Annotated in this window: 41 protein-coding genes and 2 pseudogenes (1 of these 43 running past the window's edge); 15 read left to right on the plus strand and 28 right to left on the minus strand. The window is 73.2% G+C overall.

Annotated features, from left to right (window positions below; translation table 11 throughout):
* Window positions 1–649, minus strand: the 5' portion of a protein-coding gene (locus H7H31_RS07220) for an ABC-F family ATP-binding cassette domain-containing protein (protein WP_187064389.1). The gene continues 965 nt to the left of window position 1, outside the view; only the first 649 of its 1,614 coding nucleotides appear in the window; the start codon lies at window positions 647–649; its stop codon lies off the left edge, out of view.
* Window positions 650–744: 95 nt separating this feature from the next.
* Between H7H31_RS07220 and H7H31_RS07225 the strand changes: the two are divergent.
* Window positions 745–1,353 (plus strand): annotated as a pseudogene (locus tag H7H31_RS07225) (TetR/AcrR family transcriptional regulator C-terminal ligand-binding domain-containing protein); the annotation flags it as partial.
* A gap of 324 nt (window positions 1,354–1,677) precedes the next feature.
* Here H7H31_RS07225 and H7H31_RS07230 read toward each other — a convergent pair.
* The 5 genes from H7H31_RS07230 to nrdR all read right to left on the minus strand — a co-directional run bounded on the left by H7H31_RS07230 (window position 1,678) and on the right by nrdR (window position 8,239).
* The gene (locus H7H31_RS07230; RefSeq protein WP_187064390.1) at window positions 1,678–2,283 is read right to left on the minus strand and encodes a YdbC family protein; all 606 of its coding nucleotides are present in this window, start codon (window positions 2,281–2,283) and stop codon (window positions 1,678–1,680) included.
* A gap of 33 nt (window positions 2,284–2,316) precedes the next feature.
* Window positions 2,317–3,234, minus strand: coding sequence for an arylamine N-acetyltransferase family protein (locus H7H31_RS07235; protein WP_187064391.1), 918 nt, complete (start codon window positions 3,232–3,234; stop codon window positions 2,317–2,319).
* 227 nt (window positions 3,235–3,461) lie between these two features.
* Window positions 3,462–4,613, minus strand: a complete 1,152-nt coding sequence (locus tag H7H31_RS07240; protein WP_187064392.1) for a hypothetical protein — start codon at window positions 4,611–4,613, stop codon at window positions 3,462–3,464.
* Window positions 4,614–4,808: 195 nt separating this feature from the next.
* Window positions 4,809–7,664 (minus strand): vitamin B12-dependent ribonucleotide reductase, encoded by a 2,856-nt coding sequence (locus H7H31_RS07245; RefSeq protein WP_187064393.1) that lies wholly within the window; start codon window positions 7,662–7,664, stop codon window positions 4,809–4,811.
* A gap of 113 nt (window positions 7,665–7,777) precedes the next feature.
* Entirely contained in the window at window positions 7,778–8,239 is a 462-nt protein-coding gene (nrdR, locus tag H7H31_RS07250; RefSeq protein WP_176166475.1) for a transcriptional regulator NrdR, read from the minus strand.
* A gap of 636 nt (window positions 8,240–8,875) precedes the next feature.
* On the opposite strand from nrdR, the gene lexA reads away from it, so the two are divergent.
* Entirely contained in the window at window positions 8,876–9,664 is a 789-nt protein-coding gene (gene lexA / locus H7H31_RS07255; protein WP_187064394.1) for a transcriptional repressor LexA, read from the plus strand.
* Between the two features lie 302 nt (window positions 9,665–9,966).
* Here the strand turns inward: lexA and H7H31_RS07260 are convergent, their stop codons facing one another.
* The 4 genes from H7H31_RS07260 to H7H31_RS07275 are packed head-to-tail and all read right to left on the minus strand — an operon-like array spanning window position 9,967 to window position 17,288.
* The gene (locus H7H31_RS07260) at window positions 9,967–12,024 is read right to left on the minus strand and encodes an ATP-dependent DNA helicase (RefSeq protein ID WP_187064395.1); all 2,058 of its coding nucleotides are present in this window, start codon (window positions 12,022–12,024) and stop codon (window positions 9,967–9,969) included.
* 38 nt (window positions 12,025–12,062) lie between these two features.
* Window positions 12,063–13,952 (minus strand): IucA/IucC family protein, encoded by a 1,890-nt coding sequence (locus tag H7H31_RS07265; protein ID WP_187064396.1) that lies wholly within the window; start codon window positions 13,950–13,952, stop codon window positions 12,063–12,065.
* A gap of 23 nt (window positions 13,953–13,975) precedes the next feature.
* Window positions 13,976–14,956 carry a GNAT family N-acetyltransferase gene (locus H7H31_RS07270; protein WP_187117842.1) on the minus strand — a complete coding sequence of 327 codons (981 nt, stop codon included), beginning with the start codon at window positions 14,954–14,956 and terminating at the stop codon, window positions 13,976–13,978.
* Between the two features lie 22 nt (window positions 14,957–14,978).
* Window positions 14,979–17,288 carry an IucA/IucC family protein gene (locus H7H31_RS07275; RefSeq protein WP_187060546.1) on the minus strand — a complete coding sequence of 770 codons (2,310 nt, stop codon included), beginning with the start codon at window positions 17,286–17,288 and terminating at the stop codon, window positions 14,979–14,981.
* 481 nt (window positions 17,289–17,769) lie between these two features.
* On the opposite strand from H7H31_RS07275, the gene H7H31_RS07280 reads away from it, so the two are divergent.
* Window positions 17,770–18,981, plus strand: coding sequence for a trypsin-like serine peptidase (locus tag H7H31_RS07280; RefSeq protein WP_187060547.1), 1,212 nt, complete (start codon window positions 17,770–17,772; stop codon window positions 18,979–18,981).
* A gap of 345 nt (window positions 18,982–19,326) precedes the next feature.
* On the opposite strand, the gene hflX is transcribed toward H7H31_RS07280, so the two are convergent.
* The 5 genes from hflX to miaA all read right to left on the minus strand — a co-directional run bounded on the left by hflX (window position 19,327) and on the right by miaA (window position 27,453).
* Window positions 19,327–20,850: a GTPase HflX gene (gene hflX, locus H7H31_RS07285; protein WP_187060548.1), complete on the minus strand. Its 1,524-nt coding sequence runs from the start codon at window positions 20,848–20,850 to the stop codon at window positions 19,327–19,329.
* A 341-nt stretch (window positions 20,851–21,191) separates the two neighbouring features.
* Window positions 21,192–24,380, minus strand: a complete 3,189-nt coding sequence (locus H7H31_RS33760; RefSeq protein WP_232109727.1) for an HD domain-containing protein — start codon at window positions 24,378–24,380, stop codon at window positions 21,192–21,194.
* A 269-nt stretch (window positions 24,381–24,649) separates the two neighbouring features.
* A complete protein-coding gene (gene dapF / locus H7H31_RS07300; RefSeq protein ID WP_187059887.1) occupies window positions 24,650–25,585 on the minus strand; it encodes a diaminopimelate epimerase in 936 nt (311 codons plus the stop codon).
* 338 nt (window positions 25,586–25,923) lie between these two features.
* A complete protein-coding gene (locus H7H31_RS07305; protein WP_176164479.1) occupies window positions 25,924–26,394 on the minus strand; it encodes a hypothetical protein in 471 nt (156 codons plus the stop codon).
* 108 nt (window positions 26,395–26,502) lie between these two features.
* Window positions 26,503–27,453: a tRNA (adenosine(37)-N6)-dimethylallyltransferase MiaA gene (gene miaA, locus H7H31_RS07310; RefSeq protein ID WP_187059784.1), complete on the minus strand. Its 951-nt coding sequence runs from the start codon at window positions 27,451–27,453 to the stop codon at window positions 26,503–26,505.
* Between the two features lie 489 nt (window positions 27,454–27,942).
* Between miaA and H7H31_RS07315 the strand changes: the two genes are divergently transcribed.
* Window positions 27,943–28,182: an antitoxin gene (locus H7H31_RS07315; RefSeq protein WP_187059785.1), complete on the plus strand. Its 240-nt coding sequence runs from the start codon at window positions 27,943–27,945 to the stop codon at window positions 28,180–28,182.
* Window positions 28,183–28,623: 441 nt separating this feature from the next.
* Here the strand turns inward: H7H31_RS07315 and H7H31_RS07320 are convergent, their stop codons facing one another.
* From H7H31_RS07320 to miaB, 3 genes are all read right to left on the minus strand, one after another.
* Window positions 28,624–29,421: a class III extradiol dioxygenase subunit B-like domain-containing protein gene (locus tag H7H31_RS07320; protein WP_187060149.1), complete on the minus strand. Its 798-nt coding sequence runs from the start codon at window positions 29,419–29,421 to the stop codon at window positions 28,624–28,626.
* Between the two features lie 16 nt (window positions 29,422–29,437).
* Window positions 29,438–29,722 carry a hypothetical protein gene (locus H7H31_RS07325; protein ID WP_176164475.1) on the minus strand — a complete coding sequence of 95 codons (285 nt, stop codon included), beginning with the start codon at window positions 29,720–29,722 and terminating at the stop codon, window positions 29,438–29,440.
* 394 nt (window positions 29,723–30,116) lie between these two features.
* On the minus strand, window positions 30,117–31,637 hold the full coding sequence (miaB, locus tag H7H31_RS07330; protein ID WP_187060150.1) for a tRNA (N6-isopentenyl adenosine(37)-C2)-methylthiotransferase MiaB: 1,521 nt from the start codon (window positions 31,635–31,637) through the stop codon (window positions 30,117–30,119).
* 124 nt (window positions 31,638–31,761) lie between these two features.
* Here miaB and H7H31_RS07335 point away from each other — a divergent pair, with 124 nt between their 5' ends.
* The gene (locus tag H7H31_RS07335; RefSeq protein WP_187060151.1) at window positions 31,762–32,817 is read left to right on the plus strand and encodes a TAXI family TRAP transporter solute-binding subunit; all 1,056 of its coding nucleotides are present in this window, start codon (window positions 31,762–31,764) and stop codon (window positions 32,815–32,817) included.
* Window positions 32,818–33,124: 307 nt separating this feature from the next.
* Here H7H31_RS07335 and H7H31_RS07340 read toward each other — a convergent pair.
* Window positions 33,125–34,258 (minus strand): annotated as a pseudogene (locus H7H31_RS07340) (ROK family protein); the annotation flags it as partial.
* Between the two features lie 1,046 nt (window positions 34,259–35,304).
* Between H7H31_RS07340 and H7H31_RS07345 the strand changes: the two are divergent.
* Window positions 35,305–38,340, plus strand: coding sequence for an alpha-mannosidase (locus tag H7H31_RS07345; protein ID WP_187061429.1), 3,036 nt, complete (start codon window positions 35,305–35,307; stop codon window positions 38,338–38,340).
* Between the two features lie 28 nt (window positions 38,341–38,368).
* Here H7H31_RS07345 and H7H31_RS07350 read toward each other — a convergent pair whose 3' ends face one another.
* Window positions 38,369–39,784 carry a sensor histidine kinase gene (locus H7H31_RS07350; RefSeq protein WP_187061430.1) on the minus strand — a complete coding sequence of 472 codons (1,416 nt, stop codon included), beginning with the start codon at window positions 39,782–39,784 and terminating at the stop codon, window positions 38,369–38,371.
* Window positions 39,785–39,810: 26 nt separating this feature from the next.
* The gene (locus H7H31_RS07355) at window positions 39,811–40,515 is read right to left on the minus strand and encodes a response regulator transcription factor (RefSeq protein WP_176164469.1); all 705 of its coding nucleotides are present in this window, start codon (window positions 40,513–40,515) and stop codon (window positions 39,811–39,813) included.
* Between the two features lie 964 nt (window positions 40,516–41,479).
* On the opposite strand from H7H31_RS07355, the gene H7H31_RS07360 reads away from it, so the two are divergent.
* From H7H31_RS07360 to H7H31_RS07390, 8 genes are all read left to right on the plus strand, one after another.
* A complete protein-coding gene (locus H7H31_RS07360; RefSeq protein WP_187061431.1) occupies window positions 41,480–42,256 on the plus strand; it encodes an amino acid ABC transporter ATP-binding protein in 777 nt (258 codons plus the stop codon).
* A 35-nt stretch (window positions 42,257–42,291) separates the two neighbouring features.
* Window positions 42,292–43,194: a glutamate ABC transporter substrate-binding protein gene (locus H7H31_RS07365; RefSeq protein ID WP_187061432.1), complete on the plus strand. Its 903-nt coding sequence runs from the start codon at window positions 42,292–42,294 to the stop codon at window positions 43,192–43,194.
* A 119-nt stretch (window positions 43,195–43,313) separates the two neighbouring features.
* Window positions 43,314–43,964: an amino acid ABC transporter permease gene (locus H7H31_RS07370; RefSeq protein ID WP_187061433.1), complete on the plus strand. Its 651-nt coding sequence runs from the start codon at window positions 43,314–43,316 to the stop codon at window positions 43,962–43,964.
* Window positions 43,961–44,884, plus strand: a complete 924-nt coding sequence (locus H7H31_RS07375; protein ID WP_187061434.1) for an amino acid ABC transporter permease — start codon at window positions 43,961–43,963, stop codon at window positions 44,882–44,884. Before H7H31_RS07370 ends, H7H31_RS07375 begins: the two co-directional genes overlap by 4 nt.
* Window positions 44,885–45,758: 874 nt before the next feature.
* Window positions 45,759–47,549 carry an FAD-dependent monooxygenase gene (locus H7H31_RS07380; protein ID WP_187059853.1) on the plus strand — a complete coding sequence of 597 codons (1,791 nt, stop codon included), beginning with the start codon at window positions 45,759–45,761 and terminating at the stop codon, window positions 47,547–47,549.
* 491 nt (window positions 47,550–48,040) lie between these two features.
* A complete protein-coding gene (locus H7H31_RS34725) occupies window positions 48,041–48,127 on the plus strand; it encodes a putative leader peptide (protein WP_315971046.1) in 87 nt (28 codons plus the stop codon).
* Between the two features lie 225 nt (window positions 48,128–48,352).
* Entirely contained in the window at window positions 48,353–48,925 is a 573-nt protein-coding gene (locus H7H31_RS07385) for a cupin domain-containing protein (RefSeq protein ID WP_187060968.1), read from the plus strand.
* Entirely contained in the window at window positions 48,922–49,353 is a 432-nt protein-coding gene (locus H7H31_RS07390) for a rhodanese-like domain-containing protein (protein WP_187060960.1), read from the plus strand. The genes H7H31_RS07385 and H7H31_RS07390 overlap by 4 nt, the downstream gene beginning before the upstream one ends.
* A gap of 278 nt (window positions 49,354–49,631) precedes the next feature.
* Here H7H31_RS07390 and recX read toward each other — a convergent pair whose 3' ends face one another.
* The 4 genes from recX to H7H31_RS07410 form a co-directional block, all read right to left on the minus strand.
* On the minus strand, window positions 49,632–50,258 hold the full coding sequence (recX, locus tag H7H31_RS07395; protein WP_187060961.1) for a recombination regulator RecX: 627 nt from the start codon (window positions 50,256–50,258) through the stop codon (window positions 49,632–49,634).
* A 3-nt stretch (window positions 50,259–50,261) separates the two neighbouring features.
* Window positions 50,262–51,392 (minus strand): recombinase RecA, encoded by a 1,131-nt coding sequence (recA, locus tag H7H31_RS07400; RefSeq protein WP_187060962.1) that lies wholly within the window; start codon window positions 51,390–51,392, stop codon window positions 50,262–50,264.
* 368 nt (window positions 51,393–51,760) lie between these two features.
* Window positions 51,761–53,194, minus strand: a complete 1,434-nt coding sequence (locus tag H7H31_RS07405) for an AI-2E family transporter (protein WP_187117844.1) — start codon at window positions 53,192–53,194, stop codon at window positions 51,761–51,763.
* A 321-nt stretch (window positions 53,195–53,515) separates the two neighbouring features.
* Entirely contained in the window at window positions 53,516–53,710 is a 195-nt protein-coding gene (locus H7H31_RS07410) for a DUF3046 domain-containing protein (RefSeq protein WP_187060964.1), read from the minus strand.
* A gap of 80 nt (window positions 53,711–53,790) precedes the next feature.
* Here H7H31_RS07410 and H7H31_RS07415 point away from each other — a divergent pair, with 80 nt between their 5' ends.
* Window positions 53,791–54,732, plus strand: coding sequence for a hypothetical protein (locus tag H7H31_RS07415; protein ID WP_187060965.1), 942 nt, complete (start codon window positions 53,791–53,793; stop codon window positions 54,730–54,732).
* A 376-nt stretch (window positions 54,733–55,108) separates the two neighbouring features.
* Here the strand turns inward: H7H31_RS07415 and H7H31_RS07420 are convergent, their stop codons facing one another.
* From H7H31_RS07420 to H7H31_RS07430, 3 genes are all read right to left on the minus strand, one after another.
* Window positions 55,109–55,417, minus strand: a complete 309-nt coding sequence (locus tag H7H31_RS07420) for an AzlD domain-containing protein (protein WP_187060966.1) — start codon at window positions 55,415–55,417, stop codon at window positions 55,109–55,111.
* Window positions 55,414–56,145 (minus strand): AzlC family ABC transporter permease, encoded by a 732-nt coding sequence (locus tag H7H31_RS07425; RefSeq protein WP_187118227.1) that lies wholly within the window; start codon window positions 56,143–56,145, stop codon window positions 55,414–55,416. The genes H7H31_RS07420 and H7H31_RS07425 overlap by 4 nt, the downstream gene beginning before the upstream one ends.
* 560 nt (window positions 56,146–56,705) lie before the next feature.
* Window positions 56,706–57,545, minus strand: coding sequence for an AraC family transcriptional regulator (locus tag H7H31_RS07430; protein WP_187060939.1), 840 nt, complete (start codon window positions 57,543–57,545; stop codon window positions 56,706–56,708).
* Between the last annotated feature and the right edge of the window lie 126 nt (window positions 57,546–57,671).

Raw genomic sequence — 57,671 nt, forward strand, 5'->3', positions numbered from 1 at the left:
CGCGATCGTGCGAGATGGCGAGCACCGTGCCCGGGTGAGCCCGAAGGGCGTCCTCCAGCCAGGTCAGGGCTGGGGCGTCGAGGTGGTTGGTGGGCTCGTCGAGGAGCATCACCTCGGGAGCCGCGGCGATCAGACAAGCGAGGCCGAGGCGGGCCTGCTCCCCACCGGAGAGCTCGCCGAGCTGTCGCTCGCGGCCGACGTGCGCGAGATTCAGGGCTTGCAGGGCCTTGTCGACGCGCACGTCGGCCTCGTACCCACCGCGGGCCTCGAACGCGGTGAGCAACTCTCCGTACTCCTCCAGGACTTCGCTACGGGCATCGCCGAGGGTGGACTCCAGCACGCGGAGCCTGCGCTCCATGCGTCGCAGCCCCTCCAACGCGCGGTCTATGGCGTCTCCGACCGTGTGGTCCTGGGATAGCTGTGGAGCCTGGGCGAGATACCCGATCTCGCCGTCGGCGATGGTGACGACCTCGCCCTCGTCGGGACGGTCCATGCCGGCGATCAGCCGCAGCAGCGTGGACTTGCCCGCACCGTTCTCCCCCACGATGCCGACGCGCTCCCCCGGCCGCGCGGAGAACGACACGTCGTCGAGGAGCAGTCGATCCCCACGAGAGACGGTGACGCCCCGTAGCGAGATTTGTGTAGGCAAGTGACCCCCAGTTCGCAGTCGTACTGCAAATGCACCTTGAGTTGCGTTACGCTCAGAATGACACGCCCGCCCTTCTAACGCAACGGGAGTTGCACATGACTCGTGACGCCGCCGCCGCACCAGGGACGGTGCGCCCCGGTGGGCGGACGGCCCGCACCCGCGCGGCCGTTCGTGATGCCGTCCTCACCGGTCTCGCCGATCACGGGTATCCGGGTCTGACCGTCGAGTACGTCGCGGAACATTCGGGGGTGCACAAGACCACGCTCTACAGACGCTGGGGCGGTGTCGACGGGCTGCTCGTGGACGCGCTCGACCTCGCGGGGGAGGATTCCTGGTCGCCGCCCGACACGGGAACGCTCGAAGGCGACCTGTGCGCGTTGGCCGATGAGGTGGCGGCGACGTTCGGCGACCGCGCGACGGCTGCCGCGCCCACCGCTTTCATCGCGGCGGCGTTCCAGTCGGAGCGCGCCGCGCAGGGGCTGCGCGACTTCTACCGCGAGCGCTTCGCCCGGTGTGGCCCGCTGATCAGCCGCGCCATAGAGCGCGGCGAGGCTCCACCCGGGACGGACGCGGACGCCGTCGCCCGGGCCGTTTCCGCCCCCCTGTACTTCCGGGTCCTCGTGACTCGTGAGCCGATTGACGCCACGCACGCGCGGCAGAGCGCCCTTGCCGTGTTGGCCGCGATCCAGGCCGGGGCGTATACAGGCGACGCCGGCTCAGCCTCGCCAGCCGACGCGGCGGGCGACCGAAAGGCCGCGACCGCGCAGGCGGCCGATCCACGCGGCGCCGATCCGCAGGGAGACGCCTCCACGGCCGTATCGACAGGAGCGGTGCGCGAACCGGCCGCGTCCGCCGCTGTCCGCGACCGAGCCGCAGACGGCCACGGCGGTGCGGGGCGCTCCGATCACTCAGGCCCAACCGCTGACGAGCACGCCAGGCGGCGAGAGTCGTGAGCCGGGGACCTTCGACTCACGCCCCGTATGGAACGAGGGCGCAGACGACGTGTGCCCGGGCGGCGATGCTGCCTGTCACACGGTCCAGGACGGCTCTATGGCGACCACGTCGCCCGCCAGTGCGGCGATGTCCGTGTCCACTTCGGCCCGGGTGCCGAGCCGTCGCACTCGCTCCTCGCGGTACTTGCCGTGCTCTGCCGCCGAGTTCCACATGGACAGTACGAGGAACTCGTGGCCGGGGGCCTGCCCGAATACGCCCCTGAGCATGCCTGGCGAACCGGCCATCGCCGGGTTCCACACCTTCTCCTGCATCAAGGTGAAGTGCTCGACCCGGTCCGCGTGCACCTGGCAGTGCGCGACCCGCACCACGTCGACATCGCCAAAGCTCGGCTCGAAGCCGACCTTGACGTCGAACTGCCGCTCGAAGAGCAGCACTTGCATGTCCGTGTACGTCCCCGTCTGGCCCGCCGCGAGGCGGTCATGTGCTCGTGCCATGAAGGAGTCGTAGAACGCCCTGCTCTCCCAGAAGCCGAAGACGTGCGCCACCTCCGGGCGCTCACGGCTCCATCCACCGCCCTGCCCACGGAAACCCGGCTCGCCGAGCAACCCCGCCCATTTCCGCTGCCCACGCTCGAACCCGGGACGGTCCGTCACGGAGCAGCGAATCCACTTGACCAGCACCGCGCCATCGTACGGCCCACGCGACCACCACCGTCACGAACCGGAGGCATACCCCTGGACAAGCTTTTCCGCATCGGTGTCGTCCAGTTCGACGCCGAACTCGCTGAGCAGCACCTCAATCAGCTCCTGGGGTGCTACCTCGCGCTCTTCAGTCGTGCCGTCGGGGCGTGCGAGGGACAGTCGCGCGCCGACCAAGCGATGCCGCACGCCGGGGTCGGTCCGCTGGACCACCGGCCGGGAGACGAAGGGAGACCGTTCGTGCGTGGAGATGTAGTAGTTACGGACCTCGTAATCGATCGGGTAGCGCTGCTCCGAGGTGAAGGCGTAGAGGTCGAACCAGCCATCGGAGTGCAGCGATCGCAGCGACCAGACCCCATCGGCCTCACTCGCCAGTCCGAAGGTCCAGTCGCCCTGCCGGTGCTGACCACCGGCGACCCACGGCAGCGGCTCCAGGAGTCCCTCGCCGCCGAAGCCCACGTCCGCGATCCAGTCATCGCCGTCGATCGAGACCCGCAGCAGCATGTGCGTCTCGGCGGTCAGCTTGTCGGTCCCCATCCGCACCCGTGCTCCGAGTCCCGTGACCGAGAAGCCCAACCGTTCCAGTGCGGCGGCGAAGAGCAGGTTCTGCTCGTAGCAGTAACCTCCGCGCCGCTGGCGCACCAGTTTGGCCTGGAGCGCCTCGATGTCCAGCAGGATGGGCCGCCCGAGCACGATCTCCAGGTTCTCGAAGGGGATGGCCGCCACGTGCGCCCGGTGCAGCGCACGCAGCGTGCTCACGTCAGCGGCGAGCTTCGCGCCGGCAACCGCGGACTCACGCTGACCCTCGGCCGCGGGGGTCGACGGCGCGGCCCCGTCCGTGCTGCCGCCGTCGCCCGCCGACGCCGCGAGGCCAATGCGTGCCAGGTACGCGTCCAGGTCCAGCCGGTCGCCGCCCCACGTGGATTCGTTCACGAGCCTGCCCTCTCCCCTGACGCGGCCGTCCGACCTGCGCTTGTCCGATGCACGGTACGCATCTTCCCAAACGTAACCGAGCAGCCAGAAGGCGCACTCTCCTCAGGGGCGGCGGTCGAGAAACGGCGTGGCGGGGGCCGACGCACCGCCGACCCCCGCCATCTCAGACGTAGGCAACCTCAGTCTGGGCGCCGATCGGCACCGCGAGCTGTCCGCGCTGTCGCGCGCTACCGGCGGAGATCGTTTACTCCTGGCGTGTGCTGTTCCCCGATATCCGGTTCTCGATCGGGGAACGCACGCAGCCTGAGCCGCGGCGCCCTGTGGTCGGTGAGCCACCGCATCCGGTTGTCATCCGCCGCGAGACCGGCGCGTGCCGTCCGGGTCCACTCCGCTCGGTCGAGTATTTCGAGGTACGTCGCCCGGATCGCTTCCCGCTGGGTCGCAGAGCACCTCGTGGCTTCGGGAGGCTCCGTCGTCAGGTGCTGAGTGAGCAGCGCGATCGTGAAGTAGCGCTCCGTGGTCGGGCTGAGCGAACCCACATGGCGAGCATGAGCTTCCAGGACCGCCTTCGCATGGGGGTAGCGAGCGAGGGTGAGCCCCATGCCGTCACAGTCGCTCATGCAATGGAGTAGCCGACCGGTGTGGTCGACCATCTCGCTGTCGGTTTCGAGGTCCGCGAGCGCCTCATGGAGTCTGGCGACCGTGGCGACCTCGCCGGCGAAGTATCCGTTGAGGAAGTCGCCGTCGCAGGCCCTGCGGAGCAACCACGATCGGGCGGCCGGGTCGTCGAGTCCGCAGAGAGCTTCGACGACATGGACACGGCCCCAGCCGGTGACTCGCTCGGCGAGCCAGAGCAGGGCCTCGGCCCCTTCCGGCTGGCGCTCGAGAGCGCGCGCCGCCAGTGGCCCGAACTGGTAGGAGAGCAGGCCGATCGTTCGGATCAGCGGGATGTCTTCGGCTGACCCCGCAGCGGCGAGCAGGGCCAGTCCCACGGTGACCGGGCACCGGTCGCTGCCGTGTCGGACCAGCCAGCGGCCCGTATGGCGAACGCGTTCTCTGTCCGCTCGCTCGGCCACGGCGGCGATGTGCTCGTTGGGGAGAATCGGAACGTAGACGTCGTGGAAGGCGTCGGCCAATTCAGCGGGAAGGGAGGAAGCCCGCGCGAAATGCCTGTCGAGAATGAGCGCCGCGCCCGTGCCGGCCGAGTGCCGGCCCTCCCGTGCCCGCAGGCCCCTCCGGCGACGGTGCGACCCGTCGTCGGGGTACGGCTCCCCGTCACGATGCAGCGGCTCCTCGGGAGCCAGTTCATGCAGCCGGAGGGCGTGGTCGAACAGTGTTGTCGGTGATCCGGGCAGTCCCGTCCCGGTCGTCCCGCTCATCGGCGGACGGAGGACTCGTTTCTGTTGATCATGGCCGGGAGAATGCCACGACGGCAGCCGCGGCGACAAGCCCTGCATCTGCCGGCACGTGGCGTCAATCGCACCAGCCGGGCGCCGGGATCGCCGAAGGCGGTGGAGCCGCGAGCCGGCTCCACCGCCATGGACAGGCGACCTACGCCTCAGCGAGGCCCAGGGTCAGCTGCAACCGCTCGTCGAGCCGCAGCCCTCGCACAGGTAGCAGCTCCCCGCGCGGCGCATCTTCGTCCCGCAGGAGAAGCACAGCGGGGCGTCCGCGTTGAGCCCGAGCTGCATCTCCACCAGCTCCGTGGAGTTGTGCGCCTGCTTGGGTGCCGGCACCTCCACCTTGCGCTCGGTCTGCTTCGGGGCGGCGAGCTGACGCGGAGCCGACTGCGCCAGTCCTTCCACGTCCACCTCGTCGTCGCTGGCCTCGTACGAGCCCGTGTCCAGGTGGCGCTGGCGCTCCTCGGCGGAGTGGATGCCGAGCGCCGAGCGGGTCTCGAACGGCAGGAAGTCCAGCGCCAGGCGGCGGAAGATGTAGTCAACGATCGACTGCGCCATCCGCACGTCCGGGTCGTCGGTCATGCCGGCGGGCTCGAAACGCATGTTGGTGAACTTGGAGACGTAGGTCTCCAGCGGCACGCCGTACTGCAGGCCGACCGAGACGGCGATGGAGAAGGCGTCCATCATTCCAGCGAGGGTCGAGCCCTGCTTGGACATCTTGAGGAAGACCTCGCCCAGCCCGTCGTCCGGGTAGGAGTTGGCGGTCATGTAGCCCTCGGCGCCGCCGACCGTGAAGGAGGTCGTGATGCCGGGACGCCCCTTGGGAAGGCGGTTGCGCACCGGGCGGTACTCGACGACCTTCTCCGGCTCCGGCTCGGCCTTGGCCTTCTCTTCCTTCTTCTTCGCCGACAGCGGCTGGCCGACCTTGCAGTTGTCGCGGTAGATCGCCAGCGCCTTCAGGCCGAGCTTCCAGCCCTCGAAGTACACCTCCTCGACCTCTTCGACCGTGGCCGACTCGGGCAGGTTCACGGTCTTGGAGATCGCGCCGGACAGGAACGGCTGGGCCGCCGCCATCATCCGGACGTGCCCCATGGCCGAGATGGCCCGCTCGCCCATCGCGCAGTCGAACACCTCGTAGTGCTCGTGGCGCAGCCCCGGGGCGTCGATGACGTTCCCGTGCTCGGCGATGTAGCTCACGATCGCCTCGACCTGCTCCGGCTGGTAGCCGAGCCGCTTCAGCGCCTTGGGGACCGTGTTGTTCACGATCTGCATGGAGCCGCCGCCGACCAGCTTCTTGAACTTGACCAGCGCCAGGTCGGGCTCGACACCGGTGGTGTCGCAGTCCATCATCAGGCCGATGGTGCCGGTCGGGGCGAGCACCGACGCCTGGGCGTTGCGGAAACCGTTCTTGTCGCCGACCCGGAGGACGTCCTGCCACGCCTCCGTCGCCGCGGCCCACACCGGCGTGTCCAGGTCGTCCACGCGCTTGGCGGCGCCGTTGGCGTCGGAGTGCTGCTTCATGACGCGCTTGTGGGCGTCGGCGTTGCGCGCGTACCCCTCGTACGGACCCACGACCGCGGCCAGCTCCGCGGAGCGGCGGTAGGAGGTGCCGGTCATCAGGGAGGTGATGGCGCCGGCCAGGGCGCGACCGCCGTCGCTGTCGTACGCGTGGCCGGTGGCCATGAGGAGCGCGCCGAGGTTGGCGTAGCCGATGCCGAGCTGGCGGAAGGCCCGTGTCGTCTCGCCGATCTTCTGGGTCGGGAAGTCCGCGAAGCAGATGGAGATGTCCATCGCGGTGATGACGAGCTCGACGACCTTCGCGAAGCGCTCGGCGTCGAAGGACTGGTTGCCCTGGTCGTCGTCGCGCAGGAACTTCATGAGGTTGAGCGAGGCGAGGTTGCACGAGGAGTTGTCCAGGTGCATGTACTCGCTGCACGGGTTGGAGGCGGTGATCCGACCCGACTCCGGGGAGGTGTGCCAGTGGTTGATGGTGTCGTCGTACTGGATGCCGGGGTCGGCGCAGGCCCAGGCGGCCTCCGCCATCTTCCGGAACAACCCCTTGGCGTCGACCTCGTCGATGACCTCGCCGGTCATCCGGGCCCGCAGCCCGAACGAGCTGCCCGCCTCGACGGCGCGCATGAACTCGTCGTTGACCCGCACCGAGTTGTTGGCGTTCTGGTACTGGACGGACGTGATGTCGTCGCCGCCCAGGTCCATGTCGAAGCCGGCGTCCCGCAGCGCGCGGACCTTCTCCTCTTCCTTCACCTTGGTCTCGATGAAGGCTTCGACGTCGGGGTGGTCGACGTCGAGGACGACCATCTTGGCCGCGCGCCGGGTGGCGCCGCCCGACTTGATCGTTCCCGCCGAGGCGTCCGCGCCGCGCATGAACGAGACGGGGCCGGACGCGTTGCCGCCCGAGGAGAGCAGTTCCTTGCTGGAGCGGATGCGGCTGAGGTTCAGGCCCGCGCCGGAACCGCCCTTGAAGATCATCCCCTCCTCCTTGTACCAGTCGAGGATCGACTCCATGGAGTCGTCGACGGAGAGGATGAAGCAGGCGCTGACCTGCTGCGGCTGCTTGGTCCCGACGTTGAACCAGACCGGCGAGTTGAACGAGAACACCTGGTGCAGCAGGGCGTACGTCAGCTCGTGGTCGAAGATCTCGGCGTCGGCCGGGGAGGCGAAGTAGCCGTGGTCCTCACCGGCCTTGCGGTACGTGTGGACCACGCGGTCGATGAGCTGCTTCAGGCTCGACTCGCGGCCAGGAGAGCCGACCGCGCCGCGGAAGTACTTGCTGGTGACGATGTTGACCGCGTTCACCGACCAGAAGTCGGGGAACTCGACGCCACGCTGCTCGAAGTTGACCGAGCCGTCGCGCCAGTTGGTCATGACGACGTCTCGGCGCTCCCACACCACCTCGTCGTACGGGTGCGCCCCGGGGACGGTGTGGACGCGCTCGATACGCAGGCCCTTGCTGGCCTTGCTTCCCTTGGAGCGGGAACCTCGTGCCGGACCGCTCGTCGTCTCTGTCATTCCGCCTCCCTGATACGGGCAAAACGCCCTATTACGCCAGTTTGTTCCATGGCGCAATGCCTGTCTGTCACCCGGGCACGCGGAGCGCCCCGGGCAGGTATGTGTGTGGCCGCTCAGTCAGCGGCGCGGGCCGCCCCGTCGCGCAGTTCGGCGACCGCGGCCTCGAAGTCCTCAAGCGACTCGAATGCCTGGTACACGCTGGCGAAGCGCAGATAGGCGACGAGGTCCAGCTCGCGCAGCGGCCCGAGTATGGCCAGCCCGACGTCGTGCGTGGTCAACTCGGCACTGCCGGTGGCGCGAACCGCCTCCTCGACCCGCTGGCCGAGTTGGGCGAGGGCGTCCTCGGTGACGGGCCGCCCCTGGCACGCCTTGCGCACGCCGGAGATGACCTTGTCGCGCCGGAAGGGCTCGGTGACCCCACTGCGCTTGATCACCATGAGTGACGCCGTCTCCACGGTGGTGAACCGACGGGAACAGTCGGGGCACTGCCGGCGCCTACGGATCGAGCAGCCGTCATCGGTGGTGCGACTGTCGACCACGCGACTGTCGGGATGCCTACAGAAGGGGCAGTGCATGACTCCCTCACCCTTCTCGCCCTGAAAACGGCGTACGAATCCCAGTGTCAATGGTCTCGACAGGCCCGCTGGCGGGGCTGTCGACGTGGCCCCCAGCATAGGCGAAGACTTCCGCGGTGATTCACCCGGGACCACAACCTATGGGCAACCGGCACTCATCAAACCACTAGATCTGGTGGCGGACCGTCAACCCTCGGCGCGGCGTGTCACAGCACGGCGGCAGCCATGAGGGTACGGGAAGACGGGCGGGCGCGAGCCACGGGGGCGCGAGTGGCGCATCGGGCCTCGCGCGGGAGCGCGCCGGCGCGCTCGCGCGCGCGAGAGCCCGCGACCCGTCGGGGCTCCGCACCACGCCCGCCACACACGCGCGTGCGGAGTCGACACCGGTGGAGTCGAACGGCGCTCACCGCGATTACCCAGGGTCACACCGACGGCGCGCGGGAAGGCCGCCCCGCCGGGGGGCGGCGCCACGGGGAGCGGTACCGTGATGGCCCGAAATCACTCCCCGTCTCATACACGAAGCTTCGTGATCACGTCAGCTAATCTGCGGATTTTCACTCGAACGTGTGTTTGGCGCAACCTTTCGAAAGCAACTACCGTTGGCTAACTAGGGAGAACATATCGAGAGGGGCCGACGTGACCACCACTGCCGACAGCGCCACCATCACCGCCCAGGACCGCTCCCGGAACCGACTCGAATCGGCACACACGATGAATGACGCCATCACACATCCAGAGGGGCAGCGGCCAGGCCGCTCGCTACCCGGCCGACCTCCCGGTATTCGCGCGGACAGCTCAGGGCTGACCGATCGGCAGCGGCGTGTCATCGAGGTGATTCGCGACTCCGTGCAGCGACGGGGTTACCCGCCGTCCATGCGGGAGATCGGGCAGGCCGTGGGGCTCTCCAGCACCTCGTCCGTCGCCCACCAGCTCATGGCGCTCGAACGCAAGGGGTTTCTGCGCCGAGACCCGCACCGGCCGCGCGCCTACGAGGTCCGCGGCTCCGACCAGCCCAGCGCGACGCCGCCCGCGGACACCGCGGGCAAGCCCGCCGCCTCGTACGTACCGCTCTTGGGGCGCATCGCCGCCGGTGGGCCGATCCTCGCCGAGGAGTCGGTCGAGGATGTCTTCCCGCTCCCCCGGCAACTCGTCGGCGACGGCGAGTTGTTCGTGCTCAAGGTGGTCGGTGACTCCATGGTCGAGGCGGCCATCTGCGACGGGGACTGGGTCACCGTCCGCCGGCAGCCGGTGGCCGAGAACGGGGACATCGTGGCCGCGATGCTGGACGGCGAAGCCACGGTCAAGCGGTTCAAGCGCGAGGACGGTCACGTCTGGTTGCTCCCGCACAACGCCGCGTACCAGCCGATTCCCGGCGACGAGGCCACGATTCTCGGCAAGGTAGTGGCGGTCCTGCGCCGGGTCTGACCGCCTCTCACGACCGGCCCCGGGACCACTGCGCCGGTTCCGGGGCTGCCTCGCCCCGGTTCTCCCGTTGCTGCGCTCGTGCGACGTGACGCGGATCGGCTGTGTGGTGACGGGGACGCCGGCGAGCGCGGCCGAGCCGGGACCGCGTAGCCCGGGCCCTCCGTAGGGCCCCGGTCCCACCGCCTTGGGCATGCCGCCCACGACGAGCCCGGCCTCCGTGACGTACGTACACCGCTCGGGTGGTGGTGGGACTCCGCACCGGGGTCGCACCACCACCCGACTGTGTTGTGTAGGCCGGCGTCCTACTCGCTGGCCTTCGCCGCGGCGTCGATGGCGGCCAGCGAGCGGCGGGCCTGGTTGCGGTCGGTGGTGTACCAGAAGTCCGGCATCGAGGCCCGCAGGAAGCTTCCGTACCTGGCCTTGGCCAGCCGGGGGTCGAGGACCGCCACCACGCCGCGGTCCCCCGAGGCGCGGACCAGGCGGCCGGCCCCCTGCGCCATCAGGAGCGCCGCGTGCGTCGCCGCGACCGCCATGAAGCCGTTGCCGCCGGCCTCCTCGACCGCCTTCTGGCGGGCGCTCATCAGCGGGTCGTCGGGGCGCGGGAAGGGAATCCGGTCCATCACGACCAACTGACAGCTCGGCCCCGGCACGTCGACGCCCTGCCAGAGGGACAGCGTGCCGAACAGACAGGTCTGCGGGTCGGCGGCGAAGGTCCGGATCAGCTCGCCCAGCGTCTCCTCGCCCTGCAGCAGGATCGGCGTGTCCAACCGGCCACGCAGTTCCTCGGCGGCCGTCTGCGCTGCCCGCATGGACGAGAAGAGGCCCAGCGTGCGCCCGCCGGCCGCCTGGACCAGTTCGGTCAGCTCGTCGAGCATGTCGGCCCGCCCGGCCTCCCGCCCCGGCTGGGCGAGGTGCTGGGCCACGTAGAGAATGCCCTGCTTGCGGTAGTCGAACGGCGAGCCGACATCCAGGCCCTTCCAGCGCGGCATGGTCGGGTCGTTCGCGCCGGCCTTCTCCGCCATGCCCTCGGGGGCGAGGCCGAGCGAGGCGCCCACGCCGTTGAAGTCGCCGCCCAGCTTGAGCGTCGCCGACGTGAGCACCACGGAACGCTCGGTGAACAGCTTCTCGCGCAGCAGCCCGGAGACGGACATCGGCGCGACCCGCAGCGACGCGCCGAACCTGTCGTGCCGCTCGTACCACACCACGTCGTACTCGGAGCCCTCCACGATGCGCTCCGCGACCGCGTGCACGTTCTCCACCGAGGCCAGGGCCTGCTTGCGGACCGCGTCCTCGTCCTGCACCGACTTGTCGCGGGTGCTGCCGATGGCCGAGATCACCGTGCGGGACGCGTCACGCAGCGCCATCAGCGCGTAACCGAGGTCCTCGGGGATCTCTTCCAGGCGGCCCGGAAGGGCCAGCTCCATGAGCCGCTCGAAGCTCTCGGCGGCCGTCTGGAGGGCGTCCGCGGCCTTCTCGTTGACGAGCTTCGCGGCCCGCCGGACGGCGCGGTTGACCTGGCCGGGGGTCAGCTCGCCGGTCGCCGCGCCGGTGACCCGCGACACCAGCTCGTGCGCCTCGTCGATGATCAACACCTCGTGCCCGGGCAGCACGGGGGCGCCCTCGATGGCGTCGATGGCCAGCAGCGCGTGGTTGGTGACGATGACGTCGGACAGCTTGGCGCGCTCGCGGGCCGCCTCGGCGAAGCAGTCCGCGCCGTACGTGCACTTCGACGCGCCCAGGCACTCCCGTGAGGAGACGGAGACCTGGCCCCAGGCACGGTCCGATACGCCGGGCGTCATGTCGTCCCGATCGCCGGTCTCCGTCTCGTCCGCCCAGTCGCGCAGCCGCAGCAGGTCCTTGCCCAGCTTGCTGGAGGCCTGGCCGGGGAGGGGCGCGGCGGCCTCGAACGGGTCGAAGAGCCCGTCCTCCTCCTCGTGGGGCACGCCCTCGTGCAGTCGGTGCAGGCACAGGTAGTTGGACCGGCCCTTGAGCATGGCGAACTCGGGGCGGCGGCGGAGCAGCGGGTGCAGCGCGTCGACCGTGCGCGGCAGGTCGCGCTCCACGAGCTGGCGCTGGAGCGCGAGGGTCGCGGTGGCGATCACCACGCGCTCGCCGTGGGCGATGGCGGGCACCAGGTAGCCGAGCGACTTTCCCGTCCCCGTGCCCGCCTGAACGAGCAGGTGCGCGTGCTCGCCCTTCGTCTCACCTCCACCGTCGTCCTGGTCGATGAACCGGGTCGCGCCGATGGCCTCGGCGACGGCTTGGGCCATGCTGACCTGCCCGGGACGCTCCGCGCCGCCGACGGCGGTCACGGCGGCGTGCAGCAGGTCGGTGAGAGACGGTGAAGGCGAAGGAGTCATAGGGAAGCCAGCCTAAGGGGCGCCACTGACAGTGCCGGTCACGAACCGTGCAGCGGGTTGGGCACGAAGCCGTGCACGGCGGCGTGGGGGCGGTGGGGGCTGTCTCGGTAGCCGTCCAGGTGCAGTCGGTTGCGGTTCAGGCACAGCCGCTCGATGGACGGGGTGAGCAGGTCGAACATCCGGTACCGCGCCGCGAGCTCGGGGAAGCGGCGGTGGTGGCGGAGGATCTCGCGCCGCACCAGTGACCAGAACCGCCGCTCGGGGACGCCGAGTTGGTCCGCGCACAGGGGCGCCAGGTAGCGGAAGACGCCCACGAAGAGGCCGGAGTGGATGAACTGGGTGAGGAACCCTGGCGGCTCGCTGAGCAGCACCCGCCGCACGTCAGCCGGCATGGAGGCGAGCTCGGGGAGCGGCTGGGCGCTGACGTTGATGTCGTCGACGAAGTCCTTGATCGCGAGACGGGCCGGTACGTCCCGCTCGTCGAAGACGACGACGGTGTTCTCGCCGTGCGGCGAGAACACCGTTCCGTAGCGGTACAGGAACCGCAGTAACGGCGGCAGCAGGGCGGCGAACAGGCGGCGCAGCCAGGTGCTCGGGGCGAGCCCGGAGCGTGCGACCAGTTCGGCGGTGAAGGCGCGCCCCCGCGCATCGGTGTGCAAGAGCGCGGCCAGGGTGCGTGCGCGCTCCCCCGGGTCGAGCTGGGGCGCCAGCGGCTCGCGCCAGATGCAGCCCAGCAACTCCCGGTACTGGTAGGGCACTCCGGGCAGGCGGTCGTAGAGCGGGTGCTCGACGGTCACGGACGCGGTCTCGCCGAGCAGGATCACCCGGGTCTCGTCGCGCAGAAACGGATCGGCGTCGCGGAGGCCGTGCACCCACGCGGTGACGGCCGGTGCGGCGAGCGTGCGTTCGGTGGGAAGCCCCCGCCAGACCAGGGTGTTGAGGACGGAGAGCGGGAGCTTGACGGTGCGCGCCTCGGGGCGGGTGACGTTGAGGAAGGTCCGGATGGACTGCTGGGGCAGTCGGCGGGCGTTGTCAGTGGGGAGGGGGATGATGCTCCCGTCGGCGATCTGCGGGGCGAAGAGGGGGGCGACCACCTCGTCCCACTGCCAGGGGTGGACGGGGAGCAGGAGGTAGTCGGCCGGGTCCCGGCCGTGTTCGGTGAGGGTGCGACGGAAGGTGGCGCGCGTGGGGGCGTCCAGCTCATCGCGGTAGAGCTGGTCGGGGGTGGCGAGTGCGGGCACCCCTCGGTAGTGGGCCAGGCCGCGCCGGACGGCCAGCCAGGGAAGGAGGTGGGCGTGACGGGCTTCGGGGGCCCAGTGGGCGGCGTCGGCGGCCGAGAACCCCAGGCGGCCCTTGTTGGCCACGAGCCACGGATGGCCGGTCTGGTGGCCTTCGAGGTCGGCGTAGTCGAGGTCGGCCAGGTCGGCGGCGGTCAGGGCGTCCGTGTCGAGCCGTACGTCGGCGGCCAGGGTCGCGGTGAGCTCGCGGAGCAGGTGCCCGGTGGTGTCCCCGCTCAGGCCGAGCAGTTCGTGGTGAGCGCGGGCGAGGAAGCGCAGCGGGTCGGCGCAGGGGGTGACGGAGGCGGGGTCGACGATCCAGTGGCCGTACGCGCCGCGGCGGGCGCGGAAGCGATAGGTCACGCCGTCCACCTCCGGGAGGCGATACGCGACCGGCTCCGCTTCGGCAGGGGGCGCGGCGGGGACCTCGGTGTCGGGCTCGGGGGTCAGCACGCCCTCGTAGGCGAACTCGGCGAGCATCTTGGCCAGCATGCGCCGCCCGGCGCGCTGCCAGGCGTCGGCCTGCGGTGACGCCGCGGGCTGGGCCGGTTCGGGCCGGCCAGGCGGTCCCGAGGCCGGGCGGGGGCGGGGTGGCTGCGCGGACCGCGATGGCGGCTGCGGCTGCGGCTGCGGCTGCGGTGAAGGTCGCATGGTGGGCTCCTTGGTGCCGGAGGTCACAGGAGGTGGCGTAGCGCCCGGTCCCGAACCATCAGGGCCGCGCGTTTGCCGGGGAGGGCCACCTCGGCGCCGAAGCGGAATCCGGCGCCGAGGAAGGCCGCGATGGAGGGGGTGTTACGGAGGTCGGGTTCGGCGACGACGCGACCGCAGTCGGGCCGGTGGTCCAGCACGAGGTCGGCGACCGCGCGGAGCAGAGCCGTGCCGATGCCCCGGCCCCGGTCCGCCACGCCGCCGATCAACAGGTGCAGGCCGGTGTCGTGCGGGCGGGCCGGGTAGTGGCGGGCCAGCGGGTCCAGGTCGGCGCGGTAGAGCTCCCAGTAGCCGACGGGCACGCCGTCGAGCGTGCCGAGGCAGGGCAGGCTGCGCCCGTCCCCGTCGAGTTGGGCCCGCAGGTGGCGCTCGGTGATGTCCTCGGGCCCGGCGAGTTCCCAGAAGGCGGCCACCGACGGATCGTTCATCCAGCGGGTGAGGAGCGGCAGGTCCCGCTGGACGGCCACCGGTACGAGCCGGAAGGCGCCGAAGGGCGTGGTGGCCGGCCCCCAGCGCTCGACGTCGCCGATGAGGCCGGCCGTGGGGGGTGGGAACGGTGCCGTGCGCCGGGCCTGGCCGGGGCGCGCCGCTACCGCGTGGGCGGCTTGCCCCGGGCCGGGTTCGTACGCGGGAGGGGTGGCCGCGGCCCCTCCCGCCCGGAGACCGTCGCCGGGTCGGGGGTGCGGGGCGGGGGGCGCGGCCCCGGCGGGCTGCGGAGTGTCGTGCAGCGCGGACAGCCAGAGGTCGACGGTGTCGTCGCAGGCGTGCTCCGGAGGGGCGTCGCGCCGCGGAAGCGCATCGCGCTGCGGGGCGGGCGGGCCTTCCCCACCGGGGGCTGCGTCGGCTGCGGGACCGGATGCGCAGGAGGCTGGGGCGGGGGTGGTTCCGCGCCCGCCGCCGGGGCCGGTGGTGGCGTCGGGGTCGGGCGCGGGATCGGTGGGGGGCATGGCGGTTCCCGGTTCGCGGGGGTCAGGGGGCGGAGGTGACGACGGGGTTGGCGATGGTGACGTAGACGGACTGCGTGTCCACCGGCCCGACCAGTTCGTCCAGGCCGTGCAGCCGGGTGAGCAGGTTGGCCTTGCAGCGCAGGGTGGGCGCGTCCAGGAGTCGGGCGGGCAAGGAGGAGCGGGAGGCGGCTGGTTCGCGGCTGGCCTCGCGCAGGAAGCGGCGGAAGGCGGCGAGCAGCAGGGGCTCGTCGCCGAGCCGCTGGGCGCCGAACGCGCCGATGAGGCCGAACACGTTGTTGACGCCCAGGTAGTAGGCGAAGCGCTCGTCGGCGACCGCGTCGGAGACGAACGTGTCGCTGGCCGCGCCGATGCCGGGCAGCCGGTGGTCGAGTTGCGTACGCCGGGACTCGCGGTAGTAGTAGCCCTGGTTGTCGCGGTAGCGCCCGCCGACGGGCCAGCCGTCGGCGTCGAGGTGGACGAGGGTGTTCTGCTGGTGGGCTTCGAGCGCGACGCCGGCCGCCCCGTCCAGCCACAGGAGCGGCCGGACGACGGTGTGCAGGTAGCGCAGAAACCACTCCGTCGACACGGCGCCGAGGGAGCGGCCGGTGCGGGCGGCCAGTCGCGTGACGAGGGAGGCCAGCCGCGAGCGCAGCGCCCGCTGGCCCGGCCACGGGCGGGGCGAGACGAGCCCCGCGAGGCACACCACGTCGTCGCCGACGGCGATGGGGTTGTGTCGGATGATGACGTCCACGCCGGCCACCGGCTCACCGTCGAGCCCGTCGACGGCGAGCCAGGCGGGGTCGCGGACGATGTCGAAGCCCGGCTTGCCCGGGCAGGCGGCCCGCCACTCCTTGGCCAGGCCGCTCCGTAGCAACCGGTGCACCTCGACGCCGCGCAGCAGTTCCTTGCGGAGGTTCTCACGGCGGGAGTTGGTGATGCGCAGCCCGAGGGAGAGCTTGAGCATGGCGCGTCCCGCGGGGCGGTAGACGGTGCGCACCGACGACGTGGGGTGCCAGGGGTCGCCGGCCGGGCCGAGGTCGCGTACCAGCCCCGCGTCGGTCAGGGCCCGCACGGCGCTACGGTGCCGGATCTCGTGCGCCTGCCACGGGTGCAGCGGCAGGGGGATCATGCCGTCGGGCAGCGCCGGCACCGCGCCGGCGACCAGGGTGACGAGCCGCTCGGCGGGCACGGTGCGGCCACGCTCGGTCCAGGCCGAGTCGGCGGCGAGCACGGAGGGCCGCACGGCCAACCAGTGCAGCGGGAACGAGCCGCGCAGCTCGGGCGAGTAGGCCCGGGCCTCCGCCTCGGAGAGCCCGTCGCGGCTCTTGGGCGTCGGGTGCAGCGGGTGGCCGAACAGGAGCGACTGCTCGCCGCTGAGGAAGGCACCGTTCGCGACGGGGTCGCCCGGGGCGGCGCGGCGACCGACGAGGAAGGCGGCGGTGCGCCGCACCGAGTCCGCGACCCGGCCCACGAGTTCGGCGCTGCCGGCCGCGCCCTCCGGCGCCCCGTACGCCGCCCCGTCGGCCTCCTCCCCCGCCCCGTACCCCGCTGCGTGCTCGGCGCTGAACGCGTCCGCGAGGGCGGCCGTGGCGTCGGCGACGCCGTCGGTGGCACCGTAGGCGCTGTCCAGCGCGCCGGTCGTGTCGTACGCGCCGGGGGGCGCGCCATCGCCGCCGTACGCGCTGCCCTGCGCGCCCTCGACCGGATAGATCTCCTCCTCCCCCGGGTCCAGTGCGGCGCCCGGTGTCGTCCCGCGGTGGGCACGGTCGGCTTCGCTCGCACCGTCCCCGGAGCGCGCCACCTCCGCCGGGTCCGGCGGGCTCGTGGCCCACGGCGACGGGCCGACCGGGACCGGGCCGGCCTCCGGGCCGAACCGCGGGCCGGTGCCGACGAGCGGCGCGCCGCCACGCGGCGGAGCGGCGCGGCGGGCGGCCCCGTAGGCGGCCTCCCGGCTGAGCAGCGCGGCCAGGGTGGGGGCGTCCACGGCTGGGGCGTCGGTCGGGCCGCCCACCAGGGCGGGGCGGCCGAAGCGGTGCCAGCCGGTCGCCGACCAGTAGGTCACGGGGACGAGGAGGGCGAGGCCGCTGGCCGCGAGCGGAAGCCACAGCACGTCGCCTTCGGGCGCCACCGTGTTCGTCTCGCGCACCCAGCACCGCAGCAGGTTCTCGACGGCCGACACGTCGGCCGCGGTGTGCGGGTCAGCGTCGTCCAGCGGGTCGGAGGAGGGGGAGACGCGCCCGGCGCAAGCGGCCCCCTGGCCGCGGCGGGCCTGTTCGGGGACGAACGGTACGAGGGCGCCCGACAGCGCGTCGGCTCCGGAACCTGGATTCATACGATGTGCGGCGCGTGGTGGGGGCGCTGGGCCCGCGGGATGCGCCTTCCTCCTTCATCGGCTGACCGTGCGGGATGCGCCCAGGGCCTGGGCATCGCGGGTGTGCGGGGGCTTGCTCGGCGCACCGTCGCGCCGTCGGGGTCTGGGCCACGGGCCGCCGGCGCACCGTCGCGGCGACGGCGCGGTGCGGGGGCCGCGGGCGGGGCGGGGCGTTCGAGGTGGCGCCGGTGTCGGGCGATGCCGGCCTTGGACGGTGGGCGGGGCGCGCCGTACGTACCAACGACGCGGGCGGCGCCGAATCACGGTCCGCCGGCAGATCCCTGACGCCGGGGAACCGGGGACCCGCGTTCGGCCGTCGTACGCGGCACCGGCATAGTGGGGGACCGCCCTCCGCCAGGGCGGTACATGACACCTACAGATCGCTTGTAGTCGCTTACCGAGCAGCCCGAACATTTCAGGGGGAGTTCCACCCATGCCATCCATGCGTCCATCCAGCTCTCGCCAGCGCGGCAAGCGGCGGCCATCGCGCGCCCGGAACTCCTCGTCCGCGCTGACCGTGGCGGCGCTGACCGCCGTCATGGCGCTCACCGTCGCCTCCTGTGGCCCCTCGGACGACGAGGGCAGCTCCACCCCGAGCTCGTCCGCCGAGCAGGGGTCGAACGAGTTGGCGCTGCCGACCGATCTGAACGACAAGCTCAAGGACCTCGGCCTCGACCTGGACAAGTGGAAGGACGGGGCCTGGAAGGACTTCGACAAGGAGTGGCTGCGCGAGGCAGGCGACTTCATCAACCCCATCATCGAGGACCTGTGGGACTCGGACCGGATGAAGGACGCCGAGGAGCCCGACCAGCCCGTCGAGGACGACATCGCCGACGACCAGGGTGTGACCGACCCCGAGCCGCAGCCGGTGAACGCGCAGCAGGTGCAGACCCCGTACAGCGCGAACGCGCCGGAGGCGGGGAAGGTCTTCTTCGACGGCCCCGAGGGCTCGATGGTCTGCTCCGCGACCGTGGTGAAGGACCCGGCGAACCCCGGCAAGTCCAACATGGTGTGGACCGCGGGCCACTGTGTGCACGCGGGCAAGGGCGGCGGCTGGTATCGCAACGTCATGTTCGTGCCCTCGTACAACGACAGCGGCCTGTCGGTGGCGGAGTTGGAGAACGCGCCCAAGGAGCAGATAGCGCCGAAGGGCCTGTGGTGGGCCGAGTGGGCGCAGACCTCCGACCAGTGGATCGAGCGGGGCGCCAAGGTGGGTGGCCAGGGCGCGCCGTACGACTTCGCCGTGTTGAAGGTCAAGCCGGAGGACGGCAGCGGCAAGTCGCTTGAGGAGACCGTCGGCGGGGCGCTGCCGGTCGAGTTCAACGCTCCGCCGGTGAAGTCGATCGCGGACATGACGGCCACCGGCTACCCGGCGGCCCCGCCGTTCGACGGCCAGTCCCTGCACCAGTGCACGGACAAGCCGGGCCGGCTCTCGCTGGACACCGCACAGCCGACGATGTACCGCATCGGCTGCCGGATGACCGCCGGTTCGTCCGGTGGTGGCTGGGTCGCCAAGGGCCAGGACGGCCAGCCGGCCCTGGTGTCCAACACCTCGATCGGCCCGGCCAACGCGGCCTGGCTGGCCGGCCCGCACCTGGGTGACGAGGCGAAGGGCGTCTACAACGCGGTGAGCAAGAAGTTCGCCAACCGGTGAGCGTGAGCGCCGGGCGCGCACCCCAGTGGTGAGCGCCCGGCGCGTTCGGCCCGGCGCCTGGACGCACGGCGCCGGGCCGAGCGCGTTCCGAGCCAAGCGCGTTACGGACCGACCGCGTTACGGACCGAGCGCGCGCGGCCGAGCCGCTGAGGGCCGTACGGGGTACGGCAGAGGGCCCGTTCCCTCCCCACGGAAGGGGGAGGAAACGGGCCCTCGACGCGCTTTCGGACTCGCGCGGGCCGCACCGAGTCGGCCGTGACGGTGTCGCGCCGCGACGCTACGACTCAGGGCACCAGCCGGCCGAGGCGGTGACGCGGGTCAGCCGAGGAGACCGGGGCGGGCGGGTCAGGCGGTGATCGCCGGGTTGCCGGCGGAGCCCACGGGCACGTACGGCTGCAGTTCCGCCGCCAGTTCCGCGTGCACCCGGGCCTTGAGCAACGTGCCCTCCGAGGTGTGCTCCTCGGAGATCACCTCGCCCTCGGCGTGCGTGCGCGAGACCAGGCCACCGCGCGTGTACGGCACCAGCACCTCGATCTCGACGCTCGGCCTGGGCAGCTCCGCGTCGATGAGCGCCAGCAACTCCGCGAGGCCCTGTCCGGACCGCGCCGACACGGCGATCGCGTGCGGCTCGATGCGCAGCAGCCGTTGCAGCACCACCGGGTCCGCGGCGTCCGCCTTGTTGACCACCACGATCTCCGGCACGTCGACGGCGCCCACGTCCCGGATCACCTCGCGCACGGCCGCCAACTGCTCTTCCGGCGCCGGGTGCGAACCGTCCACCACGTGCAGGATCAGGTCGGAGTCCGCGACCTCCTCCATCGTGGAGCGGAACGCCTCGACGAGGTGGTGCGGCAGGTGCCGTACGAATCCGACGGTGTCGGCGAGGGTGTAGAGCCGGCCGCTGGGCGTCTCGGCCCGGCGCACCGTCGGGTCCAGGGTGGCGAACAGTGCGTTCTCCACCAGCACGCCGGCGCCGGTGAGGCGGTTGAGCAGCGACGACTTGCCCGCGTTGGTGTAGCCGGCGATCGCGACGGACGGCACCTTGTGGCGCTTGCGCTCCTGCCGCTTGATGTCGCGGCCGGTCTTCATCTCGGCGATCTCCCGGCGCATCTTCGCCATCTTCTCGCGGATGCGACGCCGGTCGGTCTCGATCTTCGTCTCACCGGGACCACGGGTGGCCATACCGCCACCGCCGCCGCCACCCATCTGCCGGGAGAGCGACTGACCCCAGCCGCGCAGCCGCGGCAGCATGTACTGCATCTGCGCGAGCGCGACCTGCGCCTTGCCCTCACGCGACTTGGCGTGCTGGGCGAAGATGTCGAGGATGAGCGCCGTACGGTCGACGACCTTGACCTTCACGACGTCTTCGAGGTGGATGAGCTGACCGGGGCTGAGCTCACCGTCGCAGACGACGGTGTCCGCGCCCGACTCGAGCACGATGTCCCGCAGCTCCTGGGCCTTGCCGGAGCCGATGTAGGTGGCCGGGTCGGGCTTGGGGCGGCGCTGGATGACGCCGTCGAGAACCAACGCGCCCGCCGTCTCGGCGAGTGCCGCGAGCTCCGCGAGGGAGTTCTCGGCGTCCTGCATGGTGCCGGAGGTCCAGACGCCGACCAGCACCACGCGCTCCAGACGGAGCTGCCGGTACTCGACCTCGGTGACGTCTTCCAGCTCGGTGGACAGGCCCGCCACGCGACGCAGAGCGGCCCGCTCGGAGCGGTCGTACTGCTCGCCGTCGCGCTCCTCGTCGATCTCGTAGCTCCAGGCAACGTCCTCTTCCATCAGGGCGTCGGCCCGAAGGTTCTCGGGAAGGCGCTGCCGGTCCGAGGAATCCGCGGCGGGGAACGACTGCTGCTGGGAAGGGGTTGTCATTGGATCCTTACGTCGTGTGAGAACGGTCAGTGTCGATAACGCTCGACCGGCCCGAACGATTCCCGGGCCGCCACCGCGTCGACACATCGATGGTCCCACGCACCGTCGCGAGGGTCACCCGGGTTTTGTCCGCTATCCCGGTACACGGGGCGGGGCCGCACGGCCGCCGGGGCGCACGGGGTGCCGGGGCGGGGCAGCCGGGCCGCACGGGGCGCCGGGACGCACAGGGCGCCGGGGCGGGCCGCGCGGCTGGCCGGTTGACGGGGTCGGCGGCGGCAGCGCCGACGAAACGTTACTGGCGGCTACGGCGCGCGACGCTCCCGCCCGAGCGGGGACGCTCGCTAGAGCCCCGCCGCCGCGAGCTCGTGCCCCGCGCGCACGACGTCGTACACGCTCGGCACCTGGCGCATCGCGCGCATCAGGACCGGCAGCCGGCCGGCATCGGGGAGTTGCAGCGTGTACGTGTGCCGCACCCGCTGCTCGTACGGCGGCTCGACGGCCGCGGAGATGACCTCGGCGCCCTGTGCCGCGATGACCTCAGTGAGGTCGGCGAGCAGGTGGGGTCGGCTGAACGCCTCGGCGCACAGCGTCACGCGGTACCCGACCGGCGCCGCGTCGGCGTCGGTCTGCCAGCGCACGGTGACCGGTTGCCGCCCGGCCTCGGTCATCCGCGCCACGGCCGGGCACGGCACCCGGTGCACGGTCACCGCCCGGCCCCGTACCGCGAACCCCGTGACCTCGTCGGGCGGCACCGGCGTACAACACCCGGCCAACCGCACTGTCGCGCCGGGCTGGTCTACGACCACACCGAGGCTCCGCCGCCTGGCGGGGGTCGTGCCCGGCGGTGCGACCGTGGCGGGCCGCGCGGGCGAGGCGACCGTCCGCACCGTGGCGCCGGCATCCGCGCCCACGTCCGTGTCCGTGTCCGCTGGAGCATCGGCCTCGTCACGGGCGGCGGCATCGGTTGCCGACTCGGCCGCTCCTGCCCCGTGTGGTGCCGTGGCGAACCGTTGCGCCTCGGGCGCGGACCGCGCGTCGGCGGTCTCCCGGTCGCCGCCTCGGTCACGCGGCCCGACGGCGGCGGCCCCGCGCTGCTCGGCCGCTACGGGCGCGTTCGCGGGCGGCGGCTCCGTCTCGTTCAGCGGAGAGCCGCCGATGAGGATCGCGGGCGGGGCAGGCGTGTCGGGGCGAGTGGTTGGGGCGTGGGGGGTGGCGGTGTCGGTCGCCGCGACGGGGCCGCCCGGTGGCCCGTCGGCGCCCGGGACGGAGCGTGAGCCGGCGCCCGGGGCCGTGTCGTCGCCGGCGGCCGAAGCGGCTGGCTGCTCGGCACGCGCGGCGGCCGGCGGCACGAGGTCGGTGCCGGGCGACTGGGGCTCGGAGCCGGCCGGAGTGCCGGGGGTGGCGCCCGGTGCCCCGTCGGTGCCGCCGGTCGGCGCACCGGTGGCCGAGGCGTCGGCCTGCGCGGCGCGGACCGCCGCTGCGCGGCCCCGTGCCCCGTGCCCCGTGTCGTCGTCGGCGCTCCGCGCCCCGTGCGCCGCGCCCGGTGCCCCGTGCCCCGTTGCGGCGCCTTCCGTCGTCCCGCGCTCCGTGGGGGGCTGGATGCCAGGCCGCTGGGCCTCGTCCGTCGCGGGGCCGCCGTCCGGCCCGTAGGCCGCCGTCGCCTGCTCCGTGGTGTCCCGTCGCGCTACGAACGGCTCCCCCACGCCGGGCGCCGTGGTGCCCGGGCGGCGCGCGTCCGCCTGTGTGCTGTCCGCCTGCGTGCCGTCCGCATCCGGCGCGTCGGGGGCGGGGGCGGCTGCACCGTGGGCGGGGTGGGGCTCGGTCGGCGGGGTGGGAGGCGTCGGCCGGTCCGGCGAGGCGGCGTGGGCGGCGAGCCAGTGCGTGATGGCGATGCGTGCGGCGGGCGTACGCGCGTGGGTCAGCCATTCCGGCGAGGGTCCGGACGACGCGGCGTCGCGCCCTGTCGCCATGAGGAACTGCACGCTGTCCCCGTCGCGCAGTCTCGTGCTGAGCGTGACGAGACGGCCGTTGACCCGGGCGCCCACGCAGGAGTGACCGACCGCCCCGTACCGGGCGTACACGGCGTCCACGCAGCTCGCCCCGTCCGGCACGCTGAGGACGGTGCCGTCGGCCCCGAACACGGTGATCTCCCGGTCCTGGGCGAGGTCGTCACGGAGCGAGGACCAGAAGGCGTCCGTGTCCGAGACGGCGCGCTGCCAGTCCAACAGTCGGGACAGCCAGCCCGGCCGCGTCGGGTCCGCCCGCTCTCCGTCCACGCCCTCGCCGAGGCCGCTGGGCGCCCCGCCGTCGCCCGCCCCCCCGTCCGTAGCCTGGGCCGCGCCTGGTTCCGTGACGTCCGCCTCCGCCCCGTCCGCCGCGGCGGCGTACGGGTTGCCGAGTGCCACCACTCCCGCCTCGGCGACCTTGTGCATCTGCTGGGTACGGATGAGCACCTCGATGACCTTGCCGCCCTCGCCCGCGACGGCGGTGTGCAGCGACTGGTAGAGGTTGAACTTCGGTACGGCGATGAAGTCCTTGAACTCCGAGATGACCGGCGTGAAACACGTGTGCAGTTCGCCCAGGACCGCGTAACAGTCGGCGTCCTCACCGACGAGCACCAACAGCCGCCCCAGGTCGGCCCCGGACAGCTCGCCGCGTTTGCGGCGCACCCGGTACACGGAGACGATGTGCCGTGGGCGTACCAGCACCTCGGCCGCGATGCCCGCGTCGTTCAGCACCGCGCGGACGCCGCGTGCGGTCTCGGCCAGCGGGTCGGGGCGGGTGGCGTGCTCGGCGACGAGGTCGCGGGTGCGGGCGTACTCGTCCGGGTGCAGGATCGCGAAGACCAGGTCCTCCAGCTCGGTCTTGAGGGCCTGCACCCCGAGCCGCTCGGCCAGCGGGATCAGCACGTCGCGGGTGACCTTGGCGATGCGGGCCTGCTTCTCCGGGCGCATGACGCCGAGCGTGCGCATGTTGTGCAGCCGGTCGGCGAGCTTGATCGACATGACGCGCACGTCGTTTCCGGTGGCGACGAGCATCTTGCGAAACGTTTCGGGCTCGGCCGCGGCGCCGTAGTCGACCTTCTCCAGCTTCGTGACGCCGTCGACGAGGTAGCGGACCTCCTCGCCGAACTCCTCCCGCACCTGATCGAGCGTCACCTCGGTGTCCTCGACCGTGTCGTGCAGGAGGGAGGCGGTCAAGGTCGTGGTCTCGGCGCCGAGTTCGGCCAGGATGAGGGTCACGGCCAGGGGGTGTGTGATGTACGGCTCGCCGCTCTTGCGCATCTGCCCGCGGTGCGAGGACTCGGCGAGCACGTACGCCCGCCGCAACACGTCCAGATCCGCCCCGGGGTGGTGGGTCCGGTGCACCTTGGCCACGTGCTCGATGGCGTCCGGCACCCGGCCGCGCGGCGCCGGTCCCAACAGGGCCGCGCGGCCGAACCGGCGGAGGTTGCGCAGGTCGATGAGCGGGCGGCCACGCCTCCGGCCGAACGAACCCGGTTCTGCTGGGTTAGTGGCCTCTGCGCTCATGGGCACCTCCGGCGGCGTCGACCGGCGATGGCAGCGCGACTGCCGGGGCGGTCGGCCCCCAGGCCCCGAGTGGGCGCCCGTGCCGGTGCTTGATGCTATCGAGCCCATCACGCGCCATCGAACCGCTCTCGTCGAGCGTGAACCAGATCACCCATTCGAGCGAGCGGAATGAGGCGATGTTTCGCCCATGGGTGGTGACGGGAAGTCTGCGAGGTTGCCCCGGCTACGGGGCGACTCGCCCCGTAGCCCCGCCGCCACCGCCGTGGTGACTACGCGGCGCCGTCCGCAAGGGCGCCCCGCAGCCACCCGGGCTCCAGGGTTCCCTCGCCCACGATCACGGCGGGCCCCGTCATCTCCACGCTGCCATCCGGCAGCTCGGCGATCGTCAGCCGCCCGCCGGGGACGTCCACGGTGTACGTGACGGGGTGGCCGAGCACCGCGGGGTCCAGGCCGTCGCGGCGGGCGGCGGCCACCATGACGGCGCAGGCACCGGTGCCGCAGGACCGGGTCTCCCCCGCGCCCCGTTCGTGCACGCGCATGGCCACGTGGCGCGGGCCGCGCTCCACCACGAACTCGACGTTGACACCGTCCGGGTACACCGAGGCGGGCCGCACGTCCGGCGCGGTGAACAGGTTGCCGGCGTCGGCGAGGTCGCCGACGAACGCGACGGCGTGCGGGTTGCCCATGTTCACGTTGCGCGCCGGCCAACTCAGCCCACCCACCGAGACGGTGACCTCCGCGTCCGGCCCGTCCGGCAGCAGGGCCCGCCCCATCGCCACCGTGATGCCACCCTCGGCACCCTCCTGGCCGCGCGGGTCGGAGGCGGGTGCGGCCTTGGCGATGTGCGCCCGGCGCACGCCCGCGCGGGTGGCGATGGCCAGGTCTCCCGCGTCGACCAGCCCGGCGTGCCGCAGGTAGCGCGCGAAGACCCGCACGCCGTTGCCGCACATCTCGGCGATGCTGCCGTCCCCGTTGCGGTAGTCCATGAACCACTCGGCGTCGGCGGCCATCGACCGCGCCTCGGGGTGCGCGGCCGACCGTACGACGTGCAGCACCCCGTCGCCCCCGATGCCCGCGCGCCGGTCACACAGGCGCGCCACGGCCGCCGCCGACAGCTCCAGCCGGTTGTCCGGATCGGGGACGATCACGAAGTCGTTCTCGGTGCCGTGCCCCTTGAGGAACGGAAGCCGCTCTGCGGTACTCATCCTTCGATCCTACGGCGCCGCCGTCACCGGTGCCGGCGCCGGTGACGGCCCCACGGAGCACGGAGCGTCCACGTCGCCCGAGCGCACGGGGCGGCGCCTCCGTACCCGGGGACGGGGCACGGGGCGCGGGGCGCGGGGCACGGGGCGGTGGTCTCGCGCGCAGGCGCGGGGCACGGGGCAGCGATGCGCGCGGGCACGGGGCAGGGCGCATGGGGCACGGGGCAGCGGCGCCGTCGGCGGCCGCGGCGTATGGGGCACGGGGCGGCCCTCGGACCTCGCGGTCCGTATGGCGTGGGGCGTACGGGGCGGAGCGCGGGAGCGAACCGGTGGAGCGGCGGCTAGCGCAGGCGGGCGACGCGCCAGATGGCCAGCGCGGCGAGGAGGGCGACGATGGCGACGTAGGCGATCACGTAGCGCCAGTCGGCCTTGCGGCCCGAGCCGCGCGGCGGCAGGCCGGGCCAGGTGTAGCCGACGCGGCGGGCGGCCATCAGGCCCCAGCCGGCCGCGCAGCAGCTCAGCAGCAGGCCGAGCATGGAGACCACCGCGCCGCCATCGCCGAACTCGAAGGCAAGTGGGAAGGCGAACATCAGCGAACCGAGGGTGGCGAGCCCGACGATGGGCGCGATCTGCCAGACCCTCAGCCGGCGCGGCGGGCGCAGGTCGCGGAAGGACTCCGGTTCGCCCAGCGGTGCGTCGTCGCCCAGCGCGTCCGGTCCGTCCGGGGTCAGCGCCTCGGACTCCTCCGACGCGAGCGGCTCCGCTTCGTCGCGCGGCGGCGTCTCCGCTGTGTCCCGAGGGCTGGCCTCCATCGCCGTACGCCCTCCCCACATTCGACATCACGGCACGATCGAAGCTCGATGATGGCACGATCGCAGCGGCCTCCAGGACGCACGGAGCGTCCCGATGCCATCACGTGATCAGGCTGTGACCGCTCGTTCGACCAACGTCAGCGCGTGCGCCTGGAGTTCCCCGCTGTGACCGGCGGCGCCGCTGAGCCAGTGAACTCGCGCATCTCGTCGAAACCACGAATCCTGGCGGCGCGCGAAGCGCTTGGTGGCTCGTACGGTCTCGACGCGTGCCTCCGCTTCGTCGCACTCCCCCGCCAGCACAGCGAGCACCTGCTGGTAGCCCAGGGCGCGGGAGGCCGTGCGCCCCTCGCGTAGCCCCGTGCGCTCCAGTCGCTCCACCTCGTCCACCAGGCCGGCCTCCCACATCCGGTCCACCCGGCGGGCGATCCGCTCGTCCAGCTCGGGGCGGGCGACGTCCACGCCGATCTGCACCGTGTCGTAGACGGCGCTGTGGGCCGAGTCCGCTTCGGGCAGGTTGGCGGTGAAGGGGCGGCCGGTGATCTCGATGACTTCGAGTGCCCGGACGATGCGGCGGCCGTTGCTGGGGAGGATGGCCTCGGCGGCGCGAGGGTCGGCCACGGCGAGCCGGGCGTGCAGCGGCCCGCTGCCCCGTTCCAGCAGCTCCGCCTCCAGGCGGGCGCGGACGGCGGGATCGGTGCCCGGGAACTCCAGGGCGTCGATCGCGCCCCGTACGTAGAGCCCGGAGCCCCCGACGAGCACCGGCGTACGCCCCTCGGCGAGCAGGCGGTCGATCTCCGCGCGGGCCAGCCGCTGGTACTCGGCGACGCTGGCCGTCTCGGTGACGTCCCAGACGTCCAGCAGACGGTGCGGCACGCCCTGCCGCTCGGCCACGGGCAGCTTGGCGGTGCCGATGTCCATGCCACGGTAGAGCTGCATGGAGTCGGCGTTGATGACCTCGCCGCCGAGGTGCCGGGCCAGGGCGACCCCGAGATCGGACTTGCCCGCCGCGGTGGGGCCGACGATGGCGATGACCCGCGGAGCGGGGACTGCGCTGTTCACCGGGCCAGTCTCGCAAATCCGCGGGCCGCTCCTCGAACGAGCGACGTGACAGGGGGGCGCGGTGGTCGTTGCCCGTTGCGAGGTTTCGGCACACCGCCGAGCGAGCCAGGTTGCGGCAGTGGCGCCAGAGAACGTCCCGCTCCGTCCAGGCTGCCGCTACGCGGGTTAATCTATGGAGTGATTATGGGCGTTTTTTCAAGGTTTCGCCGTTCGTCGCGTTCGGTTGGCGCACCCCCCGCGGAGGCGGCGCGGAGCGATGAGGGCGGTAGCCTGACCGGGGAATCAGTCGCGGAATCCCCGGCTCCGGAGGAACTCGACGCCCCGCCGGTGGCCTCGTCGGCGGCTGCCTCCACCGTCGATGACGCCGAACAGGACGGCACGGCGGCAGGCGGCGCCACGATTCCCAAGCAACAGTCCGCCGAGCGGGCTGCGGACAGCGAGGCCGGGGAAGACGCCCGACAGTAGTCCTCCGACGAGGGAAGGTGGCCCATGGGCCTGCTGGACAATCTCAAGGCGAAGGCCGGTCAGCTCAAGGGCAAGGCCGGGGACCTCGCGAATCAGCACGGCGACAAGATCGAGCGCGGTCTGGACAAGGCCGCCAAGACGGTCGACGAGAAGACCAAGGGCAAGTACAGCGACAAGATCGACACCGGTACGGGCAAGGCCAAGGGCGCCCTCGACCGCCTCGCGCAGAAGGACGACGAGGGCAAGGGCCCGCAGGGCCGCTGACGCCTGACCGTCCCCCACGGCCGCGGAGCCTCCTGGCTCCGCGGCCGTGGTCGTTGTCGGCGACGGCCGGTACGGTGCGCGCCCCACGCCGGCCCCCGACGCGGCGGCGCCACGTACCCCGCCACTCCGCGTCCGGTGGGGCCCCACGCTGACGAGCCCCACCCGCACCAGCCGCCTCCACGCGGGACCACGGCTCCGCGCCCCCGTACGGACGTCGCCCCGTGCCCCGTGCGGACGGCGCCCCGTGCCCCGTGCCCCGTGCCCCGTGCCCCGTGCCCCGTGCCCCGTGCCCCGTGCCCCGTGCCCCCAGGCAGGATCACCGCTCCGTGCTCCGTGCTCCGTGCTCCGTGCTCCGTGCTCCGTGCTCCGTGCTCCGTGCTCCGTGCTCCGTGCTCCGTGCTCCCGGGCAGGATCGGCGACGCCTCGCGCCCCGTGTGTCCGCTACGACCAGGTGGCGACGAAGTAGCCCACGCCGTACGGCGCCTCGTCGTACAGCAGTGCGCCGCGCAGGCCCGCTCCGTCGCCCGCGCCGGCGAGCACCTGCCAGGAGGCCCGGCCCGACATCAGCAGGTCCTGGGCCAGGTGGGGATCGAGATCCGACAGGGCCGCGGTGTCGGCCGTGCCCAGGGCGCGCGCCACCTCCGCGTCACACGCGGCGGCCCGCTCGTCGAGGTAGCCGGGCGCCTTGAGCGTGCGGCGCGCGCTGCCGTCGCCGGAGATCAGGAGGGCCACCCGGTCGGCAGACCGCGCCAGCTCGCGCCCCAGTGCGGTGCAGCGGTCGACGGCGAGCGTCTCGGCGAGGCCGAAGCCCTCGACGGGCGCCGCGCTCCAGCGGGCGCGCTCCAGCAGCCATGCCGCGACGGCCAGCGAGGACGGCAGTTCGCGCTCCGCCAGCCAGCCCGCCCCGTGCCCCGCGTCCGCCCCGTGCTCCGTGTCGTCCGCCTCGGCGCTCCGTGCCCCGTGCTCCGTAGCGCCGTCCGCTCCCGGTAGCGCGCCGAGCCGTACCGTCATGTCCACGCCGTAGCCGCGGAACGAGCCGGCGCTGCCGCTCGGATAGGTGCCGTCAGCGTCCGGGGCGGCCGGGCCCAGCACGATGAGGCGGTCGGGGCGGGCCGCGGCCAGCACGCTGATCGCGTCCGAGCAGGCGTCCCGCAGCGGCGCCAGTTCGGGTGCGGCTCCAGCGGCGATCTCGGGCACGAGCAGGGGCGGGCACGGGCACACGGCGGCAGCGACAAGCATGATCGGCAGCCTAACGTCAGGCTCCGTCGCCCGAATCCCAGACCAGTTCGCAGACGCGGAAACGGCACGGGTACAGCCTGCTGCTCCAGGAACTCGCGATCACGAGCAGCCATCCGTCGTCGGTGCGGTACAGCCGCCTGCCGCGCGGGCTCCGTGGGTGTCTCGGCTGGTACGTCTCCACCTTCTCGGCCAGCAGCGTGAGCGCTTCCTCGCGCGTGCCGTCAACTTCGGCCAGTACCTCGATCGTGTCGATGTCGTTCTGGCCCATGGGTGGCTCGACGAGCAGTCCCCACCGTGGCATAGCGCTCTCCCCCGCCTCGTCTCACGCCGCGTGCGCGTGCGCCGTCGGGGCCGGTCCGGCCGTCGCGGCCCGCCCCGTTCGCCCGGCACGGCGAGTTCGGTACGGCCCGGTGCGACCCACCGTCGGGGACGCGCGGGTCACGCGCCCCGGCGGCCCCGGCGTACGCACCGTACGGCGCACGACTGCTCACACGTCACGCCGGCCGCGTACGGTTCCGCTCGGGAGCGGCGCGCTGCTCCCCGTCACGTATGGCTGGACGACGGGCCGGCTGGCGACCCCGGCGGCCGAACCGGCCGGCCACCGCGTGGGGCGCGTGTTCGGCGGCGTCGGCGGAGCGGCGGGCCAGGGCATGCGATGGGCCGGCCGTCGTGGGTTGCCGGCCGACGGTGCTCGGTCAGCGGACGGAGCAGCCGCCGGGCTCCGCGGGCAGCGGCGCGGGGGCGCCCACCGTGGGCAGGCCGAGCATGACGCCCGCGGGCTTTGGCTCCGGCGCGGCGTTGCGCTTCTCCCACGCGTCACCCGCCCGCGTGCGCCGTACGCCCCGGGGGGTGCCCTCCGCGAGGAGGTGGTGCGGTGCCGCGTAGGTGATGTCCACCGTGACGACGTCGCCGGGGCGAACCGGCTCGTCGGGGCGGGTGAAGTGCACCAGGCGGTTGTCGGGGGCCCGGCCGGAGAGGCGGCGGGTGGCGTCGTCCTTGCGGCCCTCGCCCTCCGCGACCAGGACCTCCACGGTGCGGCCGACCTGGCGCTTGTTCTCCGCCCAACTGATCTCTTCCTGGACGGCGACCAGGCGCTCGTAGCGGTCCTGGACGACCGCCTTCGGGATCTGGTCGTCCATCTCGGCGGCCGGGGTGCCGGGGCGCTTGGAGTACTGGAAGGTGAACGCCTGGGCGAACCGCGCCTCGCGGACCACGTGCAGCGTCTGCTCGAAGTCGGCCTCGGTCTCGCCGGGGAAGCCGACGATGATGTCGGTGGAGATCGCCGCGTCCGGCATGGCGGCGCGCACCTTCTCGATAATCCCCAGGAAGCGCTCCTGCCGGTACGAGCGACGCATGGCCTTGAGCACCGTGTCGGAGCCGGACTGGAGCGGCATGTGCAGTTGCGGCATAACGTTCGGCGTCTCGGCCATGGCGGCGATCACGTCGTCCGTGAAGTCGCGCGGGTGCGGCGAGGTGAAGCGCACCCGCTCAAGACCCTCGATGGTGCCGCAGGCGCGCAGCAGCTTGCTGAACGCCTCACGGTCGCCGATGTCCGAGCCGTACGCGTTGACGTTCTGGCCGAGCAGCGTGATCTCGGTTACGCCCTCGGCGACCAGCGCCTCGACCTCGGCGAGGATGTCGCCGGGACGGCGGTCCTTCTCCTTGCCGCGCAGGGCGGGCACGATGCAGAAGGTGCAGGTGTTGTTGCAGCCGACCGAGATGGACACCCATGCCGCGTAGGCGGACTCGCGGCGGGTGGGCAGCGTCGAGGGGAACGCCTCCAGCGACTCGGCGATCTCGACCTGCGCCTCTTCCTGGACCCGCGCGCGCTCCAGCAGGACCGGCAGGCTGCCGATGTTGTGCGTGCCGAAGACCACGTCCACCCACGGGGCCTTCTTGACGATCGTGTCGCGGTCCTTCTGGGCCAGGCAGCCGCCGACCGCGATCTGCATGCCAGGCCGCCGCGCCTTCATCGGGGCGAGCCGGCCGAGGTTGCCGTAGAGCCGGTTGTCGGCGTTCTCCCGCACCGCGCAGGTGTTGAAGACGACGATGTCGGCATCGCCCTCAGCGGAGCCCTCGGGCGCGCGCACGTAACCGGCGTCCTCCAGGAGGCCGGACAGCCGCTCGGAGTCGTGGACGTTCATCTGGCACCCGTAGGTGCGCACTTCGTAGCTTCGATTCACGCCCACTGCACTGCTCCGGTCACTGCTGCTCATGACATCAGGGTAGACGGGCGCGCGTCTCGTACGTCCTCGCACTCATCTTGGTTGCCCAGGGTACGTGTTCGACTCCGTTCCCCGCCCCTCCCTTCCGCGCCGCGATGCTGGCAGTATCCGGCCCATGCTCAAGACCCTGACCGAACGGCCGGGAGCGTGGCGCGCGCTCCGTGCCACCGGCATCGCGGGCGGCCCCGGCATCGGGCGGACCCGGCGGCTGTGGCGGCTCGCCGTGACGGCCGTCGTGGTGCTCGGGCTGCTGCTGTGGTGGTTGCTGCCGGTGGGCGACGATGCGTCCCCGAGCGGGAGCGTGACCGTGACGACCGGGGTGCGTACGGGCGTGTACGCGCGGTACGGCGAACTGCTCAAGGATCACCTCGACGAGGACCTGCCGCGGCTACGGGTGAACCTCATGCCGAGCGAGGGATCGGTGCAGAACATCAGGCGGCTCGTCGCCGGCGAGGCGTCCTTCACGATCGCCACCGCCGACGCCGTGGCGACCTACCGCGACGAGGGCGGCGACGGCGCACACCGGCTGCGGGCGTGCGCCCGGTTGTACGACGACTACCTGCAGTTGGTCGTACCCGCCGGTTCGACGGTGCGCCGCGCCGCGGACCTCGCCGGCAAGCGCGTGGCGATCGGACAACCCGGCTCCGGCGTCAGCCTGATCGCGGAGCGGCTCCTGACGGCGGCGGGGCTCGACCCGGAGAAGGACCTGACGCCGGTGCCGGTAGGGATCAGTGAGATGACCACACTGATGCGAAAGGGGAAGATCGACGCCTTCTTCTGGTCCGGTGGCCTGCCGACGGGCGCCGTGCTCGATCTCGCGAAGCGCTATCCGATCCGGCTCGTGCAACTCGGTGACCTGGTGGATCGCGTGCACAAGCTCGGCGGCGCCAAGCACTACTACCGGGCCGCCGTGATGCCCGCCGACGCCTACCCCATGGTGCAACGGGGCCAGGCCATCAAGACCATCGCGGTGGCCAACCTGTTGGTGACGACGGACGGGACGGACCGGACGCTGACGGAGAGCGTCACGCGAACGGTGATCAACAGCCGCGACAAGATCGGCGAGAGCGTGCACGCGGCGCAGCGCGTCGATCTTCGCACGGCCATCTACACCGACCCGCTGACCCTCCACGAGGGCGCCAAGCGCTACTACCGGTCGGTCAAGCCCTGAGGCCCCCGCCCGCCCGCCCGCGAAGGGCCGGCGCCGCCCCCCTCCGGGCACGCCCGCATCAGCCGGCCCACCCCGTCGCCGGCGCGATCCGTCACCGCACCGGCCGTCAACGCGTCGATGCGTTCGTGCGCCGACCGCCTCGGCGCGCTGATCCACCAGCGCATCGGTCCACTGACGCATCGATCCATCGACACGTCGATCCACCGACGCACCGCCGCGTCGCCGCGCGCGCCGGCGGCCGGGTGTGCGCGTACGGGCACGCTCTGCCGGGGCTCAGGCGCGGCGGTGCGTCGGTGGGGGCAAGGTCGGCGGCGTCGAGGGCCGGGTCGGGGAGCAGTTCGAACGCGGCGGCAGCCGCCCCCACGAGCCCCGCGTCGGTGCCCAGCGAGGCCGGCACCGCCTCGATGCCCCGTACGAACGAGAGCGCGGCGTACGTCGCCAGGTGTCGCCGCAGCGGTGCGAACAGCACCTCGCCGGCCGCGGCCACGCCGCCGCCGATCACCGCCGCCTCGACCTCCAGCAGGGTCGCGGTGCCGGCGACCGCCGCGGCCAGGGCCCGCCCGGCCCGGTCGAAGGCGGCCAGGGCCACCGGGTCTCCGTCGCGTGCCGCGGCGGCGACCACCGCCGCCGAGCGGTCGGCCCCGGTCGGCCGCCAGCCCATCGCGGCGGCATGGCGGGCGATGGCCGGGCCCGACGCGAGGGCTTCGACGCATCCTCGGGAGCCGCACGGGCACGGGGGGCCGTCCACCTCCACGCTGATGTGGCCGATGTGTCCCGCGTTACCCGTGGGCCCGGGGCACAGTCGCCCGTCCAGGATCAGGCCGCCGCCGACGCCGGTGGAGACCACCATGCACAGCGCGTTCCGGCGGCCACGGGCCGCTCCCAGCCAGTGTTCGGCGGCGGCCATGGCCACCCCGTCGCCCACGAGCGCGACCGGCACCGGCGCCCCGTGGCACGCGAGGGCGGCCTCGGTGCGGGCGCGGACCGGGAAGTCGCGCCAGGCCGTGATGTTGACCGGGCTGACGGTGCCGCGCGCGGCGTCGACCGGCCCCGCGCTGGCGAGGCCGCACCGGGTGACGCGGGCCCACTCGGGCGAGCGCGCCAGGGTGGTGATGACCTCGGTGACGGCGGCCATGACCGCCTCGGCCGCCGCCCCGGGCGAAGCGCAGGCCGCGCCCACGGCGCCGGCCGGCGCGGCGCCGTGGCCCCGCCCCGTACTGGGCGGCGTGGGCCGCCTGGCCGTGGCGTGCACCGTGCCCCGTCGGTCCACCAACGCACCCGCGATCTTGGTCCCGCCGATGTCGATGGCCACGCTCAGCGCGGCGCTGCCGGCGCCGTGGCCCGACGCTCCCCAGGAGGCGGGCGCGGCCGGCGCGCGCGTAGGGGTGGCCGGGCGGGGCGGGGGCGCGTCGGCTGGCGTCAGTGCGTCGGCTGCGGTCATGGCGGTCTGCCTCTCGGTCGATGCGGCTGTGGCTCTGCTCGGGCCCCGTGGGCGCGCGGCCCACCGCACCGGGGCTCGGCCTCGGTATCGGGCCAAGGGGCCCGGCCAAAGGCTCGCGACGCGCGCGGACCGCTCCCGAACCAGCGGCCCGCGGCGCGCCGTGCCGGCGGCGCGGGCGCCCCGCGCGGAGGGGGACTCCTTACGGAACGGGCCACGCCGCCACGGAGATACGGCGCAGCCGCGGCGACGTCGGTTCCGGCCGTACGGGGGTTCAGGCCGAGGTACCCGGGGGCCGGCCCCCGGGGGGCGCGTGGGCTCGGTCGCCGCACCCGCCGCCAGGCGCCGTACGCCGCGCGCGACACCGACTCCACCCCAGCGCCCGTGTGGCCTCGTGCTCCGTGCCCCCTTGCTCCCTGGTCGCTGCCCCGTGGTCGCCGCTCCGTGCCCCGTGCCCCGCGCTCCGTGCCCCGTGGTCGCCGCTCCGTGCCCCGTGCCCCGCGCTCCGTGCCCCGTGGTCGCCGCTCCGTGCCCCGTGCCCCGCGCTCCGTGCCCCGTGGTCGCCGCTCCGTGCCCCGCGCTCCGTGGTCGCCGCTCCGCGCCCCGTGCCCCGCGCTCCATGCCCCGCGCCCCGTGGTCGGCGCTACGCGCCCCGTGCCCCGTGCGATCGCCGCACCGCGCTCCGTACCTCGTGCCCCGTGGTCGCCGCTCCGCGCCCCGCGCTCCGTGCCCCGCGCTCCGTGGTCGCCGCTCCGCGCCCCATAGCGTCATGCCGGGAGTTCAGCGCCCACGCCCCGCGCTCGCCGCCCCACGCCCCGTACGCCCCCTCCCCCGCCCCGTACGCGACAGCCGACGGGGGACCGGGGGCGCGGCGACGGGGCGGTCCGCGGTGCCGTCCCGGTTTTCCTCGCCGATCAGTGGTAATGCCACCTGAGCATCGCGCGATCGGGGCGGGCCCCGTCCCGGCGCGCGCTCCCGTATCCGCACCGCGCACGTCATCAGCACACACCGTCAGCCGTTCCGCCCCACGAACCATCGGAGCCGCCGCCATGCATGACGACCGCAGCATCGTCGAAGACCGTCTGCGCCGTGTCCTCACCGAGCGCGTCCGACCCGCCGTCTACGGCGCCACCGAACCGCTCACCCTCGGGCGGTGGGAGGTGCCCGGCGAACCGGTGCCGGTGGCCGAGGGGTTGGCCGCGGAGTACGGTCCGGCCGCCGTCGGGGACCGGTGGGGCCCGGCGTGGGGGACGACCTGGTTCAGGGTGACGGGGCGGGTGCCCTCGGCGTGGGCGGGCCGCACCGTCGAGGCCGTACTCGACCTCGGCTTCGACCGCCAACTCCCCGGCTTCCAGTGCGAGGGGCTGGTCTACCGGGCCGACGGGGAGGCCGTGAAGGCGCTCAACCCGCACAACGCCTGGGTGCGCGTCGGTGCCCCGGTCGAGGGCGGTGAGGAGGTCGAGTGGTACGTGGAGGCCGCGTCCAACCCGATCCTGGTCGGCCAGTCGCCGACCCGGGAGGGCGACCACCTCACCGCGAGCGACGAGCCGCTGTACCGGCTCACCCGGATGGAGCTCGCCGTCTTCGAGCCGGAGGTGTGGGAGCTGGTCCAGGACCTGGATGTGGTCGGCAGCCTGATGACGCAGCTCTCCACCGGCGACGCGCGCCGCTTCGAGCTGCTGCGCGCCGTCGAGCGCTGTCTCGACGCCCTGGACCTCGCCGACGTCCCCGGCACCGCTGCCCGGGCCCGGGGCGCGCTGGCGGGCGTGCTCGCCGCCCCGGCCAACGCCTCCGCGCACCGCGTCAGCGCCGTCGGACACGCCCACATCGACTCGGCGTGGCTGTGGCCGCTGCGCGAGACGGTGCGCAAGGTCGCCCGCACCTCGTCGAACGTGGTGCAGCTCATGGACGACCACCCCGAGTTCGTCTTCGCCATGTCGCAGGCCCAGCAGCTCGCGTGGATCAAGGAGCACCGGCCCGAGGTCTTCGCCAGGGTGAAGGAGAAGGTGGCCAGCGGCCAGTTCGTCCCGGTGGGCGGCATGTGGGTGGAGTCCGACACCAACATGGTGGGTGGCGAGGCGATGGCCCGCCAGTTCCTCTACGGCAAGAAGTTCTTCCTGGACGAGTTCGGCATCGAGACGAAGGAGGTGTGGCTACCGGACTCGTTCGGGTACACGGCGGCGATGCCCCAGTTGGTGAAGCTCTCGGGCTCCGACTGGTTCCTCACGCAGAAGATCTCCTGGAGCCGGACCAACAAGTTCCCGCACCACACCTTCTGGTGGGAGGGCATCGACGGAACCCGCGTCTTCACGCACTTCCCACCGATCGACACCTACAACTCCGACCTCGGTGGTGCCGAACTGGCCCACGCGGCCCGCAACTACCAGGAGAAGGGCCGCGGCACGCGGTCGCTGGCCCCGTTCGGCTGGGGTGACGGCGGTGGCGGCCCCACCCGCGAGATGCTGGCCCGCGCGCGGCGCCTCGGCGACCTGGAGGGCTCGCCCCGGGTGACGATCGAGCGCCCGTCGGCGTTCTTCGCGGCGGCGCGGGCCGAGTACCCCGACGCGCCGGTGTGGGCGGGCGAGCTGTACCTGGAGCTGCACCGCGGCACCTACACCTCGCAGGCCAAGACGAAGCAGGGCAACCGGCACAGCGAGTCGCTGCTGCGCGAGGCCGAGCTGTGGGCGGCCACCGCGGCCAGCACGGTGTCCGGCTTCTCCTACCCGTACGAGGAGTTGGAGCGCCTCTGGAAGACGGTGTTGCTGCACCAGTTCCACGACATCCTGCCCGGCTCGTCGATCGCCTGGGTGCACCGCGAGGCGCGCGAGACCTACGCCCGGGTGCGCGCCGAGTTGACGGAGCTGGTGTCCGCCGCGCAGGCGGCGTTGGCCGGTCCGGGCGAGGAGCCGGTCGTCTTCAACGCCGCGCCGCACGCCCGGCGCGGCGTCCCCGCCGGCGGCGCGGCCCTGGCCCCGCCGCCGGCGAGCGCCCCGGTCACGGCGGCCGAGCGGGACGGCGGCGGCTACGTGCTCACCAACGGGCTGCTGCGGGTCGAGGTCGACGAGCGTGGCCTCGTGGTCTCCGCGTACGACCTGACCGCCGGGCGCGAGGCCATCGCTCCCGGCCTGGCCGGGAACCTGCTCCAGATCCACCCGGACTTCCCGAACATGTGGGACGCCTGGGACGTCGACCACTTCTACCGGCACAACGTGACCGACCTGGTCGACGTCGACGAGCTGGACCTGGCCGAGTCGACCGACGAGCGCGCGGTGGTCACGGTCGCGCGCTCCTTCGGCGACGCGGGCTCCACCGTCCGGCAGCGGCTCGCGTTGCGCGCCGGCGCCAAGGTGCTCGACATCGACACCGAGGTGGACTGGCGGGATACGGAGAAGTTCCTCAAGGCGGCCTTCCCGCTGGACGTGAAGGCGGACCGGTCCGCGTCCGAGACGCAGTTCGGGCACGTGTACCGGGCCACGCACACCAACACCTCGTGGGAGGCGGCCAAGTTCGAGATCTGCGCGCACCGTTGGGTGCAGGTCGAGGAGCCCGGCTGGGGCGCCGCCGTGGTCAACGACTCGACGTACGGCCACGACGTCACCCGCGACGTGCGCGCGGACGGCGGGCAGACCACCACGGTGCGGCTCTCGCTGCTCCGTGCCCCGCGCTACCCCGACCCGGAGACCGACCATGGCCACCACCGGCTGCGGTACGCCCTCGCGCCCGGCGCGACCGTGGCCGACGCGGTGCGCGAGGGGCACCGGATCAACCTCCCCGAGCGCACCGTCACCGGCGGCCGGGCCGTCGAACCGCTGGTCTCCGTCGCCGGCGACCAGGTGATCGTGGAGGCGGTCAAGCTCGCGGAGGACCGCGGCGGGGACATCGTGGTGCGGCTGTACGAGTCCGGCGGCGGCCGGGCCAGCACGACGCTGACCGCCTCCGTACCGGTCGCTGAGGTGGTCGAGACCGACCTGCTGGAGCGTCCGTTGGCCGACGCCCCGAAGCGCGCGTTCTCGCCCGAGGGCGCGCTGGAGCTGATCCTGCGCCCGTTCCAGATCCTGACCCTGCGGCTGACCCCACGCGGCTGAGTCGCGCCCCGCGCACGGCGCCCCGTACTCACCCCTGGGGCGCCGTGCGCGGCACGGCGATGGTCACCCGCAGGCCGCGTGGCTTGTTCGGGGCGTACGCGATCGTGGACCCGCCCGCGGCCAGCAGGGCGCGGCTGATGGACAGGCCGAGGCCGGAGCCGGAGACGTTCTGGTGCCGGTTGCTGCGCCAGAAGCGGTCGCCGACGCGCTCCAGCTCCTCCTCGGTCAGGCCGGGGCCGCCGTCCGCGATGGTGATCCGCACCGTCTCACCGGTCGTGCGCACGTCCACGACCACCCGCTCGCCCTCCGGCGTGAACTTCAGCGCGTTGTCGATCACGGCGTCCAACGCGCTGGAGAGCGCCACCGGGTCGGCCCACGCGGTGGCCCCGCCCGGGCCCACGTAGTCGAGCGTGACGCCCGCGCGGTCGGCGAGAGGGCGCCAGGCGCCGACCCGTTCCTCCGTGACCTCGGCGATGTCGCTGAGGCGCAGGTCGGCGGCGGCGTGTTCGGCCAGGGCCAGGGCGAGCAGGTCGTCGAGGACCTGGGTCAGCCGCCTGCCCTCGGCGCGGACGGAGGCGACCTCCTCGTTCCCCTCGGGCAGCTCCAGGGCCAGCAGCTCGATCCGCAGGAGCAGCGCGGAGAGCGGGTTACGGAGCTGGTGCGAGGCGTCGGCGACGAACGCCCGCTGCTGTTCGAGCACGTCCACCACGTGGTCGGCCATCTCGTTGAACGAGCGGGCCAGCCGGCGCAGTTCGGGCGGGCCGCCCGAGGCGGCGACCCGGGAGGCCAGCCGCCCCGTGGCGATGTCGTGCGTGGCGGCGTCGAGTACGCGTACGGGGCGCAGCACCCAGCCGGTCAGGCGCACCGCGGCGGCGACGGCGAGCAGCATCGCCGCCGCTTCGCCCGCGGCGATCAGCAGCCAGCCGCGCACGACGCGCGAGCGCATCTGGTCGGTGGGCGAGTCGGTGACGACCACCGCCACCACGTCGCCGTCGCGCACCACGGGTGAGGCGACCGCGAGGCGGCCTCGTTCCCAGGGCCAGACCTGTTCCGGGTCGTGGCTGCGGCGGCCGGCGAGCGCCTCCATGAAGGCCCGCCACGGCTCGCTGTGCTCGGTCAGCGACCAGCCGGCGGGGGCCGATCCCATCGGCTCGCCGTCGCGGTAGAAGACGCCGACCTGGATGCCGTACAGCTCGTGGTAGCGGGTCAGTTCCACCTGCAGCGTGGCCTGCCGCTCGTCGCCCTCCTGGGGGTAGGCCGGGCTCGCCACCGGCCGCGTCGTGACGTACTGGGCCAGGGCCGCGAACCGCGCCGTGTCGTCGATCCGGTCCACGACCACGCGCTGCTGCTCCGCCGCCGCCAGGCTCGCGCCGAGCGGGAGCCCGAGGGCCAGCAGCACGCCCGCCATCAGGACGATCAGCAGCGGGAGGAGTCGAGTGCGCACGATGCTCCCAGGGACGGGGTCGCCGCTCAGGCGGCCGGGGCGACGAGACGGTAGCCGACGCCGCGCACCGTCTCGATCAGCGCGGGCATCCGCAGCTTCGAGCGGAGCGAGGCCACGTGCACCTCAAGGGTGCGGCCGGTCCCCTCCCAACTCGTACGCCACACGTCACTGATGATCTGCTCGCGGCGGAAGACCACGCCCGGCCGCTTGGCGAGCAGGGCCAGCAGGTCGAACTCCTTGCGGGTGAGCGAGACGACGGCGCCGTCCACGCGGACCTGGCGGGTGGACAGCTCGATGCTGACGGGGCCGATCAGCAGCGGCCCCGTGGACTCGTCGGGGTGCTCGTCGGCCGCACCGTCGGCGGGCACGGTGCGCCGGCTGACGGCGTGGATGCGGGCGAGCAGTTCCATCGGGTCGTACGGCTTGACGACGTAGTCGTCGGCGCCCAGGTTGAGCCCGTGGATGCGGGAGCGCACGTCGGCGCGCGCCGTCACCATGATCACGGGCGTGCTGGTGAGCTTGCGGATACGCCCGCACACCTCGAACCCGTCCTGATCGGGCAGCCCGAGGTCGAGCAGGACCACGCTGAACGGGTCGCTCTCCCCCGGCAGCAGGGCTCGCAGCGCCTCCTCCCCGTTGCGGGCGTGCGTGACCTGGAAGCCGTGCCGGGCCAGCACCGCGGACAGCGCGGCGGCCACGTGGTTGTCGTCCTCGACCAGCAGCAGTCTCATCAGCCCCGCCCTCCCTCGGTGGTGCTCCCTCACGCGCCCCGACTCCGCTCCGGACGCGCGCCCCTCGTGCCCGCCGGGCGCCGGGTCCCGCACGGCGTTCCCGGGGGCGCCGCCGGCCCGGGGCGCGGGGCCCGTCCGCAGCGCCGCCAAGGGCGCCCCGCCTCCACCCGCGCGTCCCACCGCGCCGTGCCCCGCGTGCGCCACTGCCTGCTCCGTACGCTCGTGTGTTCCCGGTGCTCCGCGCAGCGTGCTCCGTCTCGGCGAGGCCACCACGCCGCGCCCCCACGGCACCGTGCCACGCCCGTCCCGCTCCATGCCCGGGGGCCCGTGCCCCCGTGTCCCGCGCCCCGTACGGCGTGTCTCGCGCCCTGCGCCCGCCCCGTGCCCCGTGTCGGAGCGCGACCCGGTCCCCCGTGGCGGCGGCGCGCTCCGCGCGACCGAGGCCGCGCGCTCCGTACCGCCGCCGGCCCGGGCCGGCCGCGCCCCGTGGCGGGTGGACGGGCGCGCGAGGACGCGGGACGCGCCGGCGCTTCGGGGCCTTTCTCGCTCCGTACTTCGCAACGCGCGAGCCCTGGCCGGCCGGCGCCGCCCCGGCCCCCGCCCGCGCCGGTGCGTGCCGGGGCGCGGATCGCTCACCTGGTGTGTTCCCTCGCTGTTCCTCGCGCCGACCCGCGCCGTTCGTCGGCGCCAGGCAGCGTGTCCCCCCACCGGGGCCACAGGCATGAACGCCGATACCCGCGGGGCGCGTCAAGGGAATGCGACCACCCAGTTGTTTCCGTTACGTAGCCGGTATGGGCATCGCGTTGTTTCCCGGACCGTACGGCGATCATGCTCCGCGCCCCGTTCACGCAGAGTGTCGCTTTGCGGCCGGATCGTTATGCTCAATTTCAGCTCAGATGTAATGACGCTGGTCGTGGCGGCTCATTAGGGTCCTCCCAACCGAGGAGGACGGAGCGAGACGCCGATGAGCGAAGTATCGGTGACCAAGGGCGCCACGGCTGTGGCGGGCGACTTGGTCGCGCTGACAGGAGTCAACAAGCACTTCGGCGCGCTGCATGTGCTCCAGGACATCGACCTGACCATCGCCCGCGGCGAAGTCGTCGTCGTCATCGGGCCGTCCGGGTCCGGCAAGTCCACGCTGTGCCGCGCCATCAACCGACTGGAGACCATCGACTCCGGCACCATCACCATCGACGGAAAGCCGCTGCCGCAGGAGGGCAGGGAACTGGCCCGGCTGCGCTCGGACGTCGGCATGGTCTTCCAGTCCTTCAATCTCTTCGCCCACAAGACCGTGTTGGAGAACGTGACGCTGGGCCAGATCAAGGTCCGCAAGGTCGAGCGGAAGGCCGCCGAGACCAAGGCGCGGGCCCTGCTCGACCGGGTCGGCGTCGGCACCCAGGCCGACAAGTACCCCGCGCAGCTCTCCGGCGGCCAGCAGCAGCGCGTGGCCATCGCCCGCGCACTGGCCATGGACCCGAAGGTGATGCTCTTCGACGAGCCGACCTCGGCCCTCGACCCAGAGATGATCAACGAGGTCCTCGAGGTCATGCAGCAGCTCGCCCAGGAGGGCATGACGATGATCGTCGTCACCCACGAGATGGGCTTCGCGCGCTCCGCCGCGAACCGCGTGGTCTTCATGGCCGACGGCCGCATCGTCGAAGAGGCGACGCCGGACCAGTTCTTCAGCACCCCCCGCAGCGACCGGGCCAAGGACTTCCTGTCGAAGATCCTGCACCACTGACCGCCCCCCGCTCGACGACGTAAAGGACATTCACCATGAAGCTCCGCAGGACTGCAGCGGCGGCGGCCGTCGTACTGGCCATGGCCGTGACGGCGACGGCGTGTGGCAAGGAGGGCAGCCCGGACGACGACAAGAAGGACAAGGACGCCCCGAAGCTCTCCTACGAGGTCAACACCGCGGCGGACGTCAAGGACTCGCCGGTCTGGTCGAAGGCCAAGGGCAAGACGATCAAGATCGGCACCAAGGCCGACCAGCCGAATCTCGGCTACGAGGACCCGAGCACCAAGGAGCGCTCCGGCTTCGACGTCGAGATCGCCCGCATGATCGCCGCCGAACTCGGCTTCGACGAGAAGCACATCGAGTGGAAGACGGTGCCGACCGAGGCCCGCGAGACGCAGCTCTCCAGCGGTGGCGTCGACTTCTACGTCGGCACGTACACGATCAACGACGAGCGCAAGAAGCAGGTCGACTTCGGCGGCCCGTACTACCTCGCCGGCCAGGACCTGCTGGTCGACAAGGACAGCGACATCAAGACCCCGGAGGACATCAAGGGCAAGAAGGTCTGCTCCGTCACCGGCTCCACGCCGCTGAAGCGGATCAAGGAGAAGAAGTACGGGGTCGCCAAGGCCAAGGCGCAGCAGGGTTACCAACTGTGCGTGCAGGACCTGAACAACGGTCAGGTGGACGCGGTCACCACGGACGACACGATCCTCAAGGGCTACGCGGCCCAGAACGACGGGCTGCGGGTGCTCGGCAAGCCGTTCTCGGAGGAGCCGTACGGCGTCGGCCTCAAGAAGGGCGACAAGGCGCTGCGCGACGCGATCAACGACGCCATCGAGACGCACCAGAAGAACGGCAACTGGAAGAAGGCGTACGACGCCACGCTCGGCAAGTCCGGCATCCCGGCCCCGACGCCGCCGAAGGTCGACCGCTACTGAGCCGCCGCCACGACGGCTGACGCCTGAGCGGCCGGGCGTCCACGGCGCGGCCCGGGCCCCGTGAGGGCCCACCCGCCGCGGGCGCCCCCGGCCGCCGTGCTCACCACCGGAGACTTGACTTGAACGTACTGACGGACAACTTCGCGGCATTCCGCGACGGCTTCCTCAAGACCGTCGAACTGACCGCTTACAGCTCGCTGTTGGCCCTCGTGCTCGGCATCCTGATCGCGGGCTTCCGGGTGTCTCCGGTGCCCGCGCTGCGGGTCTTCGGCACCGTATGGGTAACGCTGCTGCGCAACACGCCCCTGGTGCTCCTGTTCCTCATCGTCACGCTGGGCCTGCCCGCGCTCGGACTCAAGGGCTGGGACTCCTTCTGGCTCGCGGTCATGGCCCTCGGCTGCTACACGTCGGCCTTCATCTGCGAGGCCGTCCGCTCCGGCATCAACACGGTGCCGGTCGGGCAGGCCGAGGCGGCGCGCAGCATCGGCATGACCTTCACGCAGACGCTGAGCCAGATCGTGCTGCCGCAGGCCGCGCGCACGGCGATACCCCCGGTCGGGAGCCTGATCATCGCCCTCACCAAGAACTCCGCCATCGCCTCCGGCTTCGACGTCATGGAGCTCGGAGCGCTGCAGAAGCAGCTCAACGCGGACGCGGGCTACGACATCCTGGTGATCTTCCTCTGGATCGCGGTCTGCTACCTGATCATCACACTGACCCTCAGCGGCCTGTTCCGGCTGCTGGAGAACCGGCTGGCGGTGGCCCGATGAGTGCCAGTGTCCTCTACGACGTCCCGGGCCCCAAGGCCCGCCGACGCAATCGCGTCTACGGCGTGGTCTCCACGCTCGCCCTCCTTGGCCTGATCGCCTTCGTCATCTACCGGCTGGACGACACGGGGCAGTTCCAGGCCGGCCTGTGGGACGACTACCAGTACGCGAACACCCAGGACCGCATCCTCGAGGGTCTGCTGACGACGCTGAAGACGTTCGCGCTCGCGGCGGTCTTCTCGCTCGCCCTGGGCGCCGTGCTGGCCGCGGGACGCCTCTCCGACCACCGGTGGGTGCGGTGGCCGACGGCGGTGCTCGTGGAGTTCTTCCGCGCCATGCCGCTGCTGATCATGATCTTCCTGCTGTACTACGCGTACTTCGACACCCAGCCCATGTGGGCGCTGGTCATCGGGCTGACGCTGTACAACGGGTCGGTGCAGTCGGAGATCTTCCGCGCCGGCATCAACGCCGTGCCCAAGGGGCAGAGCGAGGCCGCGTACGCGCTCGGGTTGCGCAAGACCCAGGTGATGACGAGCGTCCTCATCCCGCAGGCCGTGCGCTCCATGCTGCCGTCGATCATCAGCCAGCTCGTGGTCACGCTCAAGGACACCTCGCTCGGCTTCATCATCCTCTACGAGGAGCTGCTCTACGTCGGCAAGGCGTTCGCGGAGCGGACCCCTCCGGAGAACGGCGTCTACGCCTTCATCCCGATGGTCATCGTCTTCGGCTCCATCTACATCCTGCTGTGCTTGGCGCTCTCGTCGCTGGCCACCTGGATCGAGCGGAGCACCAAGCGCAGCCGCAAGGGCGCCCCGGCGGCGGTGCCGGCCGGCGCGGCCACCGTCATGGTCGACCCCTCGCACAGCGCGGACGGCGGTTCCCGGGGCGGCGACGCGCGAGGAGGCGGCCCCAAGGCCGACTGACCCCACCTCCGTCGCGCCCCGGCGCCCGCAGGGGCCCCGCGCGCGACGGCGCACCCCGCGCCCCGTGTCCCCGCCCCACGGCGGGAACACGGGGCGCTCGCACGTCGGCGACCCGCCCGGCGCACCACCCGGCGTGCCGGGGGCGGCCGGTACGGGGCGAGGTGTGGCGGGGGCGGGTGGAGTTGGGCGGGGCGCGGCGCGGTGCGCGGGGGCGGTACGGGGCGAGGGGCGGTGGGCCGAGGCGCGGGGCGGGCTGCCCCGTCGCCCGCGCCGCGCGCGGCGCACGTATGCCCGCGGGCGGCGGGGCACGGGAGCACGCGGGAGCACACTGGAGCGCGCCCCGCGGGAGTCGGCGGTGCCCGACGGGGCGTCAGGCGACCGCGGGGCCAACCGCCCCGCGGCTTCCACCCACGGAACGCCGCGGCCACGCCGTGCTCCGTACCGGGCACGGGGCACGGGGCACGGGGCACGGGGCACGGGGCACGGGGCACGGGGCACGGGGCACGGGGCACGGGGCACGGGGCCAACGAGCGGGTGTCGCGCTGAGGAACGGTGCACGGGGCCGAAGGTGGGCGCGGCTGCCGGGTCCCTGGCGGGGCGGGGACGCCAACGGAAGGCGTGCGAGCGGGCGGTGACGGTGCGGCCAGGCCGTAAGGCCATTCCGCACCGGAGCGGCGACCGGAGTGCGACGCTGACGTATCCGGCCCTGTACTGGGCGTATATCCTCGGCCGGGTTGGGTACGTACGTGCTCCCGCGTGCCCCCGACCGTCACTTGACGGGGGCACACGCAATGGGTTGCATACGTTCTGTGATCGCGTACCGGGCTCCTATTGTCAGTTCTCCTACCTGCCGCAGGGACGGGGGAACCGCGTCGTGGACCCGGTGATCGTCGTGGGTGCGGGCCCCGTCGGCCTCGCGCTGACGTTGGCTCTCGCCCGCCGCGATGTTCCCGTCATCCTGCTCGACGAGGGGCCCGGCCGACCGCGCATAGACGAGCAGCGCCCAGCCCGTACCGCCGTGCTCCGGCCGGACACCGCCCAGATGCTGAGCCGCCTCGGATGCGCCGTCGCCACCGACGGCGGTGCCCGCTGGGCGGGGTGGCGCACCATGCGCCGGCGCCAGACGGTGCGTCAGGTGACCTTCGACGACCCGCGGGCGCAACGGAGCGGTGCCGCGGACGCCCCGCCGGCGCTCCCGGCCCCGCGCGACGCGACCGCGCCGGACGAACCGTCGGGCATCGCCTCGCCGCTGCACCTCCCCCAGCACGTGCTCACCCGATCGCTGCGCGCCGCGTTGGCCCCGTTCTGCCAGCAGCCCGGCGGCGGGCTGGTGCGGATCGCCACGGGCGGCCGGCTGGACGCCATAGAGCAGGACGAGGCCGGCGTCAGCGTCCACACCAGGCCCGTACTCGACACGGAGCCGGCGGACGAGGCGGACGCTGATCCGGGCGAGGGGCCGGCCGCGGACGCGACGGGCCCCGCGAGCGGACCGGAGGCCAAGGGCATCTGGTGGCGCGGGAGTTACGTGATCGGCTGCGACGGTCCGCGGTCCACCGTCCGCAAGTTGCTGCGCGTGCGGTTCCCCGGCCGGACGGCGGTGGAGCGCCATGCCGTGGCGGCGCTCAGGGCCGACCTCCCGTTCCCCGGCGAGGGCCTGCTGCACCGGCTGCCGCCGTGGCGCGGCGCCGACGCGGAGGTGACCGCGCGCCCGCTGCCGGGTGGCGCCTGGCGGCTCGACTGGCTGCTGCCGCCCGGCGGCGACCTGGTCACCCCCGAGGCCCTGCTCAGCCGCGTGCGCGACACCCTCACCGGCTGGTGCGGCACCCTGCCCCCGTACGAACTGCTGGACACCGGCGTGTACGTGGCGCACCACCGGCTCGCCCGCCGCTGGCGGGTGGGGCGGGCGTTCCTCGCCGGGGACGCCGCGCACCTGATAGGGGCGCTCGGTACGCAGGGGCTCGACGAGGGACTGCGCGACGTCGACAACCTCGCCTGGAAGCTGGCCTTGACCTGGCACCACGGCGCGGGCGACCCGCTGCTCGACAGCTATCAGACGGAACGGCGCGGCGCCGTCGGCGCCCGGCTGCGCACCGCCGACCAGTTGCTGTCCCAGGTGCGCGCGCCGGGCGGCTGGTCCGCCGTGCGCCGTTCGGTGCTGCCGGGCTCCGTACGCGGCCACGACGCGCTGCTCACCGACGGCCACGCGGGCCTCGGGCAACTCGGCGCGCCCCCGAGCTACCAGCGCAGCCCGCTGCAACCGGCGCCCCCGGAGGGCGCGGAGAGCGTGGACACGGCGCCCGGCAGCCCGGTGGCCGACGTGCCGGTGACGGCGCCCGACGGCTCCCTGACCCGGCTCCGCAACCGGCTCGGTGGGGCGCTGCTCGTGGTCCTGGTCGCCCCGGGCACGGGCGTGTGGGAGCGCCGGCACTGGGTGGGCGCCGGGCTCATGCCCCGCCTCGCCGCGGCCGTCGCCGCGCTGCCGGTACGGGCCGAGATCCTGGTCGCGGAGGGCTACCCGGGGGCCGCCGCGCACACCGTGCTGCTGGTACGGCCCGACGGCTACCTGGTGGCGGCGCTGGCCGGCGTCCGTCAGGCCGAGTTGTACGCCTGCGCGGACGCCGCACGGGGCGGACTCCTCCAGGCCCCCGCCCACAGCCCCACCTGACGGCGCCACGGGCCGACCCCCGCGCTCCGTACGCCGGTACGCCAGTTCGCCGGGGCGCCCGTGCCCCGTACGCCGGCCGGGGGCAACGGTGGGAGACGCGCGTACGGCGGCGCGGGGCGTGCCCCGTCGAGAGGCGTCCGCCCGGACCGTACGCGCCGGGCTACGTCCACGGGCACCGCACGCCGCCGCTTCGGGGTAAGGCCGGCTACGCGCTGTCACCGACCACGTACGAGCGACCGCCGCCGCGCACACCCCGGCGTGCCGGCGCCGCCCGGCGCGCGCGGCGCGTCGCCACGGGCCGGGGCGGCACGGGCGGGCGCGTTCGAGGGCCGACCCGGGGGCAGCCGCGCCGCACCGGGAGTGGGCGCGACGTGTCAGTCCGGAGCGTGGACGGTGCGTCGCACGGGCGGCCGTTAGGGGGTGGGCGAGTGCGCGGGCGCACACCCGGCCGCTGTTGACCATGGGCGAGGGGAGGTGGTCTACTCCGAACCATGTCTGACACCAGCCTGCGTCTCTGGCGGAGGGTCCATATGGACCTCCTTCGCTACGCGGGCTGCGTGTGTCGACCGTCCTGCTGATCCGCCTTCCCCTTCCGCGTGGCCTGCCGCCGCGCGTCCTCGCGAGCCCTCAGGACGGTCTCCGTGACAACCAGCTCGGTCGGCCCTGCCGCCTCTCCCCTTGCCACCGCCTCGGCCACGGCGAGCCCCCCGCCCGCCGTCGCGGCCCCGCCCGCCGCGTCCCCGTACGCCTCGGCCATCGCCGCACCCTCCACTGCCCCACCAGGTCGCGCCGCGGCGCCGGGAATCGCCGCCGCGCCGCCGCCCGGCGGTGCCCCGCTCCCCGCCCCCGGCCGCCCGGAGGCGACGCCCGCGCCCCGGGGCAGCGGCGTCTCCCTGACCGAACTGCTCGACTACGTCCGCCGCGTCGCGGCCGACGCCGCCCTCGTCGCCACGTTGCCCCTCGACCCGGAGGGCCGCACCTGGTCCCGCCTGGAGGGGCCGGGAGGCAGTGAGGCGTGGCTCATCGGCTGGCCGCCGGGCACCGGCACCGGATGGCACGATCACGGCGGCTCGCACGGCGCCTTCGCCATCGCCGACGGTGAGTTGATCGAGCAGTCGCTCGCCGCTCAGTTGCCCACCGAGGGCTGGAAGACGCTGGAGCTCGCCGAGGGCGTGGACCGCCAGCGCACCCTGCCCCGGGGCAACGGTCGCGCCTTCGGCCCGCACCACGTCCACCAGGTGCTGAACCTCTCCGCCCAGCGGCACGCCATCTCCGTGCACGCCTACTACCCCCCGCTGCCGCTCATGCGCCGCTACAGCCGTACGGGCCCCGTACTCCGCCTTGAGCAGGTCGAGCACCCCGGGGAGTGGGCATGAGCACCCACCAGCCGACCAGCGTGGACACCCTCCTCGAACGGGCCCGGGCCCAGCTCCACCGGCTCACCCCGCACGAGGCCGCCGCCGCAGCACGGGACGGCGCCCTGCTCATCGACACCCGCTACGCCGCCCTCCGCGACCGGGACGGGCTGGTCCCCGGCGCGCTGATCGTGGAGCGCAACGAGTTGGAGTGGCGGCTCGACCCGCACGGCGACCACCGCCTGCCCGAGGTCACCGGGCACGACGTGCGGGCCGTGGTGTTCTGCAACGAGGGGTACGCCTCCGGCCTCGCGGCGGTCTCCCTCCACCAGCTCGGCCTGGCACGGGCCACCGACATCGTCGGCGGCTTCCAGGCGTGGCGGGCGGCGGGGCTGCCGATACGGCACTCCGAGAGGCCGTCCGTCCCGGCCCGGACCATCGCGGGCTAACGCGATCACCGTTCGCGGGGTGCGCCTGTCCGCGCGACGGGTGGGCGCGCCCGCTTCGGCGCACCGGAGCGGGCAGCGGTCCCGCGCGGGACCGCTCGCCTCGGCTCTGGCCCACGCTCCGGACGCGGCCAGAGCGCACCCAGGGCATGGCATACCCAGGGCTCGGACGATCGTGGGCCCGTGACCGGTGCGCGCCACATCGACGCACTTCGGTGCTCAGCGGGCCCGCGCCGTAGCGAGGGGGCTCCGCGTCCAGCAGGCTCCGCGTGGTCGCTCGGTCACGCGTCGGGCAGGTGGTGCTCCAGCAACTCCGCGTCCTCGCCCTCCTCCTCCAGCGCCCGTCGCACCGCCCGCAGGGCCACGCCCTCGGAGTAGCCCTTGCGGGCCAGCATCGCGGCCAGTCGCCGGATGCGCTTGTCCCGGTCGAGCCCCCGGGTGGAGCGCAGCTTGCGCTCCACCAGCTCGCGGGCGGTTCGCTCCTCCTGCTCCAGGTCGAGCTGACCGACCGCCTCGTCGATGAGCGCGGAGTCCACGCCCTTGGTACGCAACTCCCGCGCCAGCGCTCGCCGGGCGAGCCCCCTGCTGTGGTGCCGGGACTCGACCCACGCCTCGGCGAACGCCGCGTCGTTGATCAGGCCGACGTCCTCGAAGCGGGACAGCACTTCCTCCGCCACGTCATCGGGGATGTCGCGCTGGCGCAGGGCCTGGGCGAGTTGCTTGCGGGTGCGTGGCGTCCCGGTGAGCAGGCGCAGGCAGATCGCCCGCGCCTGCTCACCGGGCTCCATGCTGGAGGCTTCCCCCTGGCCCCCACGCGACGCCCTCCGCCCGGCCCTCGACGGGCCGAGGTCGTCGCTGTCCGGTCGTCCCGCGTCGCCACTGTCCGGCCAGTCACTTCGCCGGGTCATCGGCTAGCTCTTGGCCGCGGCGGCCTTGGTCGCCTTGGTCGCCTTCACCGCCGTCGGCGCGACCGTCTTCGCGGCGGTCGCGGGCTCGGCAGTGGCGGCGACCGTGCCGTCGGGCTCCGCAGCCTGCTTGTCGGCCTTCACCCCGATGCCGAGCTTCTCCATGATCTTCTTCTCGATCTCGTCGGCGAGGTCGGGGTTGTCCTTGAGGAAGTTGCGGGCGTTCTCCTTGCCCTGGCCGAGCTGGTCGCCCTCGTACGTGTACCAGGCGCCGGACTTGCGGACGAAGCCGTGCTCCACGCCCATGTCGATCAGGCCGCCCTCGCGGCTGATGCCCTGGCCGTAGAGGATGTCGAACTCGGCCTGCTTGAAGGGCGGGGCGACCTTGTTCTTGACCACCTTGCACCGGGTGCGGTTGCCCACCGCCTCGGTGCCGTCCTTGAGGGTCTCGATCCGGCGGATGTCGATCCGGACCGACGCGTAGAACTTCAGCGCGCGGCCACCGGTCGTGGTCTCCGGCGAACCGAACATCACGCCGATCTTCTCGCGGAGCTGGTTGATGAAGATCGCCGTCGTCTTGGACTGGTTGAGCGCGCTGGTGATCTTGCGGAGTGCCTGGCTCATCAGTCGGGCCTGCAGGCCGACGTGCGAGTCGCCCATCTCGCCCTCGATCTCCGCGCGCGGGACGAGCGCCGCCACGGAGTCGATCACGATGAGGTCGAGCGCGCCGGAGCGGATCAGCATGTCCACGATCTCCAGCGCCTGCTCGCCGTTGTCCGGCTGGGACAGGATCAGGGAGTCCGTGTCCACGCCGAGCTTCTGCGCGTAGTCGGGGTCGAGGGCGTGCTCGGCGTCCACGAAGGCGACCGTGCCGCCCGCCCGCTGGGCGTTGGCCACAGCGTGCAGCGTCAGCGTGGTCTTACCGGAGGACTCGGGTCCGTACACCTCCACCACACGGCCACGCGGCAGGCCGCCGACGCCCAGCGCGACGTCGAGGGCGGTCGACCCTGTGGAGATGACCTCGATGGGGTCGTTGGGCCGGTCACCCATCCGCATTACGGCACCCTTGCCGAATTGCCGTTCAATCTGCGCGAGTGCGGCGTCCAACGCCTTCTCGCGGTCAGTTCCTGCCGCCATGGGCTCCACCCGGTTTGCTTGAGTCGATCGCTTCACGTCCACGACGCTAACGCCTGCCACTGACAATCGGTCCGGACACCCTCTCCGCCTGTGGATAACCGGGGGCAGAACCGCCAGCCAGCACCCCCATGAGAATAGATGTTCGATTTTGGTGTCAAGCAAGTCCCGCTTGTGGCGCGCCCGCGCCCCGGCGTGCCGAAGCTCCGCGCCGACGTGGCCGCTGCGGCGCGGGCGATGCTCCGTTCCGCGCCGCCGCGCCACGCTCCGCCCCGTGGGGCGCCGGACGCCGCGCCGCGGCCCCGTTGCACTGCGGCCCGCCACCGCCACGGCCCCGTCTACCGCGCCGCGGCGCGGTGGCCGCTCGGCGGTCAGCCCTCGGGGACCGGCTCCCCCGTCGCCGGCCCCGTTGACTCGGGCGACCGGGACGGCGCCGGGGCGCCTGTCGGGGCCTGCGCCCGCTCCGTGTCGGTCGCCTGCGCGGGCACCGTCCCCGCCGACGAGGTTCCGCCACCCCGGTCGGGGCGAGCGGGAACCGCGACCGGCGCGGTGGGCTCGGTGTCCGCCCCGCCAGGCGCCGACGCGCCCGAGGCCGCCCCGCCCTCCCCCCGCCGGAGCGCACGCCGCAGGCGCGCCAGCCGCGACATGCCCCGCGGCCTGCGGGTGCCGCCGCCCTGCACCCGCGCCTCGTCCGTCACCTCGTACCGCTTGATGTACGTACCGAGGAACGCCTGCAGCGTCGCGGTGGCCGGGATCGCGATGAGGGCGCCGACCGCGCCGAGCAGCGCCGTGCCGGCGATCACCGAGCCGAAGGCGACGGCCGGGTGGATGTCCACGGTCTTGGCGGTGATGCGGGGCTGGAGCAGGTAGTTCTCGAACTGCTGGTAGATCACGACGAAGCCGAGCACCCACACCGCGTACCAGGGATTGACGGTGAAGGCGATCAACATCGGCAGGCCGCCGGCCAGGTAGGTGCCGATGGTGGGGATGAACTGCGAGATCAGGCCCACCCACACGGCCAGCGCCGGGGCGTACGGCACGCCCAGCACCTCCAGCAGTATGTAGTGCGCGATACCGGAGATCAGGGCCATCAGGCCGCGGGAGTACAGGTAACCGCCGGTCTTCGCCACCGCGATCTCCCAGGCGCGGAGCACCTCGGACTGCCGGTGCGGCGGCAGCACGGAGCACAGCGCGCGGCGCAACCGCGGGCCGTCGGCGGCGAAGTAGAACGCGAAGAGGGTCACCGTCAGCAGCTTGAACAGCCCGCCGAGCACCTGCGCCGACACGTCCAGCACGTTGTTGGCGCTGTCCTGTACGTACTTCTGGAGCCAGTCGGAGTGCAGCAGGCTGTCCTGCACCTCGACCCGGGACAGCTCGGTGTGGAAGGTCGTGTTGACCCAACTGATGACCTTGTCCAGGTAGTTCGGGAAGTCCTCGACCATGGTGACGATCTGGTCGGCGAGCATCGAACCCAGCAGGGTGAAGAAGCCGGCGACGGCGATGAGGATGCCGAGGAAGACCAGCCCGGTCGCCGCCCCACGACGCAGCCCGCGAGCGGCCATCCAGTCCACGGCGGGCTCGATGGCCAGCGCGAGGAAGAACGCGATCAGGATGTTGAGCAGCAGCGACGTCAGCTCGTGAAACGCCCAACTGGCGAACTGGAAGCCGGCCACCAGCGCCAGGGCCAGGACCATGGCCCGGGGCAACCAACGGGGCATACGCGCACTCGCCGCGTCACGCGGGCTCACGGGGGGCGTTTCCTGAACGGTGTCTTCTGTCGCTACCACGGAGCAAGTGTGGCCCATGTGGCCGACGTGACCCCGCGCACCCCTGTCATGTCCGCGTCCAACTCGGTTCCCGGGGCGACCGCCGCCCCCGCCCGGGAGGCGCTGCCCGGCGGACGTGCCCGGCTCCGTGCCCCGTGCCCCGTGCCCCGTGCCCGCAACTGTCGCCCCACGCCGTCCGGCCCCACCACCCCCAACGACGCGCCACTCCGTGGCTCCGTGCTCCGTGCTCCGTGCTCCGTGCTCCGTGCTCCGTGCTCCGTGCTCCGTGCTCCGTGCTCCGAAAAAGCCTGCCCCGGAGGGCAGGCTTCTGGCGCGCGCGGTCGTCTCCGCTCCGTTCCGTCAACGCCTCTCGTACGGGACGTCGACGGCCGCGCAGACCCCGCGCCACACGTCCTTGGCGCTCCAGCCGGCCTCCAGGGCCTCGTGGACAGTCCGGCCGCCCAACTCGGACATCACGTGGTCACGCGCGAACGAATCCGCGTACCCCTCTCCGAAGTAGTCCGCCATTCGCTGCCAGAAGACCGTCAACCGCATACGTCCAGTATCGCGCCCCTGAGAGTGCAGCCGTACGGCATCGGCCGCCCCGCGCCCCGTTCCGGTCCTACGGTCGGGGGATGGACCCAGCACCGACCTCACCCCTCGCCCGTGCCGAGCACTTCGTCTGGCTCACGGCCCGCGTCCTGGAGCAGCGCAGATTCGCGTACCACTTCCTGCCCCAGCGCGACGGCCTGGAGCCCGCCGTCGACGCCGTGGAGCGGGCGCTGGCCGCGTACCTGAACGACGACGGGGGGTACGGGCACGCCCTGGAGCCGGATCTGCGCGGCCCCGTCAGCCAGCCCCTGCACACCGCGTACGCCCTGCGCGTGCTCGACGAGATCGGACGCTGCGGCGGGCAGCGCATAGAGCGGGTCTGCCGGTACCTGACCGAGATCTCCACCCCGACCGGCGCCCTCCCGGCGCTCCACCCCTCGCTGCGTGGGTACCCGGCGGCACCGTGGATTCCGGTGGTGGACGACCCCCCGAGCGACCTGCTCGCCACCGGCCCCGTCACGGGGCTGCTGCACCGGGGCGGCGTGTGGCACGCCTGGCTGTTCCGGGCCACGGACTTCTGTTGGTCGGCGGTGGAGCGGCTGGCGGACGGAGCGCCGACGCATCCGTACGAGGTCATGGCCGCGATCACCTTCCTGGACTGCGTGCCGGACCGCCAGCGCGCGGGCGCGGTCGCGGAGCGGCTCGGCGCGCGGGTACGGGAGCAGCGGCTCGTCGTCCTCGACCCGTGGGACGCGGACGACCACCCGGTGCCGGCGGGGTACGGCCCCGGGGAGCACCACTTCGCGCACGATTTCGCACGCCTCCCCGGCTCCGTCGCCCGCCCGTGGTTCTCCGACGCGGAGATGTCGGCCTCCCTGGACCACCTCGCGGCGGCGCAGCAGGAGGACGGCGGCTGGCCCATCAACTGGCGCCAGTGGGCACCCGGCACGGCGCTGGAGTGCCGCCCCATGGTGACCATCGACGCCCTGCTGACGCTGCGCGCGTACGGCCGGGAGATCGACTGACGGCACGGCACGGCACGGAGGACAGGGCACGACGGCTACGGCGCCGCTGGCAGCGGGGCGACGGGGCGTACGGGGCGGCGGGGCGGCCGTGAGGGCTCCGCGCACCGCGTGGTTCCGCGCACCGACCGGCCCGCCGTCTGCCCCGTGCCCCATGGCGCGGAGCACTGCCCCATGGCACGGGGCACGGAGCACTGCCCCATGGCACGGGGCACGGGGCACGGAGCACTGCCCCATGGCACGGGGCACGAGGCACGGAGCGGCGGCCCCGGGTACGGGGCGCGGCGCACGGGGCGCGGAGTGCCGGCCGCGCGGTGCGTTCGTACGCACGATCGCCGGGGCGCGGAACGGGGCCCGTACGGCGCGCGCGGTCGGGTCGTCAGCCGGCGACGGCCCGCACCAGCGCCGTCACGGCCACGGCGACCGCCACCACGAGCAGGAACGGGGCGCGCAGTACCAGGGCGAGGGCCGCCGCGCCCAGGCCCGCAGCGCGGGCGTCGATGACGAGCGTGTGCTCCGTGCTGAACGTCTGCTGCGCGATCAGGGCGGCCAGCAGCGCCACGGGCAGCAGGGCGGACAGTCGCTTGACCAGTGGGCGCTCCAGGGCGCCCGCCGGCACGGAGAGGCCGAGTAGCTTGACCAGGTAGCAGCCGGCGGCCGTCACGGCGATGGCGAACCACGTGTTCATCGGTTCTCTCCTTCGGCGGTACCGCTGGGCTTCGTAGCATCGGTCGCGGTCGTGGGCTCGGGCTGCCCCTCGGGCCGTGTGGCGGCGCGACGGCCGTGCGCGGCCAGGACGATCGGTGCGGCGAGCGCCGCCACCAGCACCGGCACCCCCGCGGGCAGGACCGGCACACAGGCGAGGACGAGGACGACCCCGAGGCCGGCCACCACGCGCTCCAGTGGGCTGCGGAGCATCGGGGCCAGGAGGGCGAGGAAGACCGCGGGGCCGGCCGCGTCGAGGCCCCAGTCGTTGGGGTCGCCCAGCGAGGCGGCGCCGAGTGCGCCGATCAACGTGGTGAGGTTCCACAGCGCGTACAGGCTCGCTCCCGTCACGACGAAGCCCAGCCGGGCGGCGCGCCGGTCCCGCTGGGCCAGTGCGACGGCGGCGGTCTCGTCGATGACCCAGTGGGCGGCCAGCGGCCGAAGGGCCCGGGGCAGCAGCAGGAGTTGGGAGAGGCGCAGCCCGTAGAAGGCGTTGCGTATGCCGAGGAAGAACGCGCCGGCCGCCGCCGTCAACGGGTTGCCGCCGGCGGCCAGGGCGCCGACGAGCGCGAACTGCGAGGCTCCGGTGAACACCAGCAGACTGAGCACACACGTTTGCAGCAGGCTGAGCCCGGAGCCGGCGGACGTGACGCCGAAGGCGAACCCGGAGAGCCCGACCGCGACGCCCACCCCGAGCGCGTCCCGCACCACGGCCCCGTCCCCCGCGTCGGCCCCGCCGTCGCCCGCCGGATGCCGCGGCCCCGCACCGCCCGCCCCGGCGGGAGCGGCCGGCCGCCCCGTGCCCCGGGCCCCGTCCCCCGCCGCGCTCGCCGCCCCGTGCCCCGCGCCGGACGCCCGCCCAGCGTCGGACGCCCGTCCAGCGCCGGCGGGCCCGCGCCCCGTGCCAGTCGCCTCGTCGGCGCCGCCGGCCCCGCGCTCCGTCAGGCTCTGCGCTCCGTGCCCCGTCGGCTTCGCCGCCCCGTGCCCCGTGTCGGTCGCGACGGCCGCGCTGGACGGAGCCCCGTCAGCCGCGCCGCTCGGCGCTCCGTCCAGCGCGCCGGCCGGCGCCCCACCGGGCTCCGTGGTCGGCGCTCCGTGCCCCGTGCCCCGTGCTCCGTCCTCGTCCCCACGGCGCGGGGCTCGTGCCGCGCCGTTCGTACGCTCCGCGCGCCGCACGGGGCGCTGCCATTCCTCGCGTTCCGCTTGTTCGACCACGCCGGCACCGTACGGGTGTCCGAACGACGCGGTCTTGTACGTTCTTGCGGTCGCGGTCAGGGGCGCTGGCGCCCGTTCGAGCGCTCTCTGCGGTAGGCGCCCGGCGGCACGCCGACGATGCGGGTGAAGTGGCGGCCCAGGTGCGGCTGGTCGGTGAAGCCAACCAGGGCGGCGGTCTCGGCTGGCGGCGTGCCGTCCTCCAGGAGCCGGCGGGCGCGCCGCACCCGGGCGTCGGTCAGCCAGGCGTGCGGGGGCATCCCGTACGCGGCGCGGAAGGCGCGGAGCAGGGCGAAGGGGCCGGTGCCGAGCTCCGCGGCCAGGCTCGCGAGGGTGGGCGGGGCGGCCATCCGGGCCTCCAGGATCTCCCTGGCCCGGGCGGCGGTGCGCGCGCCGGCCCCGCGCGGTGCGGGGCGGTCGGGGAGCGTCCCGCCGTGCCGGCGCAGCAGCCTCGCGATGGCCTGGCGCAGCACCGTGTCGGCGGCCAGCGCGTTGCCCCGCTCCGCGGCCTGGTGGACGGCCATGATCAACCGCACGCTCTCCGGGTCCTGCACGACCGGTTCGCGGAACCAGGCCGTCCCACGGGACGTGGACACCTCAGCGGCGATGTCGTCGACCATGGCGGCGGCCGGGTAGAGCACGTGGTACGCCCAGCCTTCGGGCACTCCGGCGCGTGCCGTGTGCGCCACGTCGGGGTTGATCATGACGACGCCGCCCGGACCCACCCGCTGCACGCCGGTCGGCAGCCGGATCTCCTCGACGCCGCCGGTGATCGCGCCGATGACGTAGCCGTCGTGGGTGTGCTGCGGGAAGGCGTGCCGGATGTAGCGGGCGTTCAGCAGGTCCACGCCCGGCAGCTCCGCGTACTGCCAGTGCCTCGCCCGCTCCCGCTCGCTCATGCCCCCATTGTGCGTAACGGTCGTTCGACGGTTCCGGCCGGCCGCCCGGGTGGTCACCCGGGCCACGCGACGGGCTGCACAGCCCGGGTGACCTGCCGCTCCGGTCGATTGTCAGTGGTGCGGTGC

This window comes from Streptomyces buecherae (genome assembly GCF_014295035.1).
Classification (GTDB): Bacteria; Actinomycetota; Actinomycetes; order Streptomycetales; family Streptomycetaceae; genus Streptomyces; species Streptomyces youssoufiensis.

What these genes read in the sequence shown, in the direction of transcription:
- H7H31_RS07390 (WP_187060960.1), top strand. Translation starts at nt 48,922, where the DNA reads ATGAGCACCCACCAGCCGACCAGCGTGGACACCCTCCTCGAACGGGCC.
- H7H31_RS07420 (WP_187060966.1), bottom strand. Translation starts at nt 55,417, where the DNA reads ATGAACACGTGGTTCGCCATCGCCGTGACGGCCGCCGGCTGCTACCTG.
- H7H31_RS07260 (WP_187064395.1), bottom strand. Translation starts at nt 12,024, where the DNA reads ATGACTCCTTCGCCTTCACCGTCTCTCACCGACCTGCTGCACGCCGCC.
- hflX (WP_187060548.1), bottom strand. Translation starts at nt 20,850, where the DNA reads ATGACAACCCCTTCCCAGCAGCAGTCGTTCCCCGCCGCGGATTCCTCG.
- H7H31_RS07315 (WP_187059785.1), top strand. Translation starts at nt 27,943, where the DNA reads ATGGGCCTGCTGGACAATCTCAAGGCGAAGGCCGGTCAGCTCAAGGGC.
- H7H31_RS07265 (WP_187064396.1), bottom strand. Translation starts at nt 13,952, where the DNA reads ATGCGACCTTCACCGCAGCCGCAGCCGCAGCCGCAGCCGCCATCGCGG.
- H7H31_RS07345 (WP_187061429.1), top strand. Translation starts at nt 35,305, where the DNA reads ATGCATGACGACCGCAGCATCGTCGAAGACCGTCTGCGCCGTGTCCTC.
- H7H31_RS07325 (WP_176164475.1), bottom strand. Translation starts at nt 29,722, where the DNA reads ATGCCACGGTGGGGACTGCTCGTCGAGCCACCCATGGGCCAGAACGAC.
- H7H31_RS07375 (WP_187061434.1), top strand. Translation starts at nt 43,961, where the DNA reads ATGAGTGCCAGTGTCCTCTACGACGTCCCGGGCCCCAAGGCCCGCCGA.
- recA (WP_187060962.1), bottom strand. Translation starts at nt 51,392, where the DNA reads ATGGCGGCAGGAACTGACCGCGAGAAGGCGTTGGACGCCGCACTCGCG.
- H7H31_RS07410 (WP_187060964.1), bottom strand. Translation starts at nt 53,710, where the DNA reads ATGCGGTTGACGGTCTTCTGGCAGCGAATGGCGGACTACTTCGGAGAG.
- H7H31_RS07240 (WP_187064392.1), bottom strand. Translation starts at nt 4,613, where the DNA reads ATGAGCGGGACGACCGGGACGGGACTGCCCGGATCACCGACAACACTG.
- H7H31_RS07355 (WP_176164469.1), bottom strand. Translation starts at nt 40,515, where the DNA reads ATGAGACTGCTGCTGGTCGAGGACGACAACCACGTGGCCGCCGCGCTG.
- H7H31_RS07335 (WP_187060151.1), top strand. Translation starts at nt 31,762, where the DNA reads ATGCTCAAGACCCTGACCGAACGGCCGGGAGCGTGGCGCGCGCTCCGT.
- H7H31_RS07415 (WP_187060965.1), top strand. Translation starts at nt 53,791, where the DNA reads ATGGACCCAGCACCGACCTCACCCCTCGCCCGTGCCGAGCACTTCGTC.
- H7H31_RS07365 (WP_187061432.1), top strand. Translation starts at nt 42,292, where the DNA reads ATGAAGCTCCGCAGGACTGCAGCGGCGGCGGCCGTCGTACTGGCCATG.
- H7H31_RS07270 (WP_187117842.1), bottom strand. Translation starts at nt 14,956, where the DNA reads ATGCCCCCCACCGATCCCGCGCCCGACCCCGACGCCACCACCGGCCCC.
- H7H31_RS07245 (WP_187064393.1), bottom strand. Translation starts at nt 7,664, where the DNA reads ATGACAGAGACGACGAGCGGTCCGGCACGAGGTTCCCGCTCCAAGGGA.
- miaB (WP_187060150.1), bottom strand. Translation starts at nt 31,637, where the DNA reads ATGAGCAGCAGTGACCGGAGCAGTGCAGTGGGCGTGAATCGAAGCTAC.
- H7H31_RS07275 (WP_187060546.1), bottom strand. Translation starts at nt 17,288, where the DNA reads ATGAATCCAGGTTCCGGAGCCGACGCGCTGTCGGGCGCCCTCGTACCG.
- H7H31_RS07280 (WP_187060547.1), top strand. Translation starts at nt 17,770, where the DNA reads ATGCGTCCATCCAGCTCTCGCCAGCGCGGCAAGCGGCGGCCATCGCGC.
- H7H31_RS34725 (WP_315971046.1), top strand. Translation starts at nt 48,041, where the DNA reads ATGTCTGACACCAGCCTGCGTCTCTGGCGGAGGGTCCATATGGACCTC.
- H7H31_RS33760 (WP_232109727.1), bottom strand. Translation starts at nt 24,380, where the DNA reads ATGAGCGCAGAGGCCACTAACCCAGCAGAACCGGGTTCGTTCGGCCGG.
- dapF (WP_187059887.1), bottom strand. Translation starts at nt 25,585, where the DNA reads ATGAGTACCGCAGAGCGGCTTCCGTTCCTCAAGGGGCACGGCACCGAG.
- H7H31_RS07320 (WP_187060149.1), bottom strand. Translation starts at nt 29,421, where the DNA reads ATGCTTGTCGCTGCCGCCGTGTGCCCGTGCCCGCCCCTGCTCGTGCCC.
- recX (WP_187060961.1), bottom strand. Translation starts at nt 50,258, where the DNA reads ATGACCCGGCGAAGTGACTGGCCGGACAGTGGCGACGCGGGACGACCG.
- H7H31_RS07430 (WP_187060939.1), bottom strand. Translation starts at nt 57,545, where the DNA reads ATGAGCGAGCGGGAGCGGGCGAGGCACTGGCAGTACGCGGAGCTGCCG.
- H7H31_RS07305 (WP_176164479.1), bottom strand. Translation starts at nt 26,394, where the DNA reads ATGGAGGCCAGCCCTCGGGACACAGCGGAGACGCCGCCGCGCGACGAA.
- H7H31_RS07360 (WP_187061431.1), top strand. Translation starts at nt 41,480, where the DNA reads ATGAGCGAAGTATCGGTGACCAAGGGCGCCACGGCTGTGGCGGGCGAC.
- nrdR (WP_176166475.1), bottom strand. Translation starts at nt 8,239, where the DNA reads ATGCACTGCCCCTTCTGTAGGCATCCCGACAGTCGCGTGGTCGACAGT.
- H7H31_RS07405 (WP_187117844.1), bottom strand. Translation starts at nt 53,194, where the DNA reads ATGGGCCACACTTGCTCCGTGGTAGCGACAGAAGACACCGTTCAGGAA.